This is a genomic window from Nitrospirota bacterium (genome assembly GCA_030684575.1).
GTDB lineage: Bacteria > Nitrospirota > Nitrospiria > Nitrospirales > Nitrospiraceae > Palsa-1315.
Window position 1 is genome coordinate 115344 of record JAUXVD010000021.1, and the last position, 56787, is coordinate 172130.

The 56787-nt window shown below is 58.2% G+C and carries 56 protein-coding genes and 1 pseudogene (2 of these 57 running past the window's edge); 25 read left to right on the forward strand and 32 right to left on the reverse strand.

The features are described 5' to 3' along the window. The 7 genes from Q8N00_15785 to Q8N00_15815 all read right to left on the reverse strand — a co-directional run. Nucleotides 1-346: the 5' end (the start) of an MBL fold metallo-hydrolase gene (locus Q8N00_15785; protein MDP2384252.1), read on the reverse strand. The gene continues 497 nt to the left of window position 1, outside the view; only the first 346 of its 843 coding nucleotides appear in the window; its start codon is at nt 344-346; its stop codon lies beyond the left edge, outside the window. A 344-nt stretch (nt 347-690) separates the two neighbouring features. Next, a complete protein-coding gene (locus Q8N00_15790; protein MDP2384253.1) occupies nt 691-2157 on the reverse strand; it encodes a pitrilysin family protein in 1467 nt (488 codons plus the stop codon). 5 nt (nt 2158-2162) lie between these two features. Then, the gene (locus tag Q8N00_15795; protein MDP2384254.1) at nt 2163-3731 is read right to left on the reverse strand and encodes a pitrilysin family protein; all 1569 of its coding nucleotides are present in this window, start codon (nt 3729-3731) and stop codon (nt 2163-2165) included. Further along, nucleotides 3728-4378 (reverse strand): HAD-IA family hydrolase, encoded by a 651-nt coding sequence (locus Q8N00_15800; protein ID MDP2384255.1) that lies wholly within the window; start codon nt 4376-4378, stop codon nt 3728-3730. Before Q8N00_15800 ends, Q8N00_15795 begins: the two co-directional genes overlap by 4 nt. Continuing rightward, entirely contained in the window at nt 4375-4938 is a 564-nt protein-coding gene (locus Q8N00_15805; protein MDP2384256.1) for a hypothetical protein, read from the reverse strand. The genes Q8N00_15800 and Q8N00_15805 overlap by 4 nt, the downstream gene beginning before the upstream one ends. Nucleotides 4939-5002: 64 nt before the next feature. Further along, nucleotides 5003-6454, reverse strand: coding sequence for a pyruvate kinase (pyk, locus tag Q8N00_15810; protein ID MDP2384257.1), 1452 nt, complete (start codon nt 6452-6454; stop codon nt 5003-5005). 163 nt (nt 6455-6617) lie between these two features. Further along, on the reverse strand, nt 6618-8942 hold the full coding sequence (locus Q8N00_15815; GenBank protein ID MDP2384258.1) for a 6-phosphofructokinase: 2325 nt from the start codon (nt 8940-8942) through the stop codon (nt 6618-6620). Between the two features lie 395 nt (nt 8943-9337). Between Q8N00_15815 and Q8N00_15820 the strand changes: the two genes are divergently transcribed. Further along, a complete protein-coding gene (locus Q8N00_15820; protein MDP2384259.1) occupies nt 9338-9799 on the forward strand; it encodes a ribonuclease domain-containing protein in 462 nt (153 codons plus the stop codon). Continuing rightward, a complete protein-coding gene (locus Q8N00_15825; GenBank protein MDP2384260.1) occupies nt 9796-10311 on the forward strand; it encodes a barstar family protein in 516 nt (171 codons plus the stop codon). Before Q8N00_15820 ends, Q8N00_15825 begins: the two co-directional genes overlap by 4 nt. A 32-nt stretch (nt 10312-10343) precedes the next feature. Here Q8N00_15825 and Q8N00_15830 read toward each other — a convergent pair whose 3' ends face one another. Further along, entirely contained in the window at nt 10344-10583 is a 240-nt protein-coding gene (locus Q8N00_15830; protein MDP2384261.1) for a hypothetical protein, read from the reverse strand. Between the two features lie 269 nt (nt 10584-10852). Here Q8N00_15830 and hemL point away from each other — a divergent pair, with 269 nt between their 5' ends. Beyond that, the gene (gene hemL, locus Q8N00_15835; protein ID MDP2384262.1) at nt 10853-12136 is read left to right on the forward strand and encodes a glutamate-1-semialdehyde 2,1-aminomutase; all 1284 of its coding nucleotides are present in this window, start codon (nt 10853-10855) and stop codon (nt 12134-12136) included. A 199-nt stretch (nt 12137-12335) separates the two neighbouring features. Here hemL and Q8N00_15840 read toward each other — a convergent pair whose 3' ends face one another. Beyond that, on the reverse strand, nt 12336-12569 hold the full coding sequence (locus Q8N00_15840; protein ID MDP2384263.1) for a hypothetical protein: 234 nt from the start codon (nt 12567-12569) through the stop codon (nt 12336-12338). Between the two features lie 465 nt (nt 12570-13034). On the opposite strand from Q8N00_15840, the gene Q8N00_15845 reads away from it, so the two are divergent. Beyond that, nucleotides 13035-13355 carry a thermonuclease family protein gene (locus Q8N00_15845; GenBank protein ID MDP2384264.1) on the forward strand — a complete coding sequence of 107 codons (321 nt, stop codon included), beginning with the start codon at nt 13035-13037 and terminating at the stop codon, nt 13353-13355. A 605-nt stretch (nt 13356-13960) separates the two neighbouring features. Further along, nucleotides 13961-15115 (forward strand): DUF3095 family protein, encoded by a 1155-nt coding sequence (locus Q8N00_15850; GenBank protein MDP2384265.1) that lies wholly within the window; start codon nt 13961-13963, stop codon nt 15113-15115. Between the two features lie 340 nt (nt 15116-15455). Here Q8N00_15850 and Q8N00_15855 read toward each other — a convergent pair whose 3' ends face one another. Together Q8N00_15855 and Q8N00_15860 are read right to left on the reverse strand one after the other, a co-directional pair. Further along, nucleotides 15456-15857 (reverse strand): YbgC/FadM family acyl-CoA thioesterase, encoded by a 402-nt coding sequence (locus Q8N00_15855; GenBank protein ID MDP2384266.1) that lies wholly within the window; start codon nt 15855-15857, stop codon nt 15456-15458. Further along, complete coding sequence (locus tag Q8N00_15860) at nt 15858-17162, reverse strand: TIGR02710 family CRISPR-associated CARF protein (GenBank protein ID MDP2384267.1); 1305 nt, start codon at nt 17160-17162, stop codon at nt 15858-15860. Nucleotides 17163-17589: 427 nt separating this feature from the next. Here Q8N00_15860 and Q8N00_15865 point away from each other — a divergent pair, with 427 nt between their 5' ends. From Q8N00_15865 to Q8N00_15890, 6 genes are all read left to right on the forward strand, one after another. Beyond that, on the forward strand, nt 17590-18024 hold the full coding sequence (locus Q8N00_15865; GenBank protein ID MDP2384268.1) for an NfeD family protein: 435 nt from the start codon (nt 17590-17592) through the stop codon (nt 18022-18024). A gap of 34 nt (nt 18025-18058) precedes the next feature. Beyond that, complete coding sequence (locus tag Q8N00_15870; GenBank protein MDP2384269.1) at nt 18059-19000, forward strand: stomatin-like protein; 942 nt, start codon at nt 18059-18061, stop codon at nt 18998-19000. A gap of 55 nt (nt 19001-19055) precedes the next feature. Continuing rightward, the gene (locus tag Q8N00_15875) at nt 19056-19634 is read left to right on the forward strand and encodes an SIS domain-containing protein (GenBank protein ID MDP2384270.1); all 579 of its coding nucleotides are present in this window, start codon (nt 19056-19058) and stop codon (nt 19632-19634) included. Continuing rightward, nucleotides 19618-20610, forward strand: coding sequence for a hypothetical protein (locus Q8N00_15880; GenBank protein ID MDP2384271.1), 993 nt, complete (start codon nt 19618-19620; stop codon nt 20608-20610). The genes Q8N00_15875 and Q8N00_15880 overlap by 17 nt, the downstream gene beginning before the upstream one ends. A gap of 10 nt (nt 20611-20620) precedes the next feature. Further along, on the forward strand, nt 20621-21271 hold the full coding sequence (locus tag Q8N00_15885; GenBank protein MDP2384272.1) for a SprT-like domain-containing protein: 651 nt from the start codon (nt 20621-20623) through the stop codon (nt 21269-21271). A 308-nt stretch (nt 21272-21579) separates the two neighbouring features. Then, complete coding sequence (locus tag Q8N00_15890; GenBank protein MDP2384273.1) at nt 21580-22728, forward strand: DNA polymerase IV; 1149 nt, start codon at nt 21580-21582, stop codon at nt 22726-22728. Between the two features lie 10 nt (nt 22729-22738). Here Q8N00_15890 and Q8N00_15895 read toward each other — a convergent pair whose 3' ends face one another. After that, nucleotides 22739-22924, reverse strand: a complete 186-nt coding sequence (locus Q8N00_15895) for a hypothetical protein (GenBank protein MDP2384274.1) — start codon at nt 22922-22924, stop codon at nt 22739-22741. Between the two features lie 1505 nt (nt 22925-24429). On the opposite strand from Q8N00_15895, the gene rfaE2 reads away from it, so the two are divergent. From rfaE2 to Q8N00_15915, 4 genes are all read left to right on the forward strand, one after another. Beyond that, nucleotides 24430-24906, forward strand: a complete 477-nt coding sequence (gene rfaE2 / locus Q8N00_15900; GenBank protein MDP2384275.1) for a D-glycero-beta-D-manno-heptose 1-phosphate adenylyltransferase — start codon at nt 24430-24432, stop codon at nt 24904-24906. 209 nt (nt 24907-25115) lie between these two features. Next, on the forward strand, nt 25116-28589 hold the full coding sequence (mfd, locus tag Q8N00_15905; protein ID MDP2384276.1) for a transcription-repair coupling factor: 3474 nt from the start codon (nt 25116-25118) through the stop codon (nt 28587-28589). A gap of 17 nt (nt 28590-28606) precedes the next feature. After that, nucleotides 28607-29506, forward strand: coding sequence for a peptidylprolyl isomerase (locus Q8N00_15910; protein MDP2384277.1), 900 nt, complete (start codon nt 28607-28609; stop codon nt 29504-29506). Nucleotides 29507-29652: 146 nt separating this feature from the next. Then, the gene (locus Q8N00_15915; protein ID MDP2384278.1) at nt 29653-30654 is read left to right on the forward strand and encodes a peptidylprolyl isomerase; all 1002 of its coding nucleotides are present in this window, start codon (nt 29653-29655) and stop codon (nt 30652-30654) included. Here Q8N00_15915 and yihA read toward each other — a convergent pair. Beyond that, a complete protein-coding gene (gene yihA, locus Q8N00_15920; protein MDP2384279.1) occupies nt 30578-31180 on the reverse strand; it encodes a ribosome biogenesis GTP-binding protein YihA/YsxC in 603 nt (200 codons plus the stop codon). The two genes, Q8N00_15915 and yihA, sit on opposite strands and share 77 nt — an antisense overlap. Before the next feature lie 110 nt (nt 31181-31290). On the opposite strand from yihA, the gene mtgA reads away from it, so the two are divergent. Both mtgA and Q8N00_15930 read left to right on the forward strand, forming a co-directional pair. Further along, complete coding sequence (gene mtgA / locus Q8N00_15925; GenBank protein MDP2384280.1) at nt 31291-32025, forward strand: monofunctional biosynthetic peptidoglycan transglycosylase; 735 nt, start codon at nt 31291-31293, stop codon at nt 32023-32025. Between the two features lie 15 nt (nt 32026-32040). Then, nucleotides 32041-34083, forward strand: coding sequence for a TonB-dependent receptor (locus tag Q8N00_15930; protein MDP2384281.1), 2043 nt, complete (start codon nt 32041-32043; stop codon nt 34081-34083). A gap of 3 nt (nt 34084-34086) precedes the next feature. On the opposite strand, the gene Q8N00_15935 is transcribed toward Q8N00_15930, so the two are convergent. The 9 genes and pseudogenes from Q8N00_15935 to Q8N00_15975 form a co-directional block, all read right to left on the reverse strand. After that, nucleotides 34087-34527, reverse strand: coding sequence for a VOC family protein (locus Q8N00_15935; GenBank protein ID MDP2384282.1), 441 nt, complete (start codon nt 34525-34527; stop codon nt 34087-34089). Beyond that, nucleotides 34524-35453, reverse strand: a complete 930-nt coding sequence (locus tag Q8N00_15940) for an isoaspartyl peptidase/L-asparaginase family protein (protein MDP2384283.1) — start codon at nt 35451-35453, stop codon at nt 34524-34526. The genes Q8N00_15935 and Q8N00_15940 overlap by 4 nt, the downstream gene beginning before the upstream one ends. Beyond that, entirely contained in the window at nt 35450-36016 is a 567-nt protein-coding gene (locus tag Q8N00_15945) for a hypothetical protein (GenBank protein ID MDP2384284.1), read from the reverse strand. Before Q8N00_15945 ends, Q8N00_15940 begins: the two co-directional genes overlap by 4 nt. A 259-nt stretch (nt 36017-36275) precedes the next feature. After that, a pseudogene (dtd, locus tag Q8N00_15950) lies at nt 36276-36678 on the reverse strand (D-aminoacyl-tRNA deacylase). 3 nt (nt 36679-36681) lie between these two features. Next, the gene (locus Q8N00_15955) at nt 36682-37203 is read right to left on the reverse strand and encodes a methylated-DNA--[protein]-cysteine S-methyltransferase (protein ID MDP2384285.1); all 522 of its coding nucleotides are present in this window, start codon (nt 37201-37203) and stop codon (nt 36682-36684) included. 8 nt (nt 37204-37211) lie between these two features. Further along, a complete protein-coding gene (gene murJ / locus Q8N00_15960) occupies nt 37212-38828 on the reverse strand; it encodes a murein biosynthesis integral membrane protein MurJ (protein MDP2384286.1) in 1617 nt (538 codons plus the stop codon). A 49-nt stretch (nt 38829-38877) separates the two neighbouring features. Beyond that, the gene (locus Q8N00_15965) at nt 38878-39525 is read right to left on the reverse strand and encodes a TPM domain-containing protein (protein MDP2384287.1); all 648 of its coding nucleotides are present in this window, start codon (nt 39523-39525) and stop codon (nt 38878-38880) included. Beyond that, the gene (locus Q8N00_15970) at nt 39526-40413 is read right to left on the reverse strand and encodes a TPM domain-containing protein (GenBank protein MDP2384288.1); all 888 of its coding nucleotides are present in this window, start codon (nt 40411-40413) and stop codon (nt 39526-39528) included. A 28-nt stretch (nt 40414-40441) separates the two neighbouring features. Then, nucleotides 40442-41044: a LemA family protein gene (locus tag Q8N00_15975; GenBank protein MDP2384289.1), complete on the reverse strand. Its 603-nt coding sequence runs from the start codon at nt 41042-41044 to the stop codon at nt 40442-40444. Nucleotides 41045-41145: 101 nt separating this feature from the next. Between Q8N00_15975 and Q8N00_15980 the strand changes: the two genes are divergently transcribed. Further along, on the forward strand, nt 41146-41451 hold the full coding sequence (locus Q8N00_15980; protein ID MDP2384290.1) for a hypothetical protein: 306 nt from the start codon (nt 41146-41148) through the stop codon (nt 41449-41451). Between the two features lie 181 nt (nt 41452-41632). Here Q8N00_15980 and Q8N00_15985 read toward each other — a convergent pair whose 3' ends face one another. Together Q8N00_15985 and Q8N00_15990 are read right to left on the reverse strand one after the other, a co-directional pair. Next, nucleotides 41633-42157, reverse strand: coding sequence for a PilZ domain-containing protein (locus tag Q8N00_15985; protein ID MDP2384291.1), 525 nt, complete (start codon nt 42155-42157; stop codon nt 41633-41635). Between the two features lie 134 nt (nt 42158-42291). Continuing rightward, a complete protein-coding gene (locus tag Q8N00_15990; protein ID MDP2384292.1) occupies nt 42292-43587 on the reverse strand; it encodes an NAD(P)/FAD-dependent oxidoreductase in 1296 nt (431 codons plus the stop codon). Nucleotides 43588-43702: 115 nt separating this feature from the next. Between Q8N00_15990 and Q8N00_15995 the strand changes: the two genes are divergently transcribed. Next, nucleotides 43703-43873 carry a hypothetical protein gene (locus Q8N00_15995; protein MDP2384293.1) on the forward strand — a complete coding sequence of 57 codons (171 nt, stop codon included), beginning with the start codon at nt 43703-43705 and terminating at the stop codon, nt 43871-43873. Between the two features lie 90 nt (nt 43874-43963). Here Q8N00_15995 and xth read toward each other — a convergent pair whose 3' ends face one another. Further along, nucleotides 43964-44737, reverse strand: coding sequence for an exodeoxyribonuclease III (xth, locus tag Q8N00_16000; protein ID MDP2384294.1), 774 nt, complete (start codon nt 44735-44737; stop codon nt 43964-43966). Nucleotides 44738-44913: 176 nt separating this feature from the next. Further along, nucleotides 44914-45297, reverse strand: a complete 384-nt coding sequence (locus Q8N00_16005; GenBank protein ID MDP2384295.1) for a hypothetical protein — start codon at nt 45295-45297, stop codon at nt 44914-44916. A gap of 293 nt (nt 45298-45590) precedes the next feature. Here Q8N00_16005 and Q8N00_16010 point away from each other — a divergent pair, with 293 nt between their 5' ends. Further along, nucleotides 45591-47093: an HDOD domain-containing protein gene (locus Q8N00_16010; GenBank protein MDP2384296.1), complete on the forward strand. Its 1503-nt coding sequence runs from the start codon at nt 45591-45593 to the stop codon at nt 47091-47093. A 228-nt stretch (nt 47094-47321) separates the two neighbouring features. Here Q8N00_16010 and Q8N00_16015 read toward each other — a convergent pair whose 3' ends face one another. Genes Q8N00_16015 through Q8N00_16035 form a run of 5 tightly spaced genes read right to left on the reverse strand, consistent with a single transcriptional unit; the run spans nt 47322 to nt 50951 of the window. Continuing rightward, on the reverse strand, nt 47322-48149 hold the full coding sequence (locus tag Q8N00_16015) for a mechanosensitive ion channel (GenBank protein ID MDP2384297.1): 828 nt from the start codon (nt 48147-48149) through the stop codon (nt 47322-47324). A gap of 22 nt (nt 48150-48171) precedes the next feature. Continuing rightward, the gene (locus Q8N00_16020; protein MDP2384298.1) at nt 48172-48597 is read right to left on the reverse strand and encodes a hypothetical protein; all 426 of its coding nucleotides are present in this window, start codon (nt 48595-48597) and stop codon (nt 48172-48174) included. Next, nucleotides 48594-48836, reverse strand: coding sequence for a hypothetical protein (locus Q8N00_16025; protein ID MDP2384299.1), 243 nt, complete (start codon nt 48834-48836; stop codon nt 48594-48596). The genes Q8N00_16020 and Q8N00_16025 overlap by 4 nt, the downstream gene beginning before the upstream one ends. 34 nt (nt 48837-48870) lie before the next feature. Next, on the reverse strand, nt 48871-49545 hold the full coding sequence (locus tag Q8N00_16030; protein MDP2384300.1) for a tetratricopeptide repeat protein: 675 nt from the start codon (nt 49543-49545) through the stop codon (nt 48871-48873). Then, entirely contained in the window at nt 49542-50951 is a 1410-nt protein-coding gene (locus tag Q8N00_16035) for a dihydrolipoyl dehydrogenase (GenBank protein ID MDP2384301.1), read from the reverse strand. Before Q8N00_16035 ends, Q8N00_16030 begins: the two co-directional genes overlap by 4 nt. 49 nt (nt 50952-51000) lie before the next feature. Here Q8N00_16035 and Q8N00_16040 point away from each other — a divergent pair, with 49 nt between their 5' ends. The 4 genes from Q8N00_16040 to Q8N00_16055 all read left to right on the forward strand — a co-directional run bounded on the left by Q8N00_16040 (nt 51001) and on the right by Q8N00_16055 (nt 55157). Then, nucleotides 51001-51213, forward strand: a complete 213-nt coding sequence (locus Q8N00_16040) for a DUF1653 domain-containing protein (protein ID MDP2384302.1) — start codon at nt 51001-51003, stop codon at nt 51211-51213. Nucleotides 51214-51282: 69 nt separating this feature from the next. After that, nucleotides 51283-51906, forward strand: a complete 624-nt coding sequence (locus Q8N00_16045; GenBank protein MDP2384303.1) for a CBS domain-containing protein — start codon at nt 51283-51285, stop codon at nt 51904-51906. A gap of 97 nt (nt 51907-52003) precedes the next feature. Then, nucleotides 52004-54289, forward strand: a complete 2286-nt coding sequence (locus tag Q8N00_16050) for a glycosyltransferase (GenBank protein MDP2384304.1) — start codon at nt 52004-52006, stop codon at nt 54287-54289. 163 nt (nt 54290-54452) lie between these two features. Next, on the forward strand, nt 54453-55157 hold the full coding sequence (locus tag Q8N00_16055) for a hypothetical protein (protein ID MDP2384305.1): 705 nt from the start codon (nt 54453-54455) through the stop codon (nt 55155-55157). A gap of 7 nt (nt 55158-55164) precedes the next feature. On the opposite strand, the gene Q8N00_16060 is transcribed toward Q8N00_16055, so the two are convergent. Then, on the reverse strand, nt 55165-55635 hold the full coding sequence (locus Q8N00_16060) for an MEKHLA domain-containing protein (protein MDP2384306.1): 471 nt from the start codon (nt 55633-55635) through the stop codon (nt 55165-55167). A gap of 445 nt (nt 55636-56080) precedes the next feature. On the opposite strand from Q8N00_16060, the gene leuC reads away from it, so the two are divergent. Continuing rightward, nucleotides 56081-56787, forward strand: the 5' portion of a protein-coding gene (gene leuC, locus Q8N00_16065) for a 3-isopropylmalate dehydratase large subunit (GenBank protein MDP2384307.1). Its footprint extends 697 nt past the window's final position; only the first 707 of its 1404 coding nucleotides appear in the window; it begins with the start codon at nt 56081-56083; its stop codon lies beyond the right edge, outside the window.

Consider the following 56787-nt stretch of genomic DNA (forward strand, 5'->3'; position numbering starts at 1 on the left):
CATTGTAGGCGGAATCGATCAACAGCGCCTCTCCGCCGTCATACACCACATATCCCTGCACACCATAGCCATTGATCGAACCCCGTACGGTTTCCACCCACGAGATCGGAGACGCACCAGACGGCTCCCATTGGTCAATCGCAATCTGCTCCAACGGCCCGGAACGAAGTCCCAACGCCTTCGCCAACGCCCGCACCTCGGCGCGATCACGCGGAGGATCGCCTCGCTCCAACGCAGTGATGTCTCCGCCGGGCAATCCCGTCGTCCGGGAGATCTCGGCGACCGACAGCCCCTGCCCCATCCGCGCCTTCTTAATAATGTCTGAAAATTCGTCTTCCAGCGGCATACGATAAATCCTTAGCTATCAGCAGTCCGGCCCCTCTTCTTATTCTCTTATCCACATTCCGAAGGCGTTATTCCCAAAGGCGGGTGGCCCGTTGATCTCCCACTGCGCGCGTCCAACGAGGACCTTTCCTCTACCGATGGGCCCTCCACGCTTGCTCGCCCATTTTCTATTTCTAAAGGGGGTGGCCAGACTGTCCTTCACTGCGCGCATCGAGCGAGCACATTCTGATCGTGCGCGCTCTGCGAGCAAGAAGGATGGCCTGGTTGCCCCCTTCGCTTCCTTCTGAGGCCGCGCGTTGCGCGAGCACAGGAGATCGGCGGGCCACTCGCCACTCTTTTCTCAGCCTACGGAGCCACCTTCACTTCTTTAACTTCCCCAAACCCCGACAGCAACTTCGGCAGGGCCTCGCTGGCCCCGACTGCGACAATCGTCAATCGTTCGGGGTGGAAATGCTTCTTTGAGGCAGCCAGGATTTCCTCTTTCGTCAAGGCCACCACGCGGGCCCGCAACTGCTGCAGAAAATCCTTGGGGAGCCCATCGTATTCCAATTCAATCAATCGTCCGACGATCGCCGACGAACTGGCAAAGGAGAACACAAACGAGTTCACATAGGCCTCTTTCGCTTCTGCCAATTCGCTGTCCGTCACCAACTCGGTCCTCATCCGCTCCATGTTCGCAATAAACCGCGCAATGACCTCTTGCGTCGACGGCAACTTCGTCTCTGCGCGCATCAACCAGACGCCTTGATCGTGTACCCCGGTATTCAGGCGGCTACCGACCGAGTAGGCCAATCCTCGCTTCGTGCGTATGTCGTTGAAGAGGCGGCTGCGGAAGGAGCTGCCTCCCAGGATATCGTTCGCAATCGCCAATGCCACATAGTCCGGATCCTGCTCTTTGATCGACAGGTGCCCGACGCGCAGATGCGTTTGCGACGTATCCTTGTTCACGAACCGGACGACGGGCTTTGGCGTCTTACTCTGGGGCACGTCGGCGATGGCGAGCACCGGCACCTCGCCTTTCTTCCAATCGCCGAACGTTTCGCGCAGCAGGGCCAGCATCGCCGTCTTGTCGAAATCTCCCGTTACCCCCAGCATCATCCCGTTCGGATGAATGGTGTCCCGGTGAAAGGCGACCAGGTCGTCTCTGGTGATACGGGTGACGGACTCGATGCTGCTTTCTCGCGCCGTCGGGTGATCCGCTCCATACAACAGCTTCACGAACTCGCGGCCGACGATGGAGCCGGGATTGTCTTGCCTGCGGCGAATCCCTTCGATGGTCTGCATCTTGGCCAATTCAACCTTCGCCGGTTCAAAGGCCGGTGTCCGAATCAGCCCGGCAAAAATCTGAAGTCCCCGCTTCAAGTCTTTGCTGAGGACATCGAGCGACGCACCGCCGGATTGCCGTCCGATTGAAATACCGACGTCTCCGGCGAACTGCTCCAACTCCTCGTCCACTTGTTCAGCCGACAGACCGCCGCCCCCGCCGGTCCGCATGATGGAGCCAGTGAGCGACGCCAGGCCGACTTTATCCGCAGGATCGAGCCAGCCGCCCGTCCGCATGGTCGCGGTGATACTGACCAACGGCAGCTCATGGTCCTCCAGGAGATAGACCACCATGCCGTTTTCGAGCACCACGCGATCCGGCTCTGGAGGCGTGAACTCAACCGGCTTGAACGTCATCTGCCGCGGATCGCCCAACGCCGGATTGCCGGCACAGGCGGTCAGCGCCGGAACGGTAAAGGCCATGACCATCGCGATCAAAATACCGCATCCCCGTTTCACATTTCGCGGTTCACGTTTCACGTCCCTCATCCCCCTCATTGCCTCACCTCATGCTGCGGCGCCGCCGCAACGTTTTTACCGCCGGCCTTCTTCACCAATGTGGCCACCGTACGGTTCGACTTCGTGAAGTACTCAGTGGCCACGCGTTGGATATCCGCCGGCATGACTGCGGCAATCTTGTCCCTGGCCTTGAGCGCATAGCGCCAGTCGCCTGCTACCGTCTGATAGAGCGCGAGCTGTGACGCCAGGCCTCCATTGGATCGGAGGGCTCGCACTAAGTCTGCATCCAGGTTATTCAGGACCTTCTCAAGTTCTTTCGCAGAGACCGGCTCCCGCTTGAGCCGGTCCAGTTCGGCATAGATGGCCGCCTCGACTTCCGCCGTCGTATGGGGCGCCAGCGGAGTGGCGTTGAGCACAAACAAGTTCGGCGAACGGACCCCAGGATAATTCGAATCGGAATTCACCGAAGCGGCGATCCGCTTCTCGCGGACCAAATGTTCATAGAGCCGGGAGGTGAGTCCGTCGGTCAAGACCGCATCGATGACGTCGAAGACATAGTCGTCAGGATGGCCCAACCCGGGCTTGTGAAACCCGATGGCCAGCGACGGTTCGGCATCGAACTCCACCTCCACGCGACGCTCCCCCCGTTGTGACGGCTCGACGGTGACCATGGAAGGCTGCGGGGACGCAGCCGGTATCTTGCCGAAGGTCTGCTCGATCAGGGCCATCACATCTTTCGGATTGATATCGCCCACGATCGCGATTGTCGCGTTATCGGGACCGTAGTGCGCTTTGAAAAATGCTTCGGTATCGGCCGGCGTGAGCGACAAGATATCCGACTCCCAGCCGATCGTCGGAATCCCATATTGATGGGCGCGGAAGGCGGCAGAGGTGAAGGTCTCGAACAACAGTCCGTTGGGGCTGTCGTCGTTCCGCATCCGCCGCTCCTCCATAACCACGCCGCGTTCTTTGTAGAACTCACGGAGGACGGGATGCGCCATGCGATCGGCTTCGAGCGCCGCCCAGAGGGGCAGACGATTGGCCGGGAGGCTGATCATATAACGAGTCATGTCTTTGCCGGTCGCGGCATTCAGCCCGACGCCCCCATGACGCTGGTAGAGCAAGGCCATCTCATTACCTGCCACGAACTGCCCCGCTGTTTCTTGCAGCTCGTTGAATCGCTTCTCCAACCCCTCAATCGCTGTTCGCTCCTCGGGGCTGGCTGATTTCCCCACACTATTCCGTGCAAATTCACGTTGCCGCTGCTCCAGCTCGGTTCCCACCCGAAACAACTCTTCGAGAACCGGTCGCTCTTTCTCGTAGTCTTTCGTCCCGACCGTCCTCGTGCCCTTGAAGGCCATATGTTCGTAGAGGTGCGCCAAGCCCGTTTGTCCGACCTGCTCATTCACCCCCCCGACTCTGAATGTCATGTTGAGCGACACCACCGGTGTTTGATGCCGTTCGACCATAAGTACTGTCAATCCGTTCGCCAACTTCTGCTCTACCACACGATCCGCCAGACCGGGCGACGCGGCATGCGACAGGTCGAGGCTGAAGGCGAGCGCGAGCAGCAGCATCGAAAAACGTGAAACGTGAGTCATCATATGAATAGCTCCATGAGTTGCTCCGGTCGTTCGATAAACCAGTCCGGCTGACAGGCGTCCATCTTGGCGCGATTCCCCATCCCGTATCCGACGGCACAGACGCGAATGCCGGCGTTATGCCCGCCGTTGATATCGTTGGTGCTATCTCCAATGAGCACGGTGTGCTCGGGCAATACATTCAATTCTTTCATGACATGCAACAGCATGCCCGGCTCCGGCTTCAAGCCGAACCCGTGATCGCCTCCGACGACATATTGGAAATGATCGGCTCCCAACCCTTGAAGAATCACATTCGTGTACTCGATCGCTTTGTTGGTCGCCACCGCCTTCCGCTTACCGGCAAAATGCGTCAGCATCTCTCCAATGCCGGGATAGAAGGTCGTCCGATCGAGGCAATGGGCCAGATACTGGCCTCTGAACACTCGCAAGGCTTCTTCGAACGTGACCCGGTTGCTCTCGCCCACCGACAGACGCAGCAATTGTTTCACCCCATCCCCCACAAACCCGAAGATTTCTTCGAGTGGCCGCTGCGGCAGTCCCAGCTCGGCCAAAGTCAGGTTGACCGAGGTGGCAATATCCCACTTGGACTCGATGAGCGTCCCGTCCAAATCAAAAATCAACAATTCGACTGAGGTCTTTCCCATCATTTTACCTTTCGTAACTCCTCCTGCAACAACGCAAGACGGCCTCGCTTCGCCTGGTCGGGCTCTTTGATCCAGGCTTCGCGCACGACGTTCACCATCCGCTTCTGCCCAACATGGGGGGGCAACATCGGCTCGACAATCCTCCATCGATTGTTGATCGCTTTCACCCGAAACCGGACCTCTTCTGTCACGGCCCCCTGCACAAAACCGGCGGTTTCCAAATATACTGAGCCAACGACCTGAAAGGTGACCGGAATCACGACTTCCAGCCGATCGATCACCTCCCATTGGCGGTAATGTTCCGCCACCACAAAGCCCTTCGTCACGACGACATGTCCCCATGTGGGCTCTTCATGCCAACCCGTGTACGACGCGACCGTTTCGACCGAGAGGGCATCGAGCCGCGCCCCCTTATAATCGAGCGACAGATACCGCTTCACCACCTCTGACGGTGAATGGTCGAGGGATCCGCTCTGCGCAAACCCCTCCCCGGCTGACAGCAGCAGCGCCAGCAACGGATAGAGACACAATAGAAACCGGCTTACCCTGTTGACTGTCATCATGTGCGCGTCATTTCCCAATCTATACCCCGCAAAAGAAACCGGATGCACCGCCCACCTGTTCCACTCACCCGATTTTGTGCAACTTCATCAAATTGGTTTCCCCCGGCTGGCCGATCCTGGTCCCCGAGAGGATCACGATACGCTGTCCCGTGACGGCTAAACCCTCGGTCTTCAGGCGGCGGTCCGCTTCCTCGATCCGCTCATCGGTTTGCGCGATCTGCCGCATCGTATGCGGGATCACACCCCAGTACAGCGCCATCCGCTGCCGGACGGTCTCAAAGGGAGTCAATCCCACAATCGGCGCGGCAGGCCGCTGTTTCGATAGCAAGCGCGCGGTCGTACCCCCTTCGCTAAAGGCCACGATGACGCTCGCCCCGATGACTGAGGCTGCGGAAAAGGCCGAGTGACAAATGGCTTCCGGGAAGGACCCTTCCTCTTGTGGCGCGATGGACGAGCGCACATACCAGGATCGTGACCCCTCTTCTGCGGCCCGAATAATACGGTTCATGACACGAACGGTTTCAACCGGATGTTGCCCAACCGCCGTTTCTCCGGACAGCATGACGGCATCGGTCCCGTCGAACACGGCATTGGCCACATCCGACGCTTCGGCCCTGGTCGGACGTGAGTGGTGCGTCATCGACTCCAACATCTGCGTGGCAGTGATCACAAGTCGTCGTCGTCGGTTGGCTTCGGCGATGATCCGCTTCTGGAGGAGCGGAACCGCCTCCGGTCCCATCTCTACGCCCAGATCGCCTCGCGCCACCATCACGCCGTCCGCCTGATCGAGAATTGCGTCCAAACATTCCACCGCTTCCGGCCGTTCGATCTTTGCAATAATCGGCACGTCGCCGCCCCAGTCGGCCATGAGCTGCCTTGCGGCCACCACATCATCGGGGCCCCTGACAAACGAGAGGGCCACATAATCCACCCCTTGGGCGATGCCGAACCGGAGATCGTCTCGATCTTTGTCGGTGAGAGTCGGCGCGCTGATGCGCGTATCCGGCAGGTTCATACCCTTGTGCGACGTCAGTCGTCCTCCGGTCACGACTCCACATTCGACGGTGCTGCCGATAATGCGATGCGCGACCAGCTCGATGAGTCCATCGTCAATCAGGATGCGGGCGCCTGGCTGGACATCCCGCACGAGATATTGGTACGCCACCGAAATCTCCCGCATGCCGGATGACGCGAGAGACTGTGCGCCGAGTTGACCGCCGGACCGGAGCAGGGTCGTCACGAGCCTCACCGTCTGACCGGCCACCAGATCGATCCCGCCCGGATCGACATCTCCGATACGAATTCTCGGTCCTTGCAGGTCCTGGATGATCGCCACCGCCGCCTGCCGACGATTCGCGGCTTCGCGAATGGCCTTGATCGCACAGGCATGCGATTCGTGAGTCCCGTGAGAAAAATTGAGGCGCGCCACATCCATGCCGCTTTCGATTAACTGATCCAGCACGGCAGGCGAATCGCTGGCGGGGCCGATGGTACAGACGATTTTAGCTTTACGCATAGACGATACTGTTGTTTCCTTTGATCGATCGGAATGAGCGGCCCTGGTCCCCCATTCTTCTCGCGATGATATTCAGGGATGTCATTCTAACAAACGACATCCAGGCCCACAACGCAACCGCCGTTTCAGGCGCGGGCCGCCTCTCGCATTGACGATCGAGGCACTACGGCAGCTCGCTTCCATGCATGCGGGCGAAAATATCCCAATCGAACGGCTTCGGTGCTACCGAGTGGAGTGGGACGGCTTCGATGGTACCGGGCCCGCGATAGGCCAACATGCATCCGACCACACGCTCCGGCTCCTTGACGAGGCGGCGAATCGCTTCGTAGGCCAGATCTTGTCCGATGGTTTTGTCCTCCGGGGTCGGGGGCGCTCCCCGTAACGTATGGCCGAGAATGGTGGCTTTGGTCGCTGGGGCAAGGCGATATTCACCGGCACGCGCCTGAAACTGTGGCCAGGTCGTGAGTGTGCCTGCGACATATTCAACAAGACCGCGCACGCCGCCATCCTGGTGATGGCGATGGGGCGTCTGCTCCGCCACTACAAATAAATGGCTTTTGTTCGGCACACCCAAAGTGCGTTTGAGCGTACCGAGGATGATGTCGTCGATATAGGCGTCGGGGTCTGGATGTTCATTGACCAGGATGCCCTCCGCTCTGGCTTGATAGGCACAAGCAAGGGCGAGATGGCCGGACCCGGCCCCCATAATCTCGACGAAAAAGACGCTGCCCATCGCGGAACTGGTGGCTTTCAACGACTCGATGGATTGATTCGCCAGCGACACGGCTGAATGAAAACCCAGGGAGGTCGTCCCCGCAAGATTATTATCGATCGTGCCGGGAATCCCCACGGCCTGAACGCCAAATCCTTCGTAGAGCGCCCGCGCGCCGCGAAGACTCCCATCCCCGCCGATGACGACCAAGGCACCGTCTTCCATGTATGGCCTGAGATGCCGCATCGTGACCTGTTGCACCTGCTCGCTCTTGAAATCTTCGAAGCGGCTGCTCCCGATGGGACTGCTCGCATGACTGCCCATGCCGCGAGTATCATCTTCCGTCACCGCTTCGATCCAGTTATTGGCCAGACCCAAGAACCCGTGACGAACGAAATAGACCTCCAAGCCAAACCGGTGGCCTGTCACGCGCAGTTCTTTTAACGCAGCGCCGGCCCCGGCAAAGTCGCCCCCAGAGACCAAGGCTACGATCCGCTTGATCTGTCGGGGCTTGAGCGTGATCCGGTCTCTGCGTTCGCGCTCGACCTTCACCCAGGTCTCCCGCGCCGCCCGTTCCCGCGCCGACAGGCCCACCGCGGTGGAATAGCCGGATAAGAGTCCCTGTTCATAGGTCAGCAGGACGACGTTGTCCTGTCCCTCTTTATATTCGCCAAACTCAGTGAAGGCTTCGCGAAAGGGACGAGGATCGAGATAAATCATCAGCGCCCGCAGCGTGGAGCTGTGGCTGTAGAGACAGACGGCCTTCCCTTCATGGGACTGACCTAACCGGCGAAACCCATCCACGATATCCACATAGACATCGAAGAAGGAATGTCCGCCCGGGTAGCTGTAGAGGGGATGTTTGATCAGGCGCTTGGCTGTCTGCACGTCTACGCCGAATGCCTGTGCGGCCTCCTCGGCTTCCAGCTTCTTCTCCAGACCCGTGACCCATCCGAAATCCTGAGAGTCTAAGGCGGGATCGCAGGCTGGTGAGGGCGACTCAGCCTGCTGTTCCTGCGCCTGCATCAGCGCCGCGATGACCCGCTCGTACAGTTGCCGCGTATTGGGGCTGTGGCTTACCAGATGGACGAAGGTGCGCGGATCGAGGTAGTTGTGGATGTGCAGGAAATCCAGTTGTTGCCCGACCAGGCCCAACATCTTGGCCAGGGCTGCACCCACTGCGTCGGCTTTGGGGACGCCTCGCTCAGGATCCAGCACGTTCGCGAGACGACGTCCAACTCGATAGGTGCTGCTCTCCACGCGGGAGACACCATGACGCATCGTGAAGAGGAGCGTGCGGCCGGTTAAGTCTCGCGGCAAGAGCCAAAACCGATCCTCACCAAGATCCAGCACGATACGATCCTCGACCAATTGCGGCGTCAATTGCGCGCGCGGCACGATCGCCACCGGCCGGCGATGCGCCGGCTTCTGCACGGACTCGATCGGCACGCGGAAGAGCGGGCCCAACTCGCCTGCTGCAAGGAGCGCATTCCAGGCAGCGAAGAACACAAGTTCGTCGCCCCGGCAACCCTCATCGATCAACGCGCGACGGGCCGCTCGATATTCCGCTGCCCCGGGGAAGCCCCCTTGCGCAGACTGCACAAAGGCCCTGATCTGCTCCATGGCGTCACGAGTTCGTTGTGGTCGATCGACTGAGGACGTCGAAAGAGGTGGGAGCGTCACTCCCTCACCGGCGGGGCGACGCGCCAACCTCTCCCCGTAGGCCAGAAGTCCTTCGACTGTGACAAACTCAAGCCGGTCCACTGTGGATTCCACTCTATACCTCGTTGGCTCGCCCTGACGTAACCGACCATCATGCCTGCCCATACGGAGATGCCGGACAGGCGAACATTCTCTACAAGATGAACAGGTTGGATGCTACGCTGGCAAATGGGTGATAGCAACAATCCCGGCCCCACAGGCTGCGGAAAAACTTTTCCGGCCAGCACGAACACATTCCGCAGGATGCTCAAACAGGCTATCCAGCAAGGCCACAGCCGATGGAAGCACCGGAGGCGTAGCCCCTGGCTACGTTGAGGATGCTTTCGAGGCGAGAACGCTGCTGGCAGCCTGTTTCAGCATCCTGCTCGCTGGTTCGTTGATCCTCCAAGAACGTGCATGCTAGGGTTCGTCCTCTATTGTGCCGTGCCTCGTGATATGAACGTGACACTATGGATCGAACCTGGAAGGTCTATGGAATAGTCGTCGTCCTTGCGGGACTGCTGCTCTGTGGTCTCACCGGTTGCCCCAACGTCGACTCGTCGCCTGAGCCAACTGTACCATCTGCCTCCGTCTCATCCGTTCAATCCCCAGGGCCGGCTCTTCGCGATGCCACACCACCTCTCGATCGGCTGCATCGAACCGAGCAGGCCCCGCCACAAAAAGCCCGAGACCTCCTAGCGGCCATTCGGCAACATGAGGGCAAGGCCCTCCCCGGCTATATCGGAAGCGGGGCATTTCAGAATCGTGAGAAACGACTGCCTCGCGGTCGTTATCGAGAGTACGATGTGAATCCCAAGGTACGCGGCCGCTCGCGGGATGCGGAGCGAATCGTCATCGAACAAGATACCGGGAAGGCCTACTACACGGATGATCATTACCGAACGTTCACACCGTTGAATGGAACACCATGACATCGAAACTCACATTGCCTGCCTATCTTCAGTCAACGAAGGCCCCCTGGACCTCATTGCTCATCGTAAACGCAGGACAACGCGCTGAATCGCTGATGCATCCACCAACCGGATTTGCCTTGAAAGTCATCAAAGGCGCCAAGTGTCAAACCACCGACGGCCTGTTGCGCGAATGGGCCAGAGCCTTGGATTTTCCGGACTACTTTGGGCACAACTGGGATGCCCTTGAGGAATGTCTGGCCGACCTAGAATGGCTGCCAGCCAAGGGCTATATCCTCCTCATCACGGATGCGGCGCAGGTGTTGCCAGACGACGACGAAGAATACGCAACCTTGCTTGAGGTGTTGCGAGATGCGGGAGAGGCCTGGGGGAACGGACAAGCGGGAATGGGCCAGCCACGAGCGACGCCGTTTCACGTACTGTTCGCTGTATCGGAACGGGAAAAAAACAAACGGGCCCATTGGGGAATGACAGACGTCACGACACAACCGATTCGGAAGCCGGGAACCTAAGCTCTCGTATATCGACGGAGAAATGCACGATCCTAGGGGCGCAGCCTCTTGGCCACGTTCAGAAGGCCTGTCCAGCGGAAGAGCACCGAAGACAATCCGGTCGCTACTCCATAATACGAGGCGGTGCGAACCGATGCCTGCCAACGGGCTTGCACGTCATGGCGATGAAAGACGCAAATCCCATGCGTTTCTCGCGCATCATCGAGGGGCGCCTTCTCCCCCACCAGTGAAGTCACTCCTTCTTGTCGGCACCACGAACACACAATTCTCATCGCTCATCCTTTAACAAATTACTCTCTGCCGTTCCCTGCCATACATGTCTAGTTAGGCAAGACTTAGGCCGCATTCGATTCGTAACATGAATCGACATATTTGCAAGGGATTACGAAAAGTCCCTACCCCTTGGATGTATGATCCTGTATCAAAAATGCTGAGAGGCGTATCTCTTCGGACACTTTTTGGCCCCAGTCGCTCGACCAGGCCGCAGGGACCTGCTCTTTCTTGACCGAGTCTCTGCCACATGGTACTGTGCGCCCCCATTATGAAAACGACTCGTTCTGCCAAACTGTTTGCCGACACACAACTGTTGATTCCCGGGGGCGTGAATAGTCCGGTGCGGGCCTTTCGCTCGGTCGGAGGCCAACCCCGGTTCATCAAACGCGCCAAAGGCGCTCGTCTCTACGATGTCGATGGAAACAGCTACCTCGACTATGTCCTGTCATGGGGCCCGATGATTTTGGGCCATGCCGCCCCCTCGGTTATCAATACGATCAAAAAGGCTGCCGCAAACGGCACCAGTTACGGCGCACCGACCGAGCTGGAGTTGACGCTCGCCCGCATGATCAACCAGGCCTTCCCCTCGATGGAGAAGGTCCGGCTGGTGAGTTCCGGCACCGAAGCGGTCATGAGCGCCATTCGAGTCGCCCGTGGCTTTACGAAGCGAGACAACATCCTCAAATTTGAAGGCTGCTATCACGGCCACAGCGATTATTTGTTGGCGAAGGCCGGTTCGGGTCTGGCCACATTGGGGATTCCTGATTCGCTGGGAGTACCGGCTGACTTTGCCAAGCACACCTTAACGGTCCCGTACAACGACCTCCAAGCGGTGCAACAGATCATCAAGGAACATCGGAATACGTTGGCCTGCATTATTCTGGAGCCTATTGCAGGGAACATGGGCGTCGTGCCCCCGACCCCTGAGTTTCTTTCGTCTCTCCGACGACTCACCGCAGAAAACGACATCCTCCTGATTTTCGATGAAGTGATTTCCGGCTTTCGAGTGGCGTACGGCGGAGCCCAAACGCTCTATGGCATTACGCCGGATCTGACGGTGCTGGGGAAAATCATCGGCGGAGGCTTACCGGTCGGCGCCTACGGAGGACGGAAAGAGATCATGGATCTGATCGCGCCATCCGGGCCGGTCTATCAGGCAGGAACCTTGTCGGGAAATCCGTTAGCCGTGTCCGCCGGGATTGAAACACTCAAGCAGCTCAAAGCCCGCGGGGTCTATAAGAAGTTGGACGAACAATCGGCAGCGCTGGCCAAGGGAATTGGAGAGGCCGCAAAAAAAGCGGGCATATCCCTCACGCAAACCAGGGTCGGTTCGATGCTGGGCACTTTCTTTACGTCAGGACCGGTGGTGAACTGGGATACCGCCAAACGATCAGACACAAAGCGATACGGGCAATTCTTTCACGCGATGCTGGAGCAGGGAGTCTACTTGGCTCCCTCTCAATTCGAGGCCGCCTTCCTCTCAACCGCCCATTCAAGCCGCGATATCGATTACACGGTCAAGGCCGCGCATTCCGCATTTAAGAGCCTCTAATCGCGCCGTTCACCTGGCGCTTCTCGTATCTCCAGAGATACTGCGCTTCATCGTTTCAGATACAGATCGGTACCGCTTAGAGCTGGTCAACGGGACCAGCCAGCAATGCCGCACATAGCTCAAGGGCCCAACGTATTCAGTATACGTTGGGCCCTTGAGCGAAACGATCAAAACCTGACGGAGAGTTGCAGCAACCGCTCTATTCGTCGTCGTCCTCATCCTCCATATCCAACACTTCCTGCCGCTTCTGCTCTTCCATCGCATTAACCAGGAGCATTCGGATAAATAGCGAATAGAGCGAGCCTTTCTCCAGCGTCCCACCTGGAGGAATGGCGATCTTGCCTTCCTTGATCATGCGATCCATCCAGATCTTTTGATCAGGCGCGATCAAGATCGAAAGCTCGACTAGCCCCACACGTCCCATCATATCCATAGTCCGGCCCCCTTCTATTTCGTTACATCTTTCCCATCGACATGCAGGCATTTCAGCATGCGAATTTCTTCATTGTCAACAAAACGGGAACGGCCTACGTCCTTCTGGCATAAACCCTGCTGAGCAACTTATCGCATGGAACGTTTCCGACAAATATTGCGCGTCGTGAGACATGCCCCCTGCAGCTGTCTGCTGGTCTCCCTCTGGACCATACTCTGCTTGGTCGCCATACCTCATGAGGGGCAGACTCAGTCAACCACCGCGCCGCCCTCCTCATTACCCACCACTCCGTTATCACCCGATGCCACCACCACCGACCCACGCTCCTCCTGCGATCTCTGTTGGAAGCCTGAACCACGAGCTGGGAGTACCGTCCGTCCCCATCGACCTCACCGTGAGAAGGGACTCCATCCTCATAAGAAGCCCAAAGGACTACGACGATCCAGCAGCAAAAGCTTCCGATCGATGCTTCGTCGGCAAGCCCCCACATCGCTGAGTGGTGTCGAGCGCACAGTCGACGGTCGGCAAGTCCACGTGGTCGACGGTGACACCTTTCGCTATGGGACCGAGCGCGTCAGACTCCGGGGCATCGACACGCCTGAACTCAACGAGCCAGGCGGACAGGGAGCCAGACTACGGCTGATAGAATTGCTTCGCAATGGACCGGTCCGCATCGTCCCGCATGGGCGAGATCTCTATGATCGCCTCGTGGCCGATGTCTTCGTGAACGGGCAGAATGTGGCTGAGACGCTTCGGGTAGATGGTTTCGCAAAGCCCCACTTTTAAGCCTCACAAGATCCAGCCAAAGACCCTTGGACTTATGTTGTCACCTGATAGGGAGACCTAGGTGAATTATCCGAGCATTGCAATGCAAGAAGAATCTTTCAGGGGCTAGGTCCGACAACGATGGTGTTCGAAAAAAGTGATTCCCACAGATGTGCTCTAACCCTGTCCAGACTCCAGGCATAGAGGAGATGTATCATGTAACAACATAAATCTGGCATGGGCTGAGCGCTGTGGCCAACGACGCGCTGATTGCGCCGGTGTGAGGCGTCATCTACAAAGCAATCGAGCCGGCTCCGGCTTCTTTCGACGCCTCGATTGATTCGCCGCCGCCAGGAAGAAAACTAAGAGGTCAGACCCCTTCATCTCGCGATCTGAGGATTAGGAATATCGCGTGACGTCATAATTCTACGACATCTCTATATTGATCGTGATAGAGACCACGGGCCGCGTTACCAGTATAAGAGGATCCTTGGACTTCTCTCCGGACTCGTGCCAGGATATTGAATGGCTCACATCCTATCCGCAGAATATTCGACATTCTGTCGCTTCCACGATGGTGCTAAGAGACCGGAGACAGGTTTACCAGCCGGATCCCATCCAGCCCCATGACCCCCGGATCTTTCTACTCGAACCTGCGCAGTTTTTCCGAATTCCGAGAGCTTGCACACGACCGCCATTTCTCACCTATTCCGCACGACTGGTTTATTGTAGTCACCGACGTGAAGGAATCTACGAAAGCGATTTGCGACGGACGATACAAAGACGTGAACACGCTCGGGGCAGCGTCAATTGCCACAACATACAAGGCGATGGAGGGCGTAGACTTCCCGTACGATTTCGCCGGGGACGGGGCGACGCTGGCCGTTCCACCTCATCGAATTACGGCTGTGCTCGACGCATTGGCCGCCTTGAAAGCATTGGCACAGGCACAATTCAATTTGGATTTGCGCGTGGGGAGGGTCCTGGTTTCCGAGCTGATCGGTGAAGGAGTGCGGGTCGATGTGGCCAAATTTGAGTTGGCGTCAGGAAAATGCATCGCGATTTTTCAAGGTGGTGGATTGGTATTGGCTGAAAAGAAAGTGAAACACGAGCCCGCAGCCTATGAAGTCAAGGCCTCAACGCAGAAAGACGCAACACTGGACAATCTTTCATGTCGTTGGAATGCCATTCCCAACCGCCACGGCCGCGTATTGTCCCTGCTTGTCCTGGTGCGTTTCGGACGGAGCAAGAAGGTCTACCACGACGTGCTCGAAGAGCTCGATCGCATTCTCGATGGAGGATTGGACCAAGCGAACCCGGTCAACGTACCGTCCATGACCTACAAATCCTTCTCCGAATGCGTTGCCGACGAACGGCGGTACCACTGGTCATGGATCTCATTTGCCTTCCTCGCCAGGCTCCTGGAGATCTTCCTCGCCGTCCTGATTTTCAAGTTCAAGGTTGATCCGTTGGTGATGGACCCCGCTCACTACAAAAATGCCATGCGTATCCACTCGGACTATCGAAAATTCGCCGACGTGCTTCGCGTCGTCATCGACTGCTCTCAAAAGAATGTGGATGACATACGCGCCTATCTTGCGACCCTCTATGAAAAAGGGGAGTTGTATTACGGCCTCCATGAGTCCGATAGCTCGCTCATGACCTGTTACGTCAACAGCACCGACGACGGCCAACACGTCCACTTTATTGACGGAGGGGAAGGCGGGTATGCCATGGCATCGGTCCAACTAAAAAAACAAATCAACTCCAAGGGTTTGTGACAGGCTCCCACCAGGATCGAGCAGGATGAACAACCACTCTTCACTGATTGATGTAAGAAGAGGAATGGGCGAAGCCCGTCGACTCGACGACCATCGGTCCGATCACCACGCGATAAGCCCGCAAATCACGAGATGCAGTGGAGCGACGCCGGCATCGCTGATGCCGACTGCCGATCGAATCCGGTAATTAGGACAGCACGAGAGAGTGAGGAAGGTTACGAGTGAGTTACGGCTTCTTCTTGTTCTTATCAGACGGGTTCTCGGAAAACAGCAACCATCCGAGTACGATGAATCCTATCGCGACACCGGTGATGGCGAGCCAGGTTCCGAGCTTGTCCATTTAATGACTCCTTGTGGGACCAGACTGTAGTGCGGCGACCATCGCCTTGTCGAGGCGCTTCACCTTCCCGTTGCCATCTGTTGCCGCCAGCCGTGCCGAGCCTTCGACGATCACTCGCTGACTTTCCCGTTCTCTAATCATGTGCGAACAGGTGAAGGAGGCTGCCGTCACGTCGGAGACGACCGTCTCGATGACCAGCGTATCGCCATAACGAGCGGAAGACCGGTAATCAACCTCGGCATGTACCACGACAAATACCGTGCCTTCTTTCATAAGCCCGGCCACTGACAATCCTCGTTCTTCAAGATACTGTGTCCGCGCCCGCTCAAAGTATTTGAGATAGTTCGCGTAATACACGACCCCGCCGCAATCGGTATCCTCGTAGTAGATCCTGACTTCCATCTACAGAGCCAAGACTGGAAACTTCGGGAGCGACGCCTCATGCACCCCTGTGAGTCTCAACGCGACGTCATACAACTGCTGGACCCGCTCGGCCTTGACCGGCTCGAAGCCATGACCGAGGACGGCATGGCTGGCCGCGTCGAGCAGCGGCTTCATCGTTGGCCATTCACGCAAAAAGGCTTGGCCCATCTGATCGCCCAATCCGGCCAGCGTACGAAACTGTGCCTGCAACGGCAGTTTGTACTTGCCGTCGAGATCTTCCACCCAGCACGTCCGGCAGGTTTCTCGTAGCGCCTCAGGCAATTGCTCCGGCAGCACGTCCCAGGTTTTGATCTGGTGCTGCTTGAACAGTTGTCGTTGGGCAAAGGCTTCGAGCGCACGAACCAACGAGACCATCGCGATCTCCGGATCATGCGCGCCACGCAGTCGCCGACCGGCATGGGCCAGCAAATCGATAGGCTGCATGTCTTTGACCGGAGCAGGATCGAGCACGAGCCTTTCCAGAAATCCCGCATTCGCTTTGATCGGGGGAAGGACCGCGTTGAGTCCTGGCGGTCCGCCCCACAATGCCGCCATTTCGAAAGCCTTCACGGCATGCTTCAGCTTCTCCCAGGCCTGACGGTACTGGAATCGCTCCCAGAGATCGTAGCCATCTGCCAGATCTGCAAAGGCGCGATAGAGCGGCTTCTGCCCCCCGCTCACCCTAGCTTCGAGCTCGCGAAACAGCTTCGCCGATGCGGCAAACAATCCCCGATTGAACAGCTCGCAGCCCTCGCGGCGCGAGACCGAGGCCGCTTCATCCCAGGGATTGCCCTGCGTCCAGAGAAACGGCTGTCCGGCGATATCGATCCGATCCTCTTCCTGTCCCTCTCGCGCCGGCACGAGCGAGACGATCCGCGAACTGAGAGACAAGGTGGCCAGCGTGAGCGCACCCGCCATGGCCGGAGTCGCCCCGGTTACATCGACGACGAGCTCGCCTGGCTGCACATCCCACGTATGCAACATCTCAGGGAGCGCCTGGGCGAGCGCCCGATAACAGCCGACAAAGTCGTCGGTCTCCGCCAGGACCACCCAATCCCACCGTCTGGGCATATGTTCAATTTTCGGTTGGACGTCGGCTTCGACGAGGGCTTTCGCCCCTTCCGGCAACACAAAACAAAGCGAGTCCGGCTGCAGACGATTAATCGAGTAGACCGCCGCCGCCGTATGGCCGGTGAGGGAGATCACTAACGCTTTCACTGGTTGGTCATGCGCCATTGGGCGCGGACTATACCACAGGACGGCGCAAATTCCTTCCGGCTTCATGCCCTGCCTTCGCCGAAACGGCTTCGCGCAGGCAGGTCGCATCGCTCAAGGCCCCACCCTCCGCATCGGCCGTTCGACCGCCCCATCAGTCTTCGCCTCTCTGAGCCATCGATTCATGATCACGCAACGTGCGTTCTGCTTGACGGTCTCCGGAAACACGCTTAGCAGGCTGTTGACAAAGGCCGCCAGCGGCGTTCTCGCGGCGCGCAGAGGCTCAACGTACTGCGGAGAGTACGCTTCGCCTCTCCGTTTGCTGCGGCCTTGCTGGACGGCCTTTCTGAACAGCCTGCGACGACGTCTGCCAGCAGCTGCAACTGTTCTGACATGCGTATCTCTGCAGTGGCTTGGTAGTTTGTGAACAACCTGTTAGACTTTCCTGACGCGCGACATCCTCACAACTCTTTCGAATACTCAATGAGGTCTCTCGATGATCTGGTGGTATTGGATGTTCTTCGGCCTCGTCCTGCTCGGCCTCGAAATGGCCACGCCCGGGGGCTTCTATATTATCTTCTTCGGACTGGCGGCTCTGATCGTCGGCAGTCTCACCGGCCTGGGATTCGCCCAAGCGGAATGGCTCCAGTGGTTCTTGTTCTCAAGTCTCGCGATCCTATCCTTGCTGGTGTTCCGCGGACCGTTATTGGCCTGGATCAACAAACAGGACAAGGACCTGCCTGCCGTGGACTCACTCGCGGGAGAAAGCGCGATCCCCATTGAAGACTTGCTGCCAGGCGCTACCGGCAAGGCTGAGCTGCGCGGCACCTCCTGGACTGCCCACAATGCCGGGACGGTCCCTTTGACAAAGGGTCAGCGATGCACCGTCAAGCGGGTCGAGGGACTCACCATCTGGATATCGGCGGATTAAGCAGGGGAAACCCGGAACGAACACGAAGGAGTGAATGATGACCGAAGGACTCTTTATCATGCTGGTCTTAGCCTTGCTTGTGTTGATCGTCGTCGGCAAGACCGCCGTCGTTGTGCCACAGCAAAGCGCCTATGTGGTCGAGCGACTCGGCAAATACGCCGCCTCACTAGATGCAGGGTTTCATATCCTCCTCCCCTTCATCGACCGTATTCGCTATAAACATTCGCTCAAGGAAACGGCCATCGACATCCCCGAGCAGGTCTGTATTACCCGCGATAACGTGCAGGTGTCGGTGGACGGCATCTTGTACCTCAAGGTCTTAAACCCTCAGCGCGCGTCGTACGGCATCAGCGACTATAATTTTGCCCTGATCCAACTGGCGCAGACCACGTTGCGAAGCGAGATGGGCAAGATTGAACTCGACCGGACATTCGAAGAACGGACGAACATCAATATCCAGGTCGTCAACGAACTCGACAAGGCCTCAGATCCCTGGGGCGTCAAAGTCCTCCGGTACGAAATCAAGAACATCACTCCCCCGAAGGGCGTGTTGGACGCCATGGAAAAGCAGATGCGGGCGGAGCGGGAGAAGCGGGCGGTGATTCTCACGTCCGAAGGCGAACGCGACGCAGCCATCAACCAGGCCGAGGGCGAGAAGCAACAAGTGATCAAAGCCTCCGAGGCCAAGAAACAACAACAGATCAACGAGGCAGAGGGGGCGGCATCGGCCATCCTCGCCATTGCGCAGGCCACGGCTGAGGGACTGCGCAAGGTCGCAGAGACGATCCAGATCCCGGGCGGTCAGGAAGCCGTTCAGCTGCGCGTGGCAGAACAGTACATCACCAAGTTCGGCGAGTTGGCAAAGACGACCAACACGTTGATTCTGCCTGCGACGGTCTCCGATGTCGGCTCCATGATCGCCTTGGCGATGAGCGCCATCCGGCAGACCGGTCCCCTCACCACCATCAAGTCATAACTGGTCGATACGTCACGTTTGACAGGTGACGGAGGGTTGCCTAGAATCGCGTCACATGAAAGATCTTATACTCAGTGCCTTTGCCGACAGCGCCGCCGTCAAGCAACAGTTCGCGCGCGACTATGCCGATCGTATCGCACAAGTCGCCACGTTAATGGTTGCGGCCTTCCGCCAAGGACGCAAAGTCTTATTGTTCGGCAACGGTGGCAGCGCCACGGATGCGGCCCATCTCGCAGCTGAATTCGTCGGGCGCTATAAACGCGAGCGGGCTCCCCTTCCGGCCATCGCGCTGGCCACCGACATCGCCGCCATCACCTGCATCGCCAACGACTACGGCTTCGAGGAACTCTTTGCCCGGCAAGTGCGCGCCCATGGCCAACAAGGCGACATCGCCATTGCCATCAGCACCAGCGGTAATTCACCGAACGTCTTGAAGGGTGTGGAGGCCGCGCGGGCTTGTGGCCTCACGACCATCGGGTGGACTGGTGGAACCGGTGGAAAACTGGCCGGGCTGGTGGAATACCCCTTCGTCGTGCCTTCGACCGTGACGGCCCGCATTCAAGAAAGTCACATCACGCTCGGCCACGTCCTGTGTGAACTCATTGAGGAACAGCTCCTTGGCAAAGACTCCTGACCGGCAACGGCCCCCCATTACGACCCCGAAGCTGATCGCACCGATCAATGTGACGGATCTCACGACCTATCCGCTCAAGAAGCGGCACAGTAAGGTTCGCGTCGCCGACTTTGCCCGCCCCTGGCATCGAGGGGGCAGCTTCAGCCAGTTCTATCGCTCGCTGCCGGATATCCTCGGCGTGAAAACGTTGCGCGCGGTTGCCAAAGCCATCGCCAAGGCCCATCGCAAGGGCCGGCCGGTCATCGTAGGCATCGGCGCCCACGTCGTCAAGGTCGGGTTGAATCCGATTCTCGTGGACCTGATGCAGCAAGGAATCGTATCGGCCGTGGCCATGAACGGCGCCGGGATCATTCATGATTTCGAATTAGCGCTCATGGGACATACCTCCGAGGAAGTCGACGCAGAAATCGACGCGGGACGCTTCGGAATGGCGGAAGAAACCGGCCGCATGCTGAACGAGGCGATCGTCCGCGGTGCCCACGATCGCGAGGGACTCGGCGAATCGGTCGGCCACTACATCAACCGGCGCCAGGGGCAGTTTCCCAATCGCGAGACGAGCATCCTCGCGACCGGAGCACGGCTTGGTATTCCCGTGACTGTGCATGTCGCCATCGGGACCGACATCATCCATATGCATCCTTCCGCAGACGGAGCCGCCATTGGCGCGACGTCGCTCCTGGATTTTCGGCGGCTTGCGGCCGTCGTCTCAGGGATGGAGGGAGGCGTCTACCTCAATCTCGGCTCTGCCGTCATTTTGCCGGAAGTCTTCCTCAAGGCGGTGTCGCTGGGACGCAATTTGGGCCATGATCTGACCAACATTACGACCGTGAACATGGACTTCCTCGCACACTACCGCCCGCTGACCAACGTGGTACGGCGACCGACCCAGAAGGGCGGGAAGGGCTACTCCCTCATCGGCCACCATGAAATCATGGTGCCGCTGCTCGCCGCAGCCGTGCACGAAGAATTGGGGTAACCCCCGCCCTATGGCTCCACGCCAAGCCCCTCCAGTCACCTCACAGCAGTTGACCAAGATGTGGGTCGATCTCAATACTCGCTACTTCACCGGCCTGCTGCCTCCGATCGATCTCGTATGGAGCCGTCGATTGACCTCGTCGGTCGGTATGTTCGTGAGTCGTCGAGGCCCGAAGCCACGGCTGGATCAAGACGGGCTTCGCCCTCCCGTCACGCGTGAAATTCGCCTCTCCCTTCCCCTGCTCCAACAGGTCGTCCAGACAAGCGAGTATGGGGAGCAGGAGATCGTGAATACGCTCGCGCACGAAATGATTCACCAATGGCAGTTCGACATCCTCAAGCGGCGGCCAAATCATCGCCAGGACTTTCTGCGCAAGATGACCGAGATGAATCGAGACGGGACCCTCGCGATCACTATCTACCATTCGTTGCAGAAGGAAGTCCTCGCACTGACACGATTCGCCTGGCGCTGCCGGCAATGCGGCAGACTGTACCAACGACAACGACGGACGATTCAACCGCGGCGGCACCATTGCGGCATCTGCCGCGGAGCGTTACAAGAATTGCGGTCGGTAGGTCAGCCCCAGCTCGCGGCACCGGCACCGCCGCCAACACCAGCCCCCACTCTGTTGCAGCGAATCCAATTATCGTTTAGGTTCTAAGCAGGATGCTGAAACAATTCGCCAGCATCGTTCTCGCATCGTTCAGACCCTCAACGGGGACCCGGCCGCCTCACTAACTCGGCGGCGCGCACAGACGTGGTGCTCCTTATTCGTCGCACCGTGCGCCCCAGCGGGTACGCCTCGGCCCTTCACTCGCTACGGCCTTGCCTGTGGCGCGGCGCGTCTTGGCGCGCCGGGGTTGGGCGGGTGAGAAGTCTGAACTGTTTGAGCAACCTGCGGGAACGTTCTTCTGTTGTGCCACTAAAGTTTTCCCGCAACCTCTTAACCTCCTGTCTTGGGGATGATCCATGCGCTGGTCTCGTCAGATTCTCTTCGGAGACGTGGATGCCATGTTCGCCTCAGCCGCCGTCCTGGCAAACCCCAGTCTTGCGGGCAAACCAGTCGCCGTCGGTGGTTCCTCTCCGCGAGGCATCATCGCAGCCGCCAGTTATGCCGCCCGTGTGTTCGGCGTCCGCTCGGCCATGCCGACCGGCGAAGCCCGGCGCCTCTGCCCCGACCTTATTCTTGTCCCCCCGGACAGGCCGCTCTATCATCGGCTGCATGAACAGATGCAGGCCGTCATCAACCGACTGCTCCCCGTCACCGAATGGACGAGCATCGATGAGTTTTACGCAGAAACGACGGACATGCAGTCGCTCTATCCCGATCCGTCCAAGCTGGGCCAATGCGTGAAGGACGCGATCTTCGACGCGACGGGACTTCGTTGTACGATTGCACTCGCCAGCGGCAAGACCGTGGCAAAGGTGGCCGCGGATGCGCATAAGCCTGATGGACTGGCGGTGATCGAGCCGGGGACGGAAGCGGCGTTTCTGGCGGCGCGTCCGGTGCGCGACCTGCCGGGCATCGGACCGAAGTCTGCGGCCATGCTGAACGGGCTCGGCATCCACTGCGTCGGCGACCTGCTCGATCCACGACATGAGCCGTTTCTTCGACAACAATGGGGCACCCGCCTTCTCGCATGGCAAGAGGTGGCGCAAGGAATCGATCGCGACCCAGTCGTGGTCGATCGAGCCTCCAAAAGTCTCGGGCATGAAACGACGTTCGAACAGGACACCAGCGATCTGGCCTTCCTGGAACAGACGATCAAAAGTTTTCTCGGGACCTTGGCGCACGACCTGCGCGTGCAAGGACTGGCGGCGGGATCGTTCACCGTCAAACTCAAAGATGCCACGTTCCAAATCACCACGCGACAGCAGCAGTTTGGACATCCGCTCAATTACGATCCTGCCATGTGGCCGGCCGTCCAGTCGGCGCTCCAGAAACTGACCAAGCCGCATACCCGCTATCGGTTGGTGGGCTTGTCGCTGTCCGGCCTCGTGCCCGCGACAGGCTCGCTCTTCACACAGCGCCAAACTCAGGCAATCGCAGCCCTGGATGGACTGATCGAACGATATGGCAGTCGTATGGTTCGACTGGGTGGGATTCCGGAAGAGTAACCAGGCAGGCTCAGCTTGGACGTTGACTGTCGGACGGGCGGACCGAGTTCAAGAACGCTTCCACTTCCTGAATGACCACCGCCTGCTCCTCAGCAGACAGCTTATCCCAATGTTGCCGGAGCGGTTCAAAGTATCGCCTGATAGAGGTATAGAGACTATAGGCTTTCCCGTTTCGTTCATCCTGACTGTCGGCCATGATTCTCGTCCTTTCACATCCTCCGAGTAGGCCAGCAGTCTAGTCAATTCTCCCCGTGGCAGACAAGGGATGATTACATCTCACACCCGTGGCAACTGCGTATTCTGCTCAAAACAGCCACCGATTATGACGAAAACCAGCCACTCACAATGCGACAAACCAGCCGACCGAACTGCCCAAGCCTCAATGAGTTGTTGAATATTGATAGACTTCCCGACTCAGGTAAGGATCGGCACGAGATTGATGATTTCTCGTTTTTCTGAACGGCTGCTTCCGACCCAAACCCGACGTCTACGACCGACCGCTATCAGGTGTTCCAATCGAATGATGGCACCCTCGGTATCCCACGGGGAGTAAAAGAAAGAGCATCCATCGCCGCAGCTTCTTTACGAAGGGCGGCAGACAGCTTAGACAGATCTTGAAAGTCGGCGATGTGGTTATCCGCAGAAAGACCTGTCCTGGTAGCAGCGTGATAGCAGATGCAGATGATGAAAGCAGAAAATGATGGCTCATCGCTTCCTCCAATGACAAGATGGGTTGTTCGATCGTGACCGTGCCGTCTTCGGTGATGAGTTGATCCAGGTTGTATGGATGAGCTGGGACGGTCGGGGCGCTATGAAGAGTGGATGCACCCGAAAGACAATGAGACACCAGATTAATCAAACAGCGGATGAAGGCTCGTATGACGAAGATTCTTGTCATAGACGATGATGTCCGAGACCGAGGCCTCCTAGCTGCCGTCCTCGAGGAAAGAGGATATGAAGTTATTTTGGCAGATAATGGTGGGGCAGGGTTGACGTTATGTCACCGGCGAACTCCTGATGCTGTCGTGTTGGACCTCAACATGCCTGGAATAGACGGTCGGAGCTTACTGCAGCAATTGCGGATACTGCACCCCACCCTACCGGTCGTAGTTTTTAGTGGTCACAGCACTGACGAGGTTGAGCAAGAGATGCTGAACCAGGGCGCCACGGCCTGTATTCAGAAGGCATTTTCGCTCGATCAACTTGGGTCGGCATTGCAGGAGGTCCTACCCTCCCCCCACTCAAGCTGACAGCTGATTCGCATACAAGACGACACAGACCCACTCCAGCCAAGCGTAGCGCGAAGCGCGCACCATCTCGAATGAACGACCGCTTTCAGGCGTGAAGCTTGCCGTAGCGACTGTCGCAAATTGGCCGAATGCTGCCGGAGGCAACTGGCCATTTGCCGTCTGATTTGCGGACAGGATGAGCTAGACTGGACGCACGAGTTTACGCGGGATATACGACCCCTGCGCAAACAGGTTTTATGGACAAAGCGTTTACAATGCGATCACTTTCACACTGATCTTCTCCCTCCATACTCCCCTACCTCTTTCATCAACCGATAGCCAGATGAGGCTTGATCCAGTTTCAAACTTTATTCCCAAGTCTCATACTTTCTCACTGCCAACACTGGCGGACTATTTGAGCATCCTGCGCAAGTCTCTTTCCATCCGAGCACACAGTCGGTATGATGCAGCCATGTCTGTGAAAGTCATGACGAAAGACCAGCTGATCCCGCTTCTGCGTGCGGCGCAGGCCCGGAGCAAACGTATCGTGTTCACGAACGGCTGTTTCGACCTCATGCATGTGGGCCATACCCGTTACCTCCAGGCGGCGAGAGATCTCGGAGACCTCCTGGTCGTCGCCGTCAACAGCGATGACTCGGTCAGGAGCTTGAACAAAGCACCGGATCGGCCGATCGTCCCGGAGACTCAGCGGGCGGAAGTGGTCGCCGCTCTCAGTTCGGTCGATTATGTGGTCCTCTTCAACGAACCGAACCCCCACAGTTTGATTGCCGCCTTGCAGCCGGATGTGCTCGTCAAAGGCGGAGATTGGGCGGTGGAACGGATCGTTGGCCGCGAAATCGTCGAAGCCCGCGGCGGGGTCGTCCGTACTATTCCCTTAGTCCCTGGCGTCTCCACCACGACGCTGATTCAACGTATTCGCTCAACCTAGCAGGATGCTGAAACAATTCGCCAGCGTCGTTCTCGGCTCATCGAAATTCTCAACGTACCCTCATGGGTACGCCTCCGGTTTCGACTCACCTCCGGCCTTGCTGACAAACTGTTTGAGCATCCCGCTAAGCTCTTCTTTTATCATTCGATGCCCTGTCGGCCATCAAAAAAACTGCCATGAAAAGCTAGCTGCTCTCTAGCCCATACACCATGTCCGAAACGATCTCTTCAACATCAGCATCCCAGTGGTTCGTTCCTGTCGCTGCGGCGCTAGGAGACGGAACAGGCCGCCCCTCGGTCGCAGGCTTATACGGCTCCACCGCCGGGCTTGCCCTCACCATGCTCCTGCATCCCCAGATGGGCAAATTGGGGAGTCGGTCCTGGCTGATCGTCACCGGGTCGGACGAGGCGGCTGAACGCCTCTTTGATGACCTGCGATTTTTCCATGACCTCATCGGCCTTCCCACGGCTCCCCTCGCGCTGTTCCCGAAATGGGAAATCTTGCCCTACGAGAACAACGCGCCTCTGGTCAATCTGGTTGCGCGCCGGATGAATGCCCTGCATCACATCCGGACCACCCCACAGACCTGCCTGGTCACCTCGATCGCGGCGCTCATGCAACGGCTATTGCCCGTCGAGACGTTTAGCCACACCACCCTGCAACTCAAGCTGGGCGGCACGATCGAACGAGAAACCCTCACCGGAGGATTGTTACGGCTCGGCTATCGGCAGGTCTCGGTGGTGGAAATTCCCGGAGAGTTCAGTATTCGAGGCGGCATTGTCGATATTTTTTCGACGGCCTATGCCGACCCGCTACGAGCAGAGTTTCTTGGCGAAACCATCGACTCGCTCCGCCTCTTCGATTCGGCCACGCAAAAGTCCATCAAGAAGCTGGATCGAGCGATCGTCCTGCCCGCACGGGAATACTTGCGTGCCGAGACGTCGCCGGACGCCCTTGCCCCCATCCCTGCGGATGCAGAATGGCACGCACCGGATCTGTATCCCCGTATGGACACCCTCTTCGACTATTTTACCGAACAGCCTATCTTGGTCATGGATCAGCCTGCCGGATTGAAAGGGAGCTGCGAGGACCTCTGGGGTAAAATCGACGACGGTTATCTCCGCCATACCGACCGGGAGTCCCTCGCACCTTATCCATCACCGGAACGATTGTTTCTCTCCTGGGCTGCGCTCTTGGATTACACGAAGCGGTTGCCCGCCCTCGCACTCGAGCCGCTCACACCAAGCGATGCATCCTGGAGTCCGGTCCTGACTTTTCCCGCTCAGAGCCCGGCCAGCGCAGGCCTCGGGGCTCGCGGCATGCCCTTCAGCCAGACCCTGGCCATCATGGATCGCCTGCGGGATGAATGCCGCGTCGTGCTCGTCGCGAGAAGCCGCGGCCAGGTCGATCGCTTGCTGGCGCTCTTGCGCGAACACGATGTGCCGGCGACGGAATGGACTGCAGGAACCTGGACCGCGACCGGAAAAACCAAAGCGCCGTTCTACGTCTTGCACGGCGATCTGTCCGCGGGGTTTCTCGCTCCTGACTTGCGCCTGGCGGTACTCACGGAAGAAGAACTGTTTGCCAAGGGCGCACGCCACAAACCCCAGGCCAAGAGTAAAGCCGCGACGTTCCTTTCGTCGTTGGAAGATCTCAACGTGGGCGACTATGTCGTCCATGTCCAACATGGCATCGCCCGGTATCAAGGTCTCAAGCGCCTCTCGGTACAGGACTTCGACAGCGATTACTTGATCCTGGAATTCGCCGGCGGGGACAAGCTGTATGTCCCCCTGGAGAAACTCAGCCATGTGCAGCGGTATAGCGGGGCAGACGGCCATGGCCCACGTCTGGAACGGCTCGGCGGAACCAATTGGGCCAAAACGACCGCGCGCGTCAAAAAGGACATCGAGGAGATGGCCCATGAGTTGGTCGACCTCTATGCCAACCGCGAACTCGTCACGCGCCATGCCTATGGATTCGACAGCACCATGTACCACGAATTCGAAGCCGCGTTCGAATATGAAGAAACGGCGGATCAGCTCAAAGCGGTCGAGGACATTACCCGCGACATGGAGTCCAGCAAACCGATGGACCGATTGGTCTGCGGCGACGTGGGGTACGGAAAAACGGAAGTGGCCATGCGGGCGGCCTTCAAGGCCGTGGAGGCCAATCGCCAAGTCGCCGTGCTCGTGCCCACAACCCTCCTGGCCCACCAACATTACGACAACTTCTCGGAACGGTTCGCTCCGTTCCCCGCACGCGTGGCCCTGCTGTCCCGTTTCCAATCGCCGAAGGAGGCCAAGGCCATTCTCAAAGACGTGGCGGCCGGGGATGTCGACGTCATCATCGGAACCCACCGGCTCGTCCAGAAAGATGTGTTGTTCCGCGACCTGGGTCTCGTGATCATCGATGAAGAACAATGGTTCGGCGTCAAACACAAAGAGCGATTGAAACAACTCCGCACCCAGGTCGACGTCTTGACGCTTACGGCCACCCCGATTCCCCGCACCTTGCAAATGGCCATGGCAAGCGTACGCGATCTCTCCATCATCGAAACCCCGCCGGCAGGCCGCCTCGCCATTCGCACGCAGGTGGTCCGATTTAGCGACACACTCGTGCGAGAGGCGATCTTGCGGGAGCTGGGACGTGGCGGGCAGGTCTACTTCGTCCATAACCGGGTCGAGACGATGGAAAAGACGGGAGCCTGGCTCCACCAATTGGTGCCGGACGCGCGCATCGTGATGGCCCATGGGCAGATGAACGCGAAACCGCTTGAAGCCGTGATGTTGAAATTCTTCCGGCGGGAAGCCGACGTGTTGATCGCCTCGGCCATTATCCAATCGGGCATCGATGTGCCCCATGCCAACACGATCATCATCAATCGTGCTGACATGTTCGGCCTTGCACAGTTGTACCAATTACGCGGACGGGTGGGCCGGAGCGGCGATCAAGCCTACGCCTACTTCCTGGTACCAGACGAAGGGCAACTGAGCGAGGACGCACAGAAACGCCTGACTGCGATTCAGCAATTTACCGAACTGGGAGCCGGCTTTCGGATCGCCGCAGCGGATATGGAAATTCGAGGCGCCGGCAATCTCCTTGGCAAGCAACAGTCAGGACATATCGCCGCCATCGGACTGGACCTCTACATGCAGATGGTGGAGCAGGCCGTCCAGCGCCTCAGAGGCCAGGTGGTGGAAGAAGAACCGGATCCCGTACTCCGGCTCAACGTTTCCGCCTTCATCCCGGATGCCTATGTCGCCGATCCTCATCAGCGCCTCTCTTGTTACAAACGGCTGTCGTCCTGCACCCAAGTCGGAGACCTCGCATTGCTGCATGGCGAAATCCAGGATCGGTACGGGCTGGCCCCGGACTCCGTCGAGCGGTTGTTCGAAGTCATGCAGGTGCGGCTCCAGGCCAAAGCATTGCGCCTAGCTGCCATTGAGCTCAAATCCCACTCCGTCGTTGTGACGCTCGACGCTAAGAGCAAGGTCTCGAGCCAGGCGATTCACCGGATGATGGACCGGTACAAGAAACGCGTCTGCTTCCTGTCTCCCCTCTCGTTCGAGCTCCAAATGCCGCACCAGGATTGGCCTTCCATCTTTCGAGAACTCACCGCAACCTTGCAAAGCCTGGGAGTCTGTGATACCAACACAACAGTGCCTCCGCGTCCATCTCGCTAACAAGGTCTTGTGCACTTATGATTCGATCATCGAACGGTTCCATCAACGTCGTCGCGGTCCGCCTCGTCTGTCTGCTCGCCGGCGCCATCGGCGGCGGTCTCGTCCTGCTGACCAGTTGTACGCCTCCGCCAGAGGAAAGTGTGTTGGCCCTCGTCAATGGCCGACAGATCACACAGAACGAATTCGAAACCCGCTGGGGAGAACTGGCCGACGCGACCAGGGCGCGGTACGAGAAAGACGGAGGCAAGCGCCGCTTCCTCGACGAGCTCATCACCCGCGAACTGCTCATGCAGGAGGCGCGTAAACAGGGACTCGATCAGAACGATGCCATCCGCGATCGCGCGCAACGCTATCGGGAACAATTGATCCTCGACGAACTCCTCAAAGATCGCATCAAGGCCAAAATCGAACTCTCAAAGGAGGAGTTGGACGCCTTCTACGAGAAACATGCCCATGAACTCCTGACACCCTTGAAGGTCCAGGTATCGCAGATGTTGCTGCCCAATTTCCCCGCCGCGAAAGATCTCGAAAAACAGGTCAACCAGGGCGGCGACTTCGCCAAATTTGCGCAACGCTATTCCCTCGACAACAAAACGAAGGCCAAGGGGGGCGATCTTGGCCCCTATCACAAGGACTTGGTCATTCCCGAAGTTGACGATGTCATTCATACCCTCAAGCCCGGCATGGTCAGTGCCCCGATCAAGACGGACGCCGGCTATTACCTCGTCATGATCACGGCACTCGATAAGGAAATTATTCAGGCAGATTTGGCCGTTCGTGAGCGCCTCCGGCAAGAACTGCTCAACGAAAAACGCCGAAAACGTTTTGACGATGTGATCGCCGACATCCGCACAAAGGCGATCATCCGCCTCGCCGACGCCTCCCGCTACGTGGCCGACGACGTCGGCACACACTGACGCCTCGCGGATCGAGATGGCCTGCATTCCGACTCCTCAACGCCTTCACAAATCGTGTACAATCTCCCGGAACCTCGTCGACCGGCCGATCTCGACGGCATAGGACGAGCCTCCTATCCATAATCGCGTTCCGTCCGTTCATCACGATGACACCACACGGGTTACGACTCACAGTCTTCTTCGCATTTGCACTGATCGCACCGGCGGCCCTTCTTTCGGCCGCGCAGGTGGAAGATCGGATCGTGGCAATCGTCAACTCGGACCTCATCATGCTATCCGATATGAAACGGGAACTGACCCCCGAGCGGGAGCGGATGCAGAAAGAGTTTCACGGCGACATGCTCGCGCGGCGACTCAAGACGGCGGAATACATGGCGTTGACCTCGATGATCGAACGCAAGCTGCAACTTCAGGAAGCGAAGACCAGAAGCGTCGAGGTCTCCGATCAGGAAGTTCGACAAGCGGTCAAGAATATGAAGCAACAGGGGGAAACGATCGACGAGACGAACCCGGCAAACATGAAAAATGTCCGGGAACAGCTGACCTTGCTCAAAGTCGTCGATCGCGAAGTGCGAAGCGGGGTGATGGTGGCAGACTCCGACATGAAACGATACTTCCAGGGGCACCGCGATCGATTTGCGCTCCCGGAGGAATATACCCTCAGCCAGATTCTCATCCTCTCCCGGTCACCGGACGATATGGCCGATGCCAAGGAAAAAATGCGTGACGTGATGAAACGGCTGAAGCAGGGGGAGTCCTTCGAAGACCTGGCACTGCAGTATTCAGACGGCCCAAACGCCACTCGGGGAGGGCGCATCGGCCTCGTACGGCAGGGAGAGCTCTTACCGGGAATCGAACGAGCCATCACGAATCTCGTACCCGGCGGCATCTCGGATGTGATTGAAACCTCGGAGGGCATTCACGTCGTGCGGCTGGATGACAAAAAACCCAAGCAGTTCCGCCCGTACGAGGAAGTCCGCGTTGAAATTCAGGGGCTCGTCTTTCAGCAGAAAAGCGAAGATGTCTTCCAAGCCTGGCTAGCCGACCTCAAGAACAAGGCCTATATCGAGATCAAGTTTGAAGCTGCTCCTTCAGGGCCGCCCACAACCGGTCCCGCCCCTCGCCCGTCGACGACGAGTAAGGAATGATCGTCCCGCCTTCAGCCAATCCCAGCCCTTCATGAAGCCGGCGCAATGCACTGACGCGCTCACTCATTTTCAACTTGTCGACTTTCGTCGCCACGACGATGGGGGGGCGTCCGACGGACAATAACCATGCGATGGTTTCACGATCCTGTTCGCTCAACACCCGGCATTCGACCAAGACGACCACCGCGCTGAGTTGCTCACTGCCGTTGAGATACTGCTCGATCAACGGCGCCCATTCAGCCCGCAACGCTTTCGACACCCTCGCATATCCATATCCAGGCAAGTCCACCAAGACGAACCGCGCCAACCCGGGGTCGTCGCTGGTGACCTGGAAAAGATTGACCAAGCGGGTCTTTCCCGGCGTACGGCTCACCTTGGCCAGCCCTTTGCGCTGCAAGAGAGAGTTGATGAGCGAGGATTTCCCGACGTTCGACCGCCCGATGAAAGCGACTTCAGGGAGCTGACCCTTCAGAAACTGTTCTGGACCCGCACAACTTCTGATAAACTCTGCATTCAAGATTTTCAATGGTCACCCTCATAGATAGGCAAGGAGCACGAGGCGAGAAGCGAAGCAAGGCACGTATCAGCCCCCTTACCTCTACCTTGTGCCTCGCACCCTGTCATACGCATCGGACTATGAGGAAGTCAACCAAACAATCCCGCTCCCGCGTGAAGGTCTTCCTGATTCTCGGACTCTGCCTCCCGATCGGGGCGGTCCTATTTCTCTGGCTGCTCACCATGCCGGACGTCTCGATCTTACGCGCGACCAATCCACCCGTGACGGCACTCATGGAAGCACGACAGACCCAAGCCGAATCACAAGGCCACAGCACCAAACGCCATTGGATATGGGTGCCGCTCTCTCGTATCGCTCCCTCACTCCGCCAGGCGGTCGTGGGAGCGGAAGATGCGGCGTTCTTCACCCACGAAGGATTCGACTGGGAAGGGATCAAAGAGGCCGCCAAATATAACCTCGAGGCGGGTGAACTCAAGCGCGGCGGGAGCACCATTACCCAACAACTGGCCAAAAATCTCTATCTCTCCTCCGAACGATCCTTGTTTCGGAAGGCCCGGGAAGCGTTGATCACCCGCTCACTCGAACAGCAACTCACGAAGGAACGTATTCTCGAACTGTACCTCAACGTCGCCGAATGGGGACAGGGTGTCTACGGAGCGGAGGCGGCAGCCCGCCACCACTTCAAGAAATCCGCACGTGACCTGACGCCCGATGAGGCCGCCTGGCTGGCGGCCATCTTACCCTCGCCCAGGCGATACGATCCGATCAGAAAAACAACGGCCTTGACTCGCCGACACGAACGGATTGTTCGTCGGATGAACCAGACGGCGCATCATGACATCAAGCCTGAGTAAAGACGGATACCCGGCATGAGAGGCGCTTCATTCGTGCAGGTCTGCGGTCTCATTGCCACCTGCCTCGTTCCGCACCTCACGCTCGCCGAAGATCCCGCGAAAGAATTCTCCGTCTTGACAACCGATGAAGTCGTGATATCCGCAACGAGAACGGCGGAGCCGATCTCGCAGAGTGCGTCTGCCATCACCGTGCTCACACGTGAGCAGATCGAGCGATCTCCCTATCCTGGCGGACATCAGTTGGACGATCTGCTCAGATCGGTTCCAAGCGTCCAGCCTGCGACGCTGAGCAGTCGCTACAATCATCCTACCGCTCAGTCTGTGACGTTGAACGGCTTGGGCACTCGTCGTACCTTGGTGCTGCTCGATGGTGTTCCGCTCAACGATGGGTTTGGAGGATGGATCAATTGGGGCTTGATCCCGAACGACATTGAACGGGTCGAGATTGTTCCAGGAGGGGCCTCGAACCTCTACGGTACCTGGGCCATGGGCGGTGTCATCCACATCATCACGAACACCCCGGCTGAGGGAACAGGATTCAAGGTGGACAGTCAGGCCGGCACACTCAGCACGTATCAGCAGGCGTTGAATGCCCGGTACGGAACCGACCGATTCCGTTTTTCGATTGGCTACCGTTGGTTTCATACGAATGGGATCATTCCGGTCCCGGCCTATCAGCAAGGGCCGGTGGACAGGACGAATGACTCGCGGCACGAACTGCTCAACGGCAGACTGGCCTGGTTACCGTCAAGCAGAACAACCGTTGACCTCTCAGGAAGCCTGTTCCGGGAAGACCGGACATTTGGAACCAGCCTCAGCCTGGCTTCGAGAACGATCGGCAACATCGCGCTCGGGCTGCATAGCGACCAGGGACAAGGCGGTCGATGGGAAAGTAAACTGTTCGCCCAATGGCAGACCTTCCGGAATCAAACGTCCCAGATCACACCAAACCCGCTCCTGCGCCTCGCAGAGTTCCGCAATCTGATTCAGACCATTCCCAGTAACGACTTCGGCGGGTCACTGCAATGGACCGGCAGCCTCTGGGGACCGGATCGGCTGGTATTAGGCACCGACGCGCGAACGATCATCGCACAAGCCATCGACGATCTCTTTTCCTCGGGAGGCTTCACCGGGCAAACCTTGGCCCGCGGACACCAGCTCGGGTGGGGCCTGTTCGGGGAATGGATCCTGCCGGCGACAGAACGCTTGACCGTCACGCCAAGCCTCCGGGCCGATTGGTGGAAGAACTACAATGCGAGAAGCGAATCTCCGACTGCGACCACGGCCTTTCGGGATAACACCGTTCAGGTCGTGAATCCGAAACTATCGGCGAACTACGCCTTGACCAATAACGTCCGCGCGGGCGCTTCGATCTATCAAGGATTCCGGGCCCCGACGATCAACGAACTCTACCGGGGCTTTGGATTTAGCGGGTTCAGCTTCCTGCCCAACGATCAACTTCGCCCTGAGCGACTGACGGGGGCGGAGGTCAAACTGGAAGGAACCCTATTGCCTGACCGATCGTTCAGCTGGCGCCTGTCGGCCCATCGGGACGAAGTCAAAGACCAGATTCTCTTCCTCTCACAAGGACCGGCAGCCGCCCAACGGCAGAACGTCGGTAGGACTCTATCCACTGGTGGAGCGCTGGATCTCTCGTATCGGGTCACGCCGCTCCTCTCGCTGAGCTTCGGCTATGCCTATGTCGATTCAGCCATCACCAGCCTTCCAGGAGCGCAGGACCGAGAAGGCAAGCGAATCCCGAACGTCTCGCGGAACCAACTCACTGTCGGCACGACCGGCGGCAGATCCGACTGGGCAGAGATCACGATCATGGCCCGATATCTCTCGCGCCAATACAGCGACGACTTGAACCTGCAACCGGTGGCCGATTTCGTCGTACTCGACGCGTCACTCCAGCATGAGATTCGAAAAGGGCTCAGGCTGGTTCTCAACGGTGAAAACCTCACCGACCGGCACTATATTGCGACACAGACCGGTTCGATCAAGACGCTGGGGAGCCCGCTCCTGATCATGGGCGGGATACGCGCCGAATACTGAGCTTTATTCGAGAGGCGAGGAATCACCGATCTCGGACGAACCCTGTTCGCCAAAGATCGCCGACTCATGCAGGTAATGTTTGAATTCGAGGAGGTTCCCGGAGGGATCTTCGAGAAAGAAGGTGTGGTGTTCGAGGCTGGTGCCGGGGAACCGGAGACGAGGCTGTTGGTAAAAAGACAAGCTGTTTACCTGAGCCTGCTCCAACAACCGCTGCCACGAATCTTTCGATAAAAATACCAGGCCAAAATGGCGGGGATAAATGCCCTGTTGCGGCGACAGGGGCTCCGCAGTCAGATGGGCCACAAGTTGGTGCCCTGCCAGTCCGAATAGGACCGCGCGGCTCGATTCACGCCCCAACGTACAACCCAGTCCTTCGACATAGAAACGTTTCGCCGCCGCCACATCGTGCGTGGGAAAGGCCAGATGAAACAATGCATCCTTCATGGAAACTGCCCTCGAACCGTAGGTGTCCCCCTCCCCTTCCACCAGCCCGCGGCCATATAGGGCGTCACATGCTTGATGGCACATCGTCCGTCCGGCGAAAGGACTAAGGCCCCGGCCGACCCTTGGACCCGAGACACCAACATACGCAACACCTGTCGAGCTGCAACTGCAGGACTTTTCCCCATCGCTAGATAATCGCAGATGGTCTTGGCGATGACAAGACGGATGATCCCCTCTCCGACACCGGTCATCGACACGGCACCGCTCTGATTGTCCGCATACACGCCGCAGCCAATAAGCGGACTGTCGCCAACCCTCCCAGGCAACATCGAATCGACGCCCCCGGTCGATGCCCCTGCCGCCACCGTTCCAAACTGATCCAAGGCGACCGCGCCGACGGTTCCATGCTGGTCCTTGCCGGCCTTCTGAGATTGTAACATCGCGCGATAGAGCCGCATCGTCTGCGCGGCGGACGTTGAGGGAAAAGATCGACCGGTACTCCGGCGAGGCGACCGCGCTTTGGGCAATGGAGCCAATTGACAATATTGCGCAAATTTCGAGGCCTGGGGTCCGACGAGCAAGATGTGAGGGGTCTCCTCCATGACCAGTCGGGCGGCGGTAATCGGGTGCAGAATCCCTTCGATCGAAGCGACCGCGCCGGCTCCGAGCTGCGCCCCTTCCATGATCGAGGCGTCCATCCGCTGCACGCCATCGAGCTGGCGATTCGCCCCTCGCCCTGCGTTAAACAGACCGGACTGTTCCAAGAGACCGATCGTACATTCGACGGCGATGAGGGCAGGGCCTCCCTGCTCAAGAATGGCATAGCCGATGACGAGCGCATCGGCCAGGCAGGTGGCCTGCGTCGGCGTCATGCGTCGACGACCTGCGCCTCCATGGGCAAGAATGAGGGGAGCGGAACTGGTCAATTGAGAAGTAAATCCCGAACCTGGCGGTAGGCCGGATCTTTCATACGGTCCAAATCGGACCGCACAAATCCCAGGCCGGTGACACAGAGCTCGAAATTATCGGAGAGTGTACGAAACAGCGGGGGCTCCTCCCCTGATGGACTGTCGGCCATTTGCGCAACAATTCCATAGGAACGTTTTCCTGTCTTCATATAGTCCACGAGAAAATCTTTGTGGTAGATCATTCCTGCCGTCTTGAGGCGGCGCAGGTATTCCGGAAACAGGCCCGCCATGAACAGTGTAAAATCTCCGATGTGCTGATGCACATCGCGCTCACGATCCATCGACTGCGCCTCGAGCAGCACCTCGGATTCGAACAGGAGATCGACCACCGTATCGACCGGTTGGTCTTGCAGATTCCTGATCTTATACAAATGGTCAGTGTGGGTAAAGTCGACCAGCAGGTTGGAGACGTAGCTGGTGACATTGACGTCGGGCCACCCGAGATGTTCCGTGAAACTCTTCTCGGTCAGGGCGCCGAAAAACTGCCGGAGCGGATGCCGTGGCGGAACTTGCGTTCTCATATCCACCTCTCACACATTCCGAAGACTCGTGAGTTCAGTATAGCAGATGTTCTCAAACGTGCCGATGTCGGCCCATGATTCTTCTATCGGTCTTCACACAAAAGACTTGAGCGCGATACAATCAGCAGGACCGAAAGGCTGTTCAAAAAGACCGTCCAGCAATGCCGCAGCCGATGGAAGCACCGGAGGCGTAGCCCCTGGCTACGTTGAGGATGCTTTCGAGGCAAGAACGAAGTTGGCGGGATTTTTCAACAGCCTGCTAACTCACGCCACGGCTATCCAAGACAAAGGTCACCGGTCCGTCGTTCAATAGATCGACCTGCATGTGCGCGGCAAAGATACCGGTCTCAACCGGAGTCCCCTGCGCCCGCAATTCCGTAGCGAGCGATTCATAGAGACGCTTGGCTTCGTCAGGCGGAGCCGCCTCCTCGAAACTCGGTCGCCGCCCGTTCGTCGTCCGTCCGAGGAGCGTAAACTGGGAAACCAACAAGACCGATCCGCCAACGTCCGTCAACGAGCGATTCATCTTTCCCTGTGCATCGGAAAAGATCCGGAGGGTGCGAATCTTCTCGACGAGGTACCGGCTATCCGTCTCCCCGTCCCACCACCCGACCGTCGACCTCAACTGCTGCTCTCGTCACCCGCTGAATCACCGCCTTCATACATTACCGTTCCGGCCGAAGCTGCGCGATCGTGCCCTCAAGAGTGAGCAGTTTGCGTTTCAACGGCAGACCGCAGGAAAATCCACCAATCGACCCATCATGTGCCACGATCCGATGGCATGGAATGATAATCGGCATCGGATTCGCCCCCACGGCATTACCGACAGCACGGGCATAGTGGCTGCCTCCCACGCGCATAGCGACCCATTGATAGGATCGCAGCCTGCCATAGGAAATGCTCAGCAGCGTTCGCCAGACCTTTTGCTGAAAGCTCGTCCCTCCCGAGAGGTCGAGCGGCAGATCGAAGGATTGACGTGCTCCGTCGAGATAGTCGATCAATTGGGCCTGTGCCTCTCGCAATCGTGAAGAGGCCCGGCCCTCCAGTAACTCCACAGAGTCCGCTGGCAGCTCGGATAACAGGGCCCGGCGCGACACCCGGGGCATCACCATCGCGTCAATACCTTTCGACGATTCGGAAATGCCCATCCAGCCCCATCGTGTTTTGAAGACGATCGCCTGATGCATGTATCACCTCAACGGCCGATCACTCGCCCCAATTTTTTCCGTACCATTCCCCACACAAACACAAGCTCTTCAGAATGCAGCAGAGCATGGACGCCCAGATAGCCGCTCACGCTCAAGCCAATTGCCATCGTAAGCATGATCGACTTCTCGAGCCAATCACCGGGATGCGCCCACACCTGCGCTGCCGCAACCCAGCCACAGATCGCAACCAACGGCACAGAGGCGACCAGCACACGGAGCGACGAGCGTCCCACCGAGCCCCACTCGATGCCGCCTAACCGGCGATGCAGCACCCCGACTAAGATCCCTCCATTCACCATCGCCGCCAAGGCGGTGGCCAAGGCCAGACCAGCCGGACCAAGCGACGACATGAGTAGAAGTGAGAACAGGAGATTGGCCGCAACGGCAATAGCTGCTGAGATGGCCGGCGTCCGCGTATCTTGCAATGAATAAAAGGCCGAAACAATGATACGGACTCCTCCGAAGGCCCAGAGACCGACGGAATAACAAAACACCACGAGCGCAGTCTCAGCCGTATCGTGCGCCGTGAAGGACCCATGCTCGAAAAACAGATGGATGATCGGTTGCCGCAGGAGGATCAACCCCAGCATCGCTGGAAGAATGATGAACAGGATCATGCGCAAGCCGAATCCCAATGTCTCCCGCAATTCTCCCAACGCGCCGCGCGCGGCCTGAGCAGAGAGGGTCGGCAAGATGGCTGTAGCCAATGCCACACCAAAAATTCCGAGCGGAAACTGAATCAGCCGCATGCCGTAAAAGAGATAGGTCGGCCCGCCTGCAAAGAAAGAGGCGAGGATCGTGCTCACCGTAATGTTGATCTGTGTCACCGACAGACCGAGAAGCGATGGGATCATCAGCGTCCCGATCCGCCGTAACCCTGGATGCCCCCACTCCCATCGAAATCCGAACAACAACCCTCGCAGCTTCAGGCTGGGAATCTGCATGGCAAATTGGGCGGCCCCTCCTGCAACCACCCCGATGGCCACGCCAACAATCGGCTCCGACAGGTACGGTGATACAAACAATGCACAGCCGATCATAAAGACGTTCAGAAAGAGCGGCGAGAAGGCCGGAGCCGCGAAGGCCCGCACGGAGTTGAGAATCCCCATCGCCAACGCCGCCAGGCTGATAAACAGAAGATAGGGGAACATGACGCGGGTGAGCAGGGTCGTCAGTGCAACCTTATCAGGATTCGCGTCAAATCCAGGCGCAAGAAGCTGCACGAGCCACGGCGCGGCAAGAATGCCCATGACCGTAACCAGGGCGACGATCGTCAACAGCGTGGTAAATACGGCGCTGGCCAGCTCCCAGGCTTCCTGCTTGGTGCGCAGCGTCCGATATTCCGTAAAGACCGGAATGAACGCCGAGGACATCGATCCTTCGGCAAAGAGTTCGCGCAGTAAACTGGGAATCCGAAAGGCGACGTAGAACGCGTCCGCGGCGGGCGTGGCACCGAAGAGGCGGGCCAAGACCATGTCGCGGACGAAACCGAGAATCCGGCTGGAAAATGTACCGATGCCGATCACCCCAGCCGCTTTCACGACGGAATGATTTTCGTCATGCGATGCTGGTGGAGAGCCGGGTGACGTGGCAGGTTCGGACATAGGCTTGGATTCTAGCGGAACCTCGCCAGGCAGTCTATCAAGGCAACGATTATGATTCTTGAATCAAGGTGTCGGGCAACTCGTTCGGATTGTCGCCTGAACCGGCAGGACTAATCTGTCCAAGGAGGATTCCACATTTCGCAATCGCCTCACAGATGGCGTCGGTCGCTTGTCCTCTTCGAATGCCGTCGGTCATGCCACTGACCAATCCGTCCCATGTGCCGGGAGGGACGCGATCGTTGAGACCTTTGTCCGCCAAGACATGCACGCGGCGCTCCAGCAACGAAACAAGGATGAGGATGCCTGTACGGCCTTCCGTATTGTGCAACCCGTGCTTGTAGAAGGCCTGCTCGGCACGCAGGGTCACTTTATGGACCATGCGCTCGCGTGACGTGACGAGACGGATGATCTCCGGAACTCTGCCAAGCCATTGCCCGAATCCATAGGCCACAACGACTGCCAACAAGAGCCAGCCGGCATTGCCGGCATGCCAGCCCCAGGGTAGCCAGTAGATCTCGATCGTCAGGAGGAGAGCCAGCACGAGCAGGGCAAGCATGAAGCCGGTTCGATAGCTGGCTTCACGGTACAGAGCCGAAGCCGGGACGATCATGGGCACAATCTCACCCTGCGTGACCGACTCGGCCTGTTGAACCGCTCGCCTGATCCGCTCACGCTCTATGTCGGTAAAGGGCTTCATCTACCAATCTCCCGAGGCACCGCCGCCGCTAAAGTCACCACCCCCGCCACTGAATCCGCCGCCGCCGCCGCCAAATGAACCGCCGAATCCGCCACCAGATCCCGTCATGAAACCTTCTCCCCATCCTCCACCCTGGCCTGCTCCACGGTTGGCTCGCAGGATGAGCCACAGCAAGAACGCCGTCACGACGGCGGCCAGAAGCCCCAACCCCACCGTCGCAGACTGTGCCACGAGGAAGGCGAGCAGGCTCCCGAGCAACGCACGGGTACGTTGAAGCCCATGGCTCAACACGATACCGGCCAGAGTCCCGACGACAATCCCTATGATCACATACTGAAGGCCCGTCGGCTCCTGACCGGAACGAGCGCGATCGGCCAAGACCTCCTCTGCCTGATAGGTACCTTCAATGGTACCGAGGATAGCCTGGACTCCGGCAATAATCCCGCGAGGCAGATCACCTGTCCGAAACCGAGGCACAATCTCCTGGCGAATAATGTGAGCGGACCTCAGGTCCGTCAAGGGACCTTCGAGGCCATAGCCGACTTCTATGCGGACTTTTCGCTCGCGCAGGGCGACGAGCAGCAGCACGCCATTCCCCGTCCCCCTCTGGCCAAGTTTCCAGGTGGCACCGACGCGATGAGAGAAGGCTTCGAGCGGCTCGCCTTCAAGTGTCGGCAGAATCAGCACGGCCACTTGATTGCTGGTTTTCGTCTCGTGAGCCTCGAGGTCGCGGCTGAGTGAAGCTGCGACATCAGCCGGCAACACATGTGCAAGGTCCACGACGCGGCCCGTGAGGGCCGGTACCTCCAGCGCCCAGGCCGAGGTGGCCATGAGCAGTATGCCGAGAAAAACCATGAGCCGCGCCGGCCCTCGCCAGACACGGCTCATGCGCAGTATCTCCATCGTCAGCCTATGTTCAGTTAAATTTGACCTCTGGCGGCTTGGCCACAGCCTTTTCATCCGCCACGGTAAAGTTCGGCTTCTCTTCCAGATGGAGGAGAAACTTCGCCGTTAGGTTCGTGGGAAAATAGCGGACACCCTTGTTATACTCCGCCACTTTCTCGATGTAACGTTTGCGCGCAACAGCAATGCGATTTTCAGTCCCCTCGAGTTGGCTCTGAAGATCACGGAAGTTCTGGTCGGCTTTCAGATTGGGATAATTTTCTGCAATGGCGATGAGGCGGCCCAACGCCGACGTAAGACCGGCCTGTGATTTTTGGAATTGTTCGAAGGCGGCTGGGTCTTTTAACGTTTCTGGCGTCACCTGAATTCCCGTGGCTTGTGCACGCGCCTGCACGACCCCTTCAAGCGTATCCTTCTCATGCGCGGCGTAACCCTTGACAGTCGCAACCAGGTTCGGGATCAGATCGGCTCGCCGTTGGTACTGATTGATCACTTCACTCCAGGCGGCTTTGGTATCTTCGTCCAACCCCTGGAGATCGTTATAACCGCACCCTGAGAGCCCGACAAACACCATCGTCATGGCGATGGTGGCACATAACGAGATCCGACTGCCCATGGTGCTCCTCCTTTAACATACGCACGCGCCGGTCTATAGCGCAGGATATCGATCATGCTATCATGCGGATCATCTGTATGATACGGAGGCAGGACTGTCCAATGTCGCTCGAATCCTCGTCACATTTGTCAGACGGATTTCAGGTGAGGCACCGCACCCTCGGCATCTACCAGGGAAGTGCGATCGAGCTGGCCTTCTGGCACCCCTCATCCGGGATGCCGGAATATGGACTCTGTCGGTTCGCCACGAAAGAGAAGGCTGAATCCTATCGCACATACCTCTGTTCCCCTGCATGCCCGGAGCCGCTCAATGAGAAGGATCTCACCATCGAACCCTACGACCTCGCTGCACATGAAGAACTGATCAACGATCATCCGCTTTACTCTGCCTGGGAAACTCCAACCTAGCAGGCTGCCGGAGAAGTCGCCGGACAGGAAACGCCGAGCGGTGAACGGAATATAATGTTCACGGCAGCGTTCAGTTGTTCGCTCGCCGAGGCCTTGCTGAAGGCCTATTGAGCATCCGCACATCGTGTTGAACTCTATTCTGCTGTGGAGGACGTGGGGATGGAAGGATTCGCCGGCCTGCTCAGGCGGCGGCGGCGACTTTACTGGAGGATTTACCGGGCTGATCCGGTATCTGAGCCTGGACAAAAGCCAGCAGACGCTTATTCTCTTGGGCGGCTCGAAGGAACTTGAAGGCGATACCGCGAGGGCTCACAGAGCGGACCATCGCAGCCACTTCAAGAGGAAGATCACCTTCGCTCAACGCCAATTGCAGATAGAAAATGTCGTCCGTATGGACCAGGGTCTCGCTTTTGATGATACAGCCGCCCATCGAGAGATCGAGCACCGTTCCCTCACCACGGACCTTGCCCCCGGAAAACGAAAGATACAGCCGCACGGGAATCCTAAGGTGTTCACGGCGATCCATCGGATGCGTGGGCTGGTCCAGCCAAAGCCGAGATGCGAGAAACCGGTGACTGCACGACAGACATTTGAATGGCGCCATAAAAACAACTGCGGCGAAGTGCTCGCGGATCGATTGAGGGAGAGTCTGTAAGACAGCGTCTTTCTGACAACGCGGACAGTTCAGGATGCGGCCCATACTCATCGATTCCTCGTTATTCCTATGACACGGACTCGGCGAAAGACCGAGTCTTGCCTTGTCCACGGATAGATGATCTCCTCCCCGCTGTCAAGAAAACCTACGTTCCGTGCGAGCATGTCCTTGTGAGACAAGCCTGTTTATCCGCGAACCGCTCCATCTTTACGCACAGCGGCAGATGCCGCTCGTCCAGCCAGCATTCCCGTCGCCCAGGCCCATTGGAAGTTAAAGCCCCCGATGCGGCCATCGCAGTCAAGGATCTCGCCGACGAAATAGAGTCCCGGCACCAACTTGGATTCCAACGTCCGAAAGTTGATTTCTTCGAGGGGAACCCCACCCGCCGTCACTTCGGCGTAGTTCCAGCCACGATCCCGTTCGATGGGAAAGGGAAACTTGGTCAACGATTCGAGCAAGCGGTCCCGCTCCTTCCGCGGTAGTTGGGCAATGGTCGTCGATGGCTCGCATCCGACGTGATGAATGACCGCCTCTGCGAATCGTTGGGGCAGCCGTTGCGCCAGCGTCTTGACCAGTGAACGTCGTGGATTGGCTTGCATCTGCTCCATGAACCACTGCCGCACCTGTTCCTGGGTCTGACCGGGCAGGAAGTTCCCATAGAGGGCCACGGCTTCTTTATGTTCCTGTGCCAGGCACCAGAAGCGACTCGCGTCCATGACCACCGGCCCACTGACCCCGAAGTGGGTCCAGAGCAAACTCCCCGTCCGGCAGTCGACGGTTCGTCCCTTCACCATCGTGGTGAGCTCGACCTCGTGCGAGAGACCGGAGAGTGTTGTGTGAAACATCGTATCGGCGAGCACCAGTGGCACGAGCGCCTGGGCGGTCGCCGTCACGTGATGGCCAAGTCGGCGAGCAAGGCTATACCCAAATCCGTCACTCCCCGATTTGGGAATCGATTGGCCTCCGGTCGCCAGAACGACTCTCCTGGCGTGGGTCTCTCCCTGCGAATGGTGAATGATAAACCCTGAGTCCTGGGCACCAACCTGCTCGATGTCCGTCACGCGGTGGTTCGGCAGAATCGCCACCCCGAGGTGACGACATCGCTCAACAAGCGCGTGCAGGATGGTCCGTGATGTATCGGTGACCGGGAACAGCTTCCCCGTCTCTTCACATTTGAGTTCGACCCCTAACGAGGCAAACCACGTCACAGTCTGTTCAACAGACAGCGCGGCCAGCACATTCTTGATGATGTTGCGATTACCGAAGAAGTCGGTGGGAGTCACCACCTGATGCGTCACGTTGCACCGTCCACCGCCAGAGATCAGGATCTTCGCCCCGATGGTCTTCGCCCCATCGAGCACGGTGATCTTCAGGGGAGGATCATTTTTCGTTACCGTCTCGGCTGAAAAGATCGCAGCCGCCAGTCCAGCGGCGCCTGCACCGATCACCACCACGTCATGTCTATAGTCATGTATCGACATTAGAGAGTTTTAACTGCCAGTTAACACCCTGTTAATCTTGCAATGCTAGAGTTCCGTCCGTGAATGAATGATCGATGCTTCGGAAATGGAATACATGACAGTAGGAGGTGGGCCGATGACTTGTCAAAAATGCAAAGGTCTGATGGTGAAAGAATGGCGACCGGATTTCTCGCAGGAAGTGGCCGTGCTCCGCTGCATCAATTGCGGCCTGGTCCTTGATCCCTTGATTGCGCAGAATCGTACCACTCTCGCGCGCCCGAAGCAGCGGGTCCTGGACGCTGCGTGATGGTGTGTTCGAGATCATGAACCAGTTCGGTCGGTGCGGACGACTTGCCGACCCGACCGAATTGGGCAGGTGTGGACGTTGCGCTCGTGGTTAGACCGAAAACTCCGCCCATAAGAATGTATGATCTGAGGGGTCTTTTGCTCGCCGCGGCTCAACGTCCACTTCTACCCTGATACAATGTTCCGCCAGCGGAGCCGTCGCCAGAATATGGTCGATGCGCCAGCCTCTATTCGCTTCCAGCGAAGCGGGCGCTCGATAATCCCAAAACGTATATTGCTGACGGTCTGGATAGAGCTTCACGAACACATCCTGAAACCCCCAGGCCAACGTCTTCTCATAAGCCCGCCTCGCATCCTCGTGATAACAGACATGCTTAAGATGCTTCTCGGGGCTATGCACGTCCATCGGACGCGGGGCGACGTTCATATCGCCGCACCAGATCGCCGGCTTGTCCGGGGACAGATGCTTCTCGAAATACTTCTGAAGTCGATCGTACCAACCCAGTTTGTACTGATACTTGGGTGAATCGATCTCGAAGCCCTGGGGCACGTAGGTATTGATGATGGGAATACCCTTGATCACCACGCGCAGGAGCCGCGCATCCTCCGCATCGCCTCCATCATCGAACCCGTACGCCACCGATTCAGGTTTGTCACGGCTCAAGATCGCGACGCCGTTGTAGGACTTCATGCCCCGATAGGTGATTTCGTATCCTGACTCCGCCAACGCCAGCAAGGGAAACTCGCTGTCCTGGACCTTGGTTTCTTGAATACAGAGCACATCGGGCTTCTGCCGAGCCAGCCAGTCGAGCACGATGGGCAGACGCTTGCGGAGAGAGTTGGCGTTGAAAGTCGCGATTTTCATGCGCTGTTCCAAGGACGATAGTCAGGCGCCGCATCCTAACAAAAGGCCCACTGGGGAACAAGGCGAGAGCGCCGCGACCCTCTTCGCCTCGCGCTAAATGCCGTCCGACAAAGAATGGCCCCCGGAGGAACAGCTCCCGGGGGCCATGGATACGACAACCGACAGAGGTCTCGCGCTTAGTGACCGGCGGCTGGAGCCGGAGCGGCTGCGGGGGCTGGCATCGCGGCCTTCATGTCCTGGCCAGCGGCTTTCATCTCTTGTCCCATGGATTGGCCGGCGGCTTTGACTTCTTCGCCCCTGCCCTTCACGTCTTCTTTCTTCGACTTCATCTGGTCCTTCGCTGCCTGACGCTTGGCTTTCATCTCCTCTTTGCGGGCCTTCATCTTTCCCTTCATCTCTTCCTTCTTACCCTGTACGTCGGCTTTCATCGACTCTTTCTCGGCCTTCACATCGGCCTTCATCGAATCCATCGCACCTTTCATGGCATCATCGGCCATGACCAGCGAGCCGGCTCCAACCAGGCACAACAAGGCAACGGACGCCACGATCAACTTCTGCATAGGAGAACCTCCTGGGAATAATAGTGGATAGGGCTTGCGTCTTGGCAAGGGAGTAAGCAGCCTGCACTCCTTTGTGAAACCTGTAACGGGTTCGAGCCTGTGAGCCGGTCAACTCCTGGATGTGGTCCAGTCGAAAGTCGGCCATCTTGTGTGATGCACGACGCCTCCAAGTTACTTCACCCCTATGCCCAGAGCCTCTTCTGGCCATCTTTTCAATTCACTCGTCCGTTCTGCTCAAGTTTTGGTCCTGAAACAACCGATAGGAAACGTTAGGACATAGTGGGAGAACAAATATGGCGCAAGACGGTACGTTGATCGTGGATTCTGACATTACGAACGAGGTTCGCACGCTGGTACATTCGCAACTGCGCCCGCTCTTCGATCCACAGGCCAATTCAATCCCGGCCCTACGGGCGACCTGCCAGAAAATCCTCAATATCAGCGGAGACACTTCCAGCCCCGATGCCCTTGCAGAAGTCGTCAGCCGAGACCCGGGGTTGACGTGCAAAGTCCTGCAGATTGCCAACGGAATCGCCTACAGTCCGCAACACACCATTACCTCCGTCGCGCATGCGGTCTCATGGCTCGGACTGGATACGGTCCGTACGCTCGTAGCCACCGTTCAACTGATGGAGCAATTAGAGCATCAACCGGATCGTCGACCACTCTTGGGACGCCTGATCGCCAAAGCACTCTTTGCTGCCGCACATGCCTCTGAACTCGGCGTGGCGATGCAGTATCCTCAACCAGGTCAGCTATTCAGCGCCGCTCTCCTCTACTCCTTCGCCGATCTGGTGATCGCGTACCAAACGCCGGAATTGTTTCAAGCCCTCACCGCTGCGCGGACGCCGGAGGATGAAGCGAAGATTCTCGGCGTATCGAGAGCTCGGTTCGCCACGGCTCTGGCACAGACGTGGATCCTGCCTGCCGGCCTCATGGATCTGATCGGTGCCCCGATACCCACGGCAAAATCCCGATGGCTGACCAGTCAACAGCTGTTTGTCGGGCTTGTGGCTGGCTCGAACCAATTGATCACCGCGATGGCCGATTCGCCTGACCCCGGCGTTGCCGATCTCTTTCGCCGCACACTTCAACGAGGCACGGCCTTGACTGAACCGGTCCTGCAGGACGCCTTCACCCGTGCGTTCGACAAAGGCAGACAGCTCTCCCGTTCGGTTGGAATCACCGAAATCGTCATCACTCAAGCGTCGTCTCCTGTCACGGTACCGCTGGCGGTATTACCCAACAGTTCGCCGGACGGCCACACCGCTCCACCGATTCAAACTCGTCCCCTGGAAACACTGCAACAGTTCCAAACCTCCTTGCAGGCGGCCAAAGATCTCAACAACCTGTTATCGGTCCTGGTGCATACCCTGCACGACGGCGGCGGCTTCACGCGGGTGGCCCTGGCACTGTTGAATCCAGGCGACACAGATCAACTGCTCGGCCGAGTCATCGTGGGGGTCGACCCACCGGATCGCTATCTGGCTAGCTTTTCAGGATCGCTCAATGCTGAACACCCGCTGTTCTTGCATGTGCTGAAGGGACAAGACCCCTTCTTATTCTCGAAGGCTTCCTGTGACGAGGCTCGCTCTCTGAGCTCGGTGTTCAGCAAGACGTGGCGCTCTTCGTCAGCCGTTCTCGCCCCCATCCGTATCGGCATTCGACCGATCGGACTCCTCTACGGCGATCGCGGACCCGATCCCAACCACGTCTCGCCGCAAGATCTGCAATCCTTCCAATTGTTCTTGGGTCAAGCGATCCTTATCCTTAACCGGCTGGCCGGAGTACTCTGACCAATCTAAAGCGTTACATGTGATGTGTGAAACGAGGGTCTGCCGAAAAAATGCAGCCCCGCGGGCGGAACGGCATGTCTTGGAACAGAAGTGAATGCTCTCGCAGGCGGCTCAAACGGCCCACCAGCAAGGCCGCAGACGCTGAGCGCACCGGAGGCGTAGCCTCCTGGCTACGTTGAGGATGTGTTCGAGGCGAGAACGACGCTGGCGGGCTGTTTCAGCAGCCTGCTAGCTGGTTGGAGCGGATGCGGTGAGATACCGGCGCAGAATCGCCTGTTCAATCCTCGATCGTCCACGGTCCGGTGCCGGGAATCGAAGCACCAGCTGGATACGCCCCGCGTCGGTGAGTTGAATGGTAATACGAGGCTCCGGCGAGGGGGCTTCGAGGAGCGTGGTCTGCTCCAGCAATTTCATATGCCGGCCAGCTTCTTCCATGAACGGAGCGCATTCTGCCTTGGCCGCGTCGAGCAAATGCCGTTCGGCATCCCGCCATTCGTCCTTGTCTTTGAGCGGCACCGTGAGAATATAGAGCCCATACTCCTGGCCGGGATTCTCTTTGACCAAGGCATTCGTAAACAGCAAGCTGTTCGGAAATACCGTCACACGACCGGTATAGAGATGCGACACCAGGCCCGGCCCGATCTCGAGGAGCTTGGTCGTAAAGACGTCGTGATCTAAGACGACGCCCCGATGGCCGGCGATCTGAATGCGATCGCCCACCGCATAGACCTTCCCGCCTACCCGCAGCGCCGCCCCGCTCAAGCAGAGGATGAGTTCCTTCGTCGCCAACACCAGCGCGGCAGCAAGCGCCACGAGGGAGACGGCAAAGGCTTCGAGTTCGTGCGCCCAGATGACGACCAGCCCCACCAGTAACGCGAAGACCACGGTATTGCGGACCGAGACGACGCCTCGGCGTTTCGCTTCCATCGAGAGAGTCGGGTTCCTCGAAATCGCACGAACGATCAAGGTCCGGATGATGAGAAGGGAGAGCAGCCACAGAATGGACTTGAGCCCGTCGAGCACGACTGAACTATCGATGTGCGGTAGCCACGTCAAGATGGAGCCCCGCACCTACCCGTTAATCGGCGTTGAGGAGATCTTTGGTTCCCGGCATACATTCTTCGCGTTTCCATTGTTTCAAAATCTTCTGTTCGTTAAAGATCAGCGTGTAGCGGTAGCAATACAACATGGCTTTGGGACCATCCGGGCCGGCCTTCCCGATTAAAGCGCTCGCTTGCTGCACCGCATCGCCCAGGCCGGAAAAGCTCACCGAGGCCAACTCCTTGTCGCCGATCGGCACGCGATAGGTCCAGACCGAATCCCCTCCGAGCGCCGGATTCTTCGCCGTATGGGGTGGCCCGAATTTTTCGACGACTTCGTCTTGCGTGAGCCGATCTACGCCCTTCTTGAAATAGCCGTCGCGCCAAGGACCCCCACAGGACAACATCATCCCTGCGAGAAAAAACATCCCCACTGTGAACAAATGCCGCCGCACTAATGTCATGACTTAGGCTGATCCTTGAGTTCTTGCATCCGCTTCAGCGAGCAATAGAGCGCATAACCCTGAGCCAACATGCCGGTGGCGAGCAAGCCCAGCGCGGTCTGCAACCACTGTGCGCCCGTTTCTTCCAGCCCATAGATCCCGATGACGAATCCAAGTGCGATCGCCACGATCCCCACGAATCGCGCGATCATTCCGTTCATGCGCCAGTTGATAGGAGCCGGCTCGTGCTGCATGTCCATGGGGGGGTACGCTACACTGGATGGCGCAACCGGTTCAACTCCGTGTTGCACGAATCGTTCTGGCGCGCACCTCCAGCAAGGCCGCCTCGTCGGCATGCCCTAACTTTCGCAGAGCATTCGCCAGGTCCTCCAGCGTCTTCGCGACCTCTGGATGAGAAGGCCCCAGCGCCCGCTCTCGAATCGCCAAGGCTCGACGATACAGCGGTTCCGCTTGCTCCGGCTGCCCTTGAGCTACGTGCAAACGGGCAAGAATCAAGATACTCAATGCCACGTCGGGATGGTCGAGGCCCAGGAGCTTCTCTTTGATGGCCAACGCCCTCGCCAGCAAAGGTTCCGCTTGGGCATATTGACCGTACATACGATGAAGGATCCCCAAGTTAGTGAGCGTGGTTGCGACATCAGCGTGAAATTCTCCATGCACGGCCTGATAAATTTTGAGCGCCTGCAGATACACCGGCTCCGCCTCCACATACTTCCCTTGACCGGCATAGACTTCCGCCAGCTGTGAAAGGCTCACCGCCACGCGTCGATCTTCCAGACCGAACTCTTCTGCTTTACGCACCGCCAGGAGAAGCAGCCGTTCCGCATCGGCATAATTGCCCTGCTGGATGGCCTGCTGCCCTGCCGCCATCGTCGACTCCCAAGTCTGTTGCTGGCACCCAGACCAGGACAGGAGGAGACTGAGCGCGAGCACATAGAGCGTCTTCATTGTGCACCCACCCGTTCGACAATGGCTTCCGCCGGATAGGTCACGATTTCCGCCAGCGTGGGATGGTAATGCGGCATGCGAAGAAGGTCGGCTGCGGTCCCACGGTAATACATCACCGCGATTAGTTCGTGGATCAATTCACCCGCCTCCGGACCGACGATCTGCGCGCCGAGAATCTCACCCGTCTGTGGCGCACAGAGAAGTTTCACGAACCCATGCCTGGCCCCAAGACAGAGCGCCTTCCCATGATCGGCAAAAAGATAGGAGGCGGTGAGATAGGGAATCCCTTCGGCCTTCGCACGCGACTCATTGAGTCCCAACACCGCGACCTGCGGATCGGTAAAGACCACTTCTGTATCCAGACGATGATCGATCGTCTTCGCCGGTTGATCCGCATGTGTCGCGTTGTACGCCGCAATTTCTCCTTGCTGAATGGCGAGATGCACGATCGGGGTCAGATCGTTCACATCGCCCACGGCATAGATATGCCGTTGCGACGTCCGCATGGCGGCGTCGACCACAATTCGCCCGCCGTCGACAGTCACGTCCGCCAGATCGAGTCGGAGCCCTTCGATGTTGGGCCGTCGGCCCAGGGCCTGGAGAATCTCTGCACCGACGTACGATTGTTCCCATCCGGCTTTCATCACCCATACCCTTTTCCCTGCTGTGTCACTGGTCACCCGCAGCAACTGCGCGCCCGTGACGACGTCGATGCCTTCATCGATCAAGGCGGCTTCCAACGTGCGGCCTACATCCTCGTCCATTCCCGAAACCAGCGTGCGTCCCCGCTGAATGATCGTGACCTTCGTCCCTAGTCGAGCAAAGAACTGACCGAGTTCGAGAGCGACGGCCCCACCGCCCAGGACGATCAACGACTCCGGTAAGGTCCGAAGATCCAGGATCGTATCGCTCGTGAAATATCCAGCCTGGGCCAAGCCTGGAGTCGGCACCTCTCTGGGCTTCGACCCTGTGGCCAGGATCACCGAACCGGCCGACAAGACCCTGCTGCCGATGGCAATCTCGTGGGGAGACTGAAAGACCGCCTGCGTTTGATAGAGTGTGAACTTCGAATCGTGAAGCTGCTCAATGCGATAGTCCGCAAACTCCCTGACCAGACGATCCTTCCGATCCACGATCGCCGAGAGATCCGCCCGAACCGAAACCGGGGAAAGACCGAACTCTTTCGCCCTCCCCAACAGGGCCGCCACGTCAGCAGACCGCAGGATGGCTTTGGTCGGCATACAGCCACGCAGAATACAGAGCCCTCCGAGCGGACCCTGATCGACAATCGCCACGTCGGCGCCGGCATCGCGTGCCGTTCGTGCCGCGGCATAACCAGCCGACCCGCCGCCGATAACGACGACATCATGTGCCTTGCGCATGGAAACCGGACTCTGTGAATTCATGGTATCTTCCCGCTATATATAGTAGTACGTCAGGAAGGAAGGATACACGATGGTGCAGCCTGGTCGCTATCGGCACTATAAGGGCCCAGAATATGAAGTGCTGGGGGTCGCGCGACATTCCGAAACAGAAGAGGAATTTGTCGTCTATCGTGCGCTCTACGGCGAAGGCGGTCTCTGGATTAGACCGGCAACCATGTTTCTGGAGACGGTGACCGTTGACGGTCAACCTTGCCCGCGGTTCGAGCTCATTTCTCCCATCTAGCAGGATGCTGAGCTGTCCGAGCTTAAGTACTTACCGCTAGCCTCCGATAAAGACGTTACGAGGTCAGCTATGGCTATCATTCCAGCGGTCAGTGGCATCGCCAGTATACATTCTACGCTACCGGTATCCTCACGCCCACCGGCCACTCAGGCGAGCACGGCCGATCGCGAGCATCGCTCAACGGAGCAGGAGGGCCAGAACGCCGACCATTCGTCACGCCTAGCTCAGCAGGCCTATCAGCAACAGGCCCATCAAAGCTCTCTCCCTAAACCGGCGCTCCTGGCTCAGGACTTGATGACCTCGCCCGTCACATGGCTCCCGTCCGACAGCGCCCTGCTAGAGGCATGGACGGTCATGAAACGCAAAGGCATCCACCACCTTCCCGTGACGTCGATACATGGCACCCTGGTCGGATTGGTATCGGACCGCGATCTGCTGCCCTACGCACATGAGTTGGAATCTTCCGGCTCGCCGGGGTCCTCTGCCGGGCAGACACTCGCACAGGTCATGAGCAATCAGGTGCTGTCCGCCACCCCCACCACAGAGCTCCAAGAAATTGCCCGTATCATGCTCAGTGAACATGTGACCGCAATTCCCATCGTCGACAACTTACGCCACCCGGTCGGTATCCTGACCACCAGCGACATTCTCCGCGCCATCGTCCATCGAAGCCCGATCGAACTCTGGACCTAGCCGACCCTCAACAGCCTGACTCCTCTCCACAGACGCTCAAATCTCCACATACGCGCTGTTGCAAGCCCTGAGGCAGCAGTGATAGAGAAGTGGGCGCATGAATTGGGTCAATCAGTTCTACAGCCTACCCGTCACAATCCTGTTATCCCTTGTATCTCTATTCGTGATCAGCCTGCTGGTTTGGCGCAATGCCGGGCGCGGAGTCATCCTCGGTCTCTCATTGTTCCTCTACCTACGCTATATGGTGTGGCGTGGGATCTACACCATTCCTGACGAGACCCTCACCGCGATGGTTGTCGGCTGGACGGTATTTCTGGCTGAGCTCTACGGACTCTTTCAATATGGCTTCTTTGCCTATCAGGTGTGGTCCCCTCTCGACCGCACGGCTCCTCCTCTGACGACCATTCCCACCGTCGATATGATGGTGACGGTGGTCCATGAGCCCCTCGACATTCTCAAGCGGACGCTGGTGGGCTGTACCCATCAGGAATATCCGAAGGACCGATTCAAAGTCTATGTGCTCGACGACGGCCATCGCGATGAAGTGCGCGAGCTGGCCGCATCGCTAGGCTGTGCCTACCTCCGGCGCCCAGACCGGCCGCTCCATGCCAAGGCCGGCAATATCAATCATGCCCTCACGCAATCCAACGGTGAATTGGTCGCGATGTTCGATGTCGACCACGTCCCGTCGACGTCGTTCCTCAAGGAAACGGTCGGGTTCTTCCAGGACTCGAAGGTCGCCTTCGTCCAGACGCCGCATCATTTCTACAACCCGGATATTTTTCAACGGAACCTCCGCCTTGAGCAGGAGCTCAAAAACGAACAGGCCCTGTTCTTCCGCATGGTGCAAGCCGGACGCGATCGTCATAACAGCGCGTTTTTTGCAGGCAGTAGCGGCATTTTCCGGCGAGCCCCGCTCGAAGAAATCGGAGGTTTCCAGACCCAAACTATCTCCGAGGATCTCCACACCAGTCTCATTCTCCATTCCCGCGGCTATCAGTCCCGGTACTTAAATAAGGTCTTGTCGGTCGGGCTGATGCCGGAAACGCTCGAGGGTTACCTGAAACAACGAACCCGCTGGGCCATCGGCTCCATGCAAGTGCTCCTGCGCGATAATCCTCTCACGATACGCGGGCTCACCATCGCGCAACGGATCGACTACTTCGGGTCGATCTTCTATTTTTTCTTCGGCATCCCGCGCGTCATTTGTCTGTTGGCCCCGCTGGCGATGTTATTATTCAACGTCCCCCCGTTGAACGCCGATCTGTGGCCCATGGCCGTCATGTTCTTTTCCTTCTTCGTCGCCTCGATCGTGGCGATGCGCACCGTCAGCCGCGGCTCGCGCAACGCCTTTTGGTCCGACATCTACGAGATGACGATGTGCTTTGCTCTCAGCGAGGCGGTGCTCAAGACCTTGCTCTTCCCTTGGAAGGCACAGCCCTTTATCGTCACGCCGAAAGGACAGCAGGTAGCAAAGAGTGCGCGTCGCGAACTCGCCCTGGTCTGGCCGCACCTACTTATTTTTGGATTGCTCGTGATGGGTATCACGCTAGGGGCGCATCATTGGTGGCAAGCCGGATCGACGTCGGGACTCGGCATCAGTCTCTTCTGGGGCTGCGCAAACCTGTTCCTGTTGACCATCGCGTTGTTGGTCGCCAGTGAACAATCGCAAGTGCGGCGCATGTTCAGGATTCCCCGCACCTTTACCAGTGAACTGCAGGCCGGCAATCAACTCATCCCTGCCACGACCATCGACATCAACGAGACAGGGGTGGCATTACGGGTTCGTCATCCCTTGTTCACCCAACTAGATTCCGCATCCGTCCTTTTCACGACTCATTCCGGCGAGCGGCTTCAGCTGAAAGGCCGGATCGTGCGACAAGAGCCCACCGTAACAGGTGACGTGGTCGTCGGAATTCAGTTCATGAGCATGGATGATCATGCGATGCAGGCCTTACTGGTCACCATCTTCAGCGAATCCTCCCATTGGAATATGGCCACCCTGTTCAAGCCGAGCGCGTCACACAGCTTGCACTCTCTGATTAAGGCGTTGGCGGTGATGTGGAGCCCGCTCGTCTCCAGACGGCGGCAAATTCCGCGCGTCTCGTTCCGCACTCCCTGCCGGGTGGATACCATTCGCAATTCGTTCGAGGGGACCACTCGCGATGTTTCCTACCAGGGCCTTTCCGTCGAATTTCCCCCGTCTCTCCAGGAGTCGCTTGTCGGCGCAATCCTGCACCTCCAGGGCGTGACGCTGAAAGTTTTTCCGGTTGAAACAATCGCCAGACCCGGTCACACCTTTGTTCGATTCCGTATCGACCATATCGAGGTTGGTGAGGAACGGTGGCGTGACTTGCACACGGCATCATGGCAACGCTCATAATTTTCTGCACACATGACGTTCTGCATGCCTATCGTGCAGTTCCAGATTGCGCATACCAAGCCCCACGAGAAACGATGGCATAACTTGCCCCATGCACACCGGTGCGCGACATACGCCTGACATCTCGCGGATCTTTAACGTTGGGCCTCAAGGAGGAACAAGAATGTTGGTGCGTCTGACACGACTCGTATTGGCGGCCTGGATCCTGGTCAGTCTCCCCTTGGCAAGTGAGGCGGGAGACACCTTTACGGGATTTCAGATCGATAATAAGAGTCAGTACTTTGGCTATCTCGGCGTCAGGACGCCACTCGTGAAAACCCCGGGAGGCCCAGACCTGTTCGTCCAAGTCATGACCGCGGGGCTAGGCTACCGCATCAAAAACAACGGGCAACTCCTCGACGCCAACGTACAATTCGTCGTCCCATCTCTCGGGATCAGCAACACCATCGGCAGGTGGACCGTCTCGGCGCTGGCAGGTCCCCAACTGCGCCGGATTGAAGAGTCACGACCGAACACGAATGCCTCTATCGATCATCAGATCGGCGCCTACGGACAAGTGGAAGCTCTGTATTGGCATGAGAAGGGAACCTTCCACGCCATCGGGTCCTATGCCGACCTCGACAACTTCTTCTGGGGTCGCCTGCGGGGGAAGCTTCTGGCCCATGAATCTGCGACAGCTTGTTGTTCGACCTACGTCGGGTGGGATCTAGCCGGGATGGGCACTGTGGGTTTCCGGTCCCTGCAGACGGGCCCTCTGGTCGAAGTTCCCGTCGGGAAGGTATTCTTGCTCGTCAAGGGCGGCTATCAGCACAGCACACCCTTCAACAGCGGCGCCTATGGAGGGGTCGAGGTCTACTTCCCGTTCTAGCCGGCCTTCAGGACAGTGGGGTCCAGCGCGAAAATGTTGCGGCTTGCCCGATTCGCGTTCCCTGCTCGTCGAGCACGTTCCATACAATCGCCTCTTCCACGAGGAATCGACGGCCCGTGGCTGAAATCCTGACGCCGCGGTACTGATCGTTGTAGCCCTGCTCCTCCACCACGCGTAGCATCCTGGCCCGCTCCTCTCGATTCACCGGCTCAGCCGTCTGCCTCGACGGGGTGCGGGTCAATTGCTCCCAGGTCATCTCCCAGAGATCGAGCGCCGCATGATTGCCATAGTTCAAGATCGGGTCCGCTTCCATCCCATGCGAGACCACGACAAAAGGCGCGGAGAATACGCGCTGAGCCTGTTCTGAGAGGGTCCCCTCGCGAGCGAGGAGTTCCTGGCCGATCCAATGATGGAAACTGTCGAGAAGCCGTTGCGACCAGGTGATGATCGAGCCGCGTGCCCAGATTGGATCAACCACGATGTATCCTACGCTCCCCGATGAACAGACGGAACCTGCCGCCTCACCGCCGTCCCAATACCACCTCTCCGAGGTGGTTGCAAGACAGAGGGTCATCGCTGGCGAGAGTTGGCTTTACCAATGGCCGGTCGGGGCAGAAGACGATGTTCGACAAGGCGGCAACTGCAGAAGGCCATCTGGCTGGTACTGGTCCTCACCCAGACGATAGGAGAGTGGCACAACGCGCAATCGAGAGACTGCGGATCTCGCTTGATAGTCCAGCGAGGGATGGTAATGGATTCGGGGTTGATCGTCGGTTCATCCATCACCTTCCTATCGGCGGAACGATCAGAAACCTGAAGCCTATGCCCGACTGACAATTCTGTCCCTGGTATGCTGCCAAACGCCTATGTATAATGGTCTTCTTTCCGAAATTTGGTCCAGGCAGCATGACGAGGAGTATGTGATGGCCGCTACAACATTATTCGACAAAATTTGGGAGTCCCACATCGTCCGCGCAGAGCCGGACGGGACCACCCTGCTCTATATCGATCGTCAACTCGTCCACGAAGTGACCTCGCCGCAGGCGTTCGAGGGACTCAAGATCTCAGGCCGCAAGCCTCGACGTCCCGGTGCCACATTGGCCGTTCCGGACCATAACGTCCCGACGACCGACCGGAGCGTGGGGATTGCCGATCCCCTCAGCGCGATACAGATCAGGACCTTGGAGGAAAATTGCCGTGACTTCGGCATCACCCTCTTCGGCATGAACGACATCCGCCAGGGCGTGGTACACGTGATCGGACCAGAACAGGGCTTTACCCTTCCAGGGACGACTATCGTGTGCGGCGATTCCCATACCTCGACGCATGGCGCGTTCGGCGCCTTGGCCTTCGGCATCGGCACCAGCGAAGTGGAACATGTGCTGGCCACCCAATGTCTGGTACAGAAACGACCCAAGACCATGGAGGTCCGCGTCGACGGCACGTTGTCGGAACTCTGTTCGGCCAAGGATGTCATTCTTGCCATCATCGGCAAGATCGGCACAGCCGGCGGAACCGGCTATGTCATCGAATACACCGGTTCGACAATCCGCGCCCTCAGCATGGAAGGGCGCATGACGCTCTGCAAGATGTCGATCGAGGCCGTAGCACGGGCCGGCATGGTTGCGCC

What these genes read in the sequence shown, in the direction of transcription:
- Q8N00_15860 (MDP2384267.1), bottom strand. Translation starts at nt 17,162, where the DNA reads ATGAAGCCGGAAGGAATTTGCGCCGTCCTGTGGTATAGTCCGCGCCCA.
- Q8N00_16030 (MDP2384300.1), bottom strand. Translation starts at nt 49,545, where the DNA reads ATGAAGACGCTCTATGTGCTCGCGCTCAGTCTCCTCCTGTCCTGGTCT.
- hemL (MDP2384262.1), top strand. Translation starts at nt 10,853, where the DNA reads ATGAAAACGACTCGTTCTGCCAAACTGTTTGCCGACACACAACTGTTG.
- Q8N00_15995 (MDP2384293.1), top strand. Translation starts at nt 43,703, where the DNA reads ATGACTTGTCAAAAATGCAAAGGTCTGATGGTGAAAGAATGGCGACCG.
- Q8N00_15985 (MDP2384291.1), bottom strand. Translation starts at nt 42,157, where the DNA reads ATGAGTATGGGCCGCATCCTGAACTGTCCGCGTTGTCAGAAAGACGCT.
- Q8N00_15800 (MDP2384255.1), bottom strand. Translation starts at nt 4,378, where the DNA reads ATGATGGGAAAGACCTCAGTCGAATTGTTGATTTTTGATTTGGACGGG.
- Q8N00_15930 (MDP2384281.1), top strand. Translation starts at nt 32,041, where the DNA reads ATGAGAGGCGCTTCATTCGTGCAGGTCTGCGGTCTCATTGCCACCTGC.
- xth (MDP2384294.1), bottom strand. Translation starts at nt 44,737, where the DNA reads ATGAAAATCGCGACTTTCAACGCCAACTCTCTCCGCAAGCGTCTGCCC.
- Q8N00_16025 (MDP2384299.1), bottom strand. Translation starts at nt 48,836, where the DNA reads ATGGACATGCAGCACGAGCCGGCTCCTATCAACTGGCGCATGAACGGA.
- Q8N00_16040 (MDP2384302.1), top strand. Translation starts at nt 51,001, where the DNA reads ATGGTGCAGCCTGGTCGCTATCGGCACTATAAGGGCCCAGAATATGAA.
- Q8N00_16010 (MDP2384296.1), top strand. Translation starts at nt 45,591, where the DNA reads ATGGCGCAAGACGGTACGTTGATCGTGGATTCTGACATTACGAACGAG.
- Q8N00_15970 (MDP2384288.1), bottom strand. Translation starts at nt 40,413, where the DNA reads ATGAGCCGTGTCTGGCGAGGGCCGGCGCGGCTCATGGTTTTTCTCGGC.
- murJ (MDP2384286.1), bottom strand. Translation starts at nt 38,828, where the DNA reads ATGTCCGAACCTGCCACGTCACCCGGCTCTCCACCAGCATCGCATGAC.
- Q8N00_15945 (MDP2384284.1), bottom strand. Translation starts at nt 36,016, where the DNA reads ATGAGAACGCAAGTTCCGCCACGGCATCCGCTCCGGCAGTTTTTCGGC.
- Q8N00_15845 (MDP2384264.1), top strand. Translation starts at nt 13,035, where the DNA reads ATGCTTCGTCGGCAAGCCCCCACATCGCTGAGTGGTGTCGAGCGCACA.
- Q8N00_15795 (MDP2384254.1), bottom strand. Translation starts at nt 3,731, where the DNA reads ATGATGACTCACGTTTCACGTTTTTCGATGCTGCTGCTCGCGCTCGCC.
- Q8N00_15935 (MDP2384282.1), bottom strand. Translation starts at nt 34,527, where the DNA reads ATGAAGGATGCATTGTTTCATCTGGCCTTTCCCACGCACGATGTGGCG.
- mfd (MDP2384276.1), top strand. Translation starts at nt 25,116, where the DNA reads ATGTCCGAAACGATCTCTTCAACATCAGCATCCCAGTGGTTCGTTCCT.
- Q8N00_15895 (MDP2384274.1), bottom strand. Translation starts at nt 22,924, where the DNA reads ATGGCCGACAGTCAGGATGAACGAAACGGGAAAGCCTATAGTCTCTAT.
- Q8N00_16045 (MDP2384303.1), top strand. Translation starts at nt 51,283, where the DNA reads ATGGCTATCATTCCAGCGGTCAGTGGCATCGCCAGTATACATTCTACG.
- Q8N00_15825 (MDP2384260.1), top strand. Translation starts at nt 9,796, where the DNA reads ATGACATCGAAACTCACATTGCCTGCCTATCTTCAGTCAACGAAGGCC.
- Q8N00_15855 (MDP2384266.1), bottom strand. Translation starts at nt 15,857, where the DNA reads ATGGAAGTCAGGATCTACTACGAGGATACCGATTGCGGCGGGGTCGTG.
- Q8N00_15820 (MDP2384259.1), top strand. Translation starts at nt 9,338, where the DNA reads ATGGATCGAACCTGGAAGGTCTATGGAATAGTCGTCGTCCTTGCGGGA.
- Q8N00_15790 (MDP2384253.1), bottom strand. Translation starts at nt 2,157, where the DNA reads ATGAGGGACGTGAAACGTGAACCGCGAAATGTGAAACGGGGATGCGGT.
- Q8N00_15865 (MDP2384268.1), top strand. Translation starts at nt 17,590, where the DNA reads ATGATCTGGTGGTATTGGATGTTCTTCGGCCTCGTCCTGCTCGGCCTC.
- Q8N00_15965 (MDP2384287.1), bottom strand. Translation starts at nt 39,525, where the DNA reads ATGAAGCCCTTTACCGACATAGAGCGTGAGCGGATCAGGCGAGCGGTT.
- Q8N00_15830 (MDP2384261.1), bottom strand. Translation starts at nt 10,583, where the DNA reads ATGAGAATTGTGTGTTCGTGGTGCCGACAAGAAGGAGTGACTTCACTG.
- Q8N00_15990 (MDP2384292.1), bottom strand. Translation starts at nt 43,587, where the DNA reads ATGTCGATACATGACTATAGACATGACGTGGTGGTGATCGGTGCAGGC.
- Q8N00_15870 (MDP2384269.1), top strand. Translation starts at nt 18,059, where the DNA reads ATGATGACCGAAGGACTCTTTATCATGCTGGTCTTAGCCTTGCTTGTG.
- Q8N00_16005 (MDP2384295.1), bottom strand. Translation starts at nt 45,297, where the DNA reads ATGCAGAAGTTGATCGTGGCGTCCGTTGCCTTGTTGTGCCTGGTTGGA.
- Q8N00_15955 (MDP2384285.1), bottom strand. Translation starts at nt 37,203, where the DNA reads ATGCATCAGGCGATCGTCTTCAAAACACGATGGGGCTGGATGGGCATT.
- Q8N00_16050 (MDP2384304.1), top strand. Translation starts at nt 52,004, where the DNA reads ATGAATTGGGTCAATCAGTTCTACAGCCTACCCGTCACAATCCTGTTA.
- Q8N00_15840 (MDP2384263.1), bottom strand. Translation starts at nt 12,569, where the DNA reads ATGGATATGATGGGACGTGTGGGGCTAGTCGAGCTTTCGATCTTGATC.
- Q8N00_15850 (MDP2384265.1), top strand. Translation starts at nt 13,961, where the DNA reads ATGACCCCCGGATCTTTCTACTCGAACCTGCGCAGTTTTTCCGAATTC.
- pyk (MDP2384257.1), bottom strand. Translation starts at nt 6,454, where the DNA reads ATGCGTAAAGCTAAAATCGTCTGTACCATCGGCCCCGCCAGCGATTCG.
- Q8N00_15875 (MDP2384270.1), top strand. Translation starts at nt 19,056, where the DNA reads ATGAAAGATCTTATACTCAGTGCCTTTGCCGACAGCGCCGCCGTCAAG.
- Q8N00_15805 (MDP2384256.1), bottom strand. Translation starts at nt 4,938, where the DNA reads ATGATGACAGTCAACAGGGTAAGCCGGTTTCTATTGTGTCTCTATCCG.
- Q8N00_15915 (MDP2384278.1), top strand. Translation starts at nt 29,653, where the DNA reads ATGACACCACACGGGTTACGACTCACAGTCTTCTTCGCATTTGCACTG.
- Q8N00_15910 (MDP2384277.1), top strand. Translation starts at nt 28,607, where the DNA reads ATGATTCGATCATCGAACGGTTCCATCAACGTCGTCGCGGTCCGCCTC.
- rfaE2 (MDP2384275.1), top strand. Translation starts at nt 24,430, where the DNA reads ATGTCTGTGAAAGTCATGACGAAAGACCAGCTGATCCCGCTTCTGCGT.
- Q8N00_15890 (MDP2384273.1), top strand. Translation starts at nt 21,580, where the DNA reads ATGCGCTGGTCTCGTCAGATTCTCTTCGGAGACGTGGATGCCATGTTC.
- mtgA (MDP2384280.1), top strand. Translation starts at nt 31,291, where the DNA reads ATGAGGAAGTCAACCAAACAATCCCGCTCCCGCGTGAAGGTCTTCCTG.
- Q8N00_15885 (MDP2384272.1), top strand. Translation starts at nt 20,621, where the DNA reads ATGGCTCCACGCCAAGCCCCTCCAGTCACCTCACAGCAGTTGACCAAG.
- Q8N00_16035 (MDP2384301.1), bottom strand. Translation starts at nt 50,951, where the DNA reads ATGAATTCACAGAGTCCGGTTTCCATGCGCAAGGCACATGATGTCGTC.
- Q8N00_16020 (MDP2384298.1), bottom strand. Translation starts at nt 48,597, where the DNA reads ATGACATTAGTGCGGCGGCATTTGTTCACAGTGGGGATGTTTTTTCTC.
- Q8N00_15975 (MDP2384289.1), bottom strand. Translation starts at nt 41,044, where the DNA reads ATGGGCAGTCGGATCTCGTTATGTGCCACCATCGCCATGACGATGGTG.
- Q8N00_15980 (MDP2384290.1), top strand. Translation starts at nt 41,146, where the DNA reads ATGTCGCTCGAATCCTCGTCACATTTGTCAGACGGATTTCAGGTGAGG.
- Q8N00_16055 (MDP2384305.1), top strand. Translation starts at nt 54,453, where the DNA reads ATGTTGGTGCGTCTGACACGACTCGTATTGGCGGCCTGGATCCTGGTC.